This window comes from Herbidospora solisilvae, assembly GCF_009901565.1.
In the GTDB taxonomy this organism is placed as follows: Bacteria; Actinomycetota; Actinomycetes; order Streptosporangiales; family Streptosporangiaceae; genus Herbidospora; species Herbidospora solisilvae.
Map to the genome: position 1 here is coordinate 611,186 of NZ_WXEW01000005.1, position 56,035 is coordinate 667,220.

A 56,035-nucleotide genomic window follows, 5' to 3' on the forward strand; every position below is an offset into this window, starting at 1 on the left:
AGGTCGGAGTTGAGGTCGGAGTTGAGGTCGGAGTTGAGGTCGGAGTTGAGGTCGGAGTTGAGGTCGGAGTTGAGGTCGGAGTTGAGGTCGGAGTTGAGGTCGGAGTTGAGGTCGGAGTTGAGGTCGGCGTCGGAGTAGGCGTCGGGGTGAGTGTCGGAGTCGGAGTCGGAGTAGGCGTCGGAGTAGGCGTCGGGGTGGGCGTCGGCGTGGGGGTGGGTGTAGGCGTGGGGGTGGGTGTAGGAGTCGGAGTAGACGTGGGTGTAGACGTCGGGGTGGGCGTCGGCGTCGGTGTCGGGGCGCAGATGGTCCTGGTGATGACGTTGGTGTCGAGGGTGACGGAGCCGTTGAGGGCCAGGGCCCGCCCCATGATCGTGGTGCCGGTGGTCGCGGTGATCGACGTCAGGGCCAGGATGTTGCCGACGAAGGTGGAGCCGGTGCCCAGCACAGCGGAGCTGCCGACCTGCCAGAACACGTTGCAGGCCTGGGCGCCGTTGATGAGGTTGACGCTGGAGGCCGACGCGGTGGTGAGCGCCGAACCGATCTGGAAGATCCAGACGGCCGACGGGTCACCCTGGGCGTCGAGGGTGAGGGTCCCGGTCAGGCCGGCCGAGCTCGTGGCGTTGTAGACGCCCGCGACGAGAGTCTGCCCGCCGAGGTCGCCGACGATGGGGCCGTCCGGCGCCCGCCCGGCGGCGTCGTTGTAGGCGGTGACCAGGTCGTTCTGGGCCTGGAGCGCGACGTTGTCGGCGGCGTGCTGGGTCCCGTTGATGATGCCGGGCGGAAAGCCGACGATCGCCGCGCCGGGGCTCACGCCCACGTCCCCGGTGATCACGCTGGGGCCGGTGTTGGTGACCGTCTGACCGCCCAGCACGGCGAAGGCGAGCGTCGTGCCCAGACCCACGGGGGCCGGGGCGGCGTCCGCGGAACGCGGGATGGTGAAGAGCACCAGCAAGGGGGCGAGTACGGCGATCGCCACCACCCAGAGGAGTCCCGGTTGGGCTGGCAAGCGCCTGCGAGTGAATACGTCTTTCACGCGAAATATCTCTCTAATCGGCATATGTCGCAAATCGGCATTCCAGTGGCATTTGGGCGTTATAAGTAGCCCGTACCAAAAGAACGCCGCGTGGGATAATGGACAATCGACAGCTTACGTAGCGGCCGAGTCGATTTCCGGGCAGGAATCGATTGGCCGACGAGAAGAACTGCTCATTTCTCCGCCATGTGCGAGGAAACCGTGGGAAATAAATGCGGGCGGCCCCCACGCCTGACGTCATATTCACCGGACCGCGACCTAAACTCGGCCTCCGAAGTCGGCCCGAATGCCAGCGGGAGTTCTCCTTGCACGACAGAACCAGATTCAGCCCGCTGGGAAACGCGATCACCGTCCTGGCCGTGACACTGGCCGTCGGCGCCTGCGGAACGACGGTCCCCACGCCACCGGCTGTCGCACCGCCACCGCCGTCTGCGGTCCTGCCGGAACCGGTCCCGTCCGATCGGATGGCCGAGCTGCCGCTCACCACGACCTACACGACTCTTCCGGCCGCGCCCCGGGACCCGGCGCCGACCGATCCCACCAGTGGGCTGGTGCTGCATCCGACGACGACGCAGGTGGTGTACGCCCACCCGGGCGGCCCACCCGTCGCGAGACTGCCGGTGACCCAGCTCAAGAGCCCCACCTGGGTGCCGGTGATCGCGACGCGACCGGGATGGGAGCAGGTGCTGCTCCCGAGCCGCCCGAACGGATCGGCCGGATGGATCTACGTCGGCGGCGGAGGGGTGCAGAAGGCACGCAGCCCCTATCGAGTGGAGGTCGAGACGGCCACCCGCACCCTCACCGTCCACCACTCCGGCCGGAAACTGGGGTCATGGAAGGTGGCCGTGGGCGCACCCGAGACGCCCACCCCCATCGGCAGGACCTTCGTCCTCGCGGCGGTGTCGCCGACCTACCCGGGCTACGGCTCCCTCGTGCTCCCCCTGGGAACGCATTCGACCACCCTGCACACCTTCGACGACGGACCGGCGACCGTCGCCATGCACGGCTGGCAGGACCAGGAGATCTTCGGGCAGCCGGTCAGCCACGGGTGCATCCGGCTACCCGACGCGGCGCTGCGTGTGATGTCGCGCGTCCCCTTGGGCACTCCCGTCCTCATCTCCTGACCAGCCCACGGGCTGCCGAGAGCGGCCTCTCCTCCACCGCTCGGAGGCGCCGCCGAACGAGTCCCGAGCACGACCATATCCCTTCACGGTCAGGCGACAGACGTGTCCGGTCGTCGGTGGCCCGGCTGGCGGCGCGTGATCTGATGGCGTCGTGCCGGGAGTTCCGGTGAGCGCTCAGTGCGCGGCCGGGTGACTCGGCCATTGGTGGTCCATTGTGGAGAGCGGCTGTTGCCGACTCAGGCATATCGAGACCCACGTCATGTGAAGCGAGGCCCTTCCAAGGTGCGCGAGGGGCGGAGCCCTTCGCCAAGAGTGCAGCGAGGTAGCCGCTTGGCATGGTACGAACTCGCGAACTCGGCAAGAGACGTCGCAAACGCACAAGGTAGGTATTCAGATTGCTCCGAGCGGACGCCGATGGCTCCCCGTGCCACAGCCGCTCGATGAGACGCCCCTTTCTGTCACCTCATAACAGCTCTGGCGGTTTTCCTCAGTGGTGTCACACGGTTCGCGCTGGCAATCACCTTTTATCTCGCCGTGTCTGAGCTGACTCGACCACGGCGTACATCGACTCACGCCGGCCATGACACCTCGCGAAGGCGGTGCATAAGTCGCACTCCCAGGTGCCGAACGTCTTGTGGTGGGGCTGGTGGCCCGGCTCCAGGACGTTGAAGTCGCCGGCGATGGCGATCGGGCGGATCACCGCGAGGTCGTCCGCCATTTTCGGCAGATAGGCCGTCACCGCATTCTGAAGGCGCGCTTGTCGCCGTGGCGGCGATCTTTGTGGTCGCGGGAGGGTACGTACAGCCCAATATTTTCGCGAGCGAAGCGAGCTCCATCCGAGCGCAGCGAGGCCTTTCCAGGGAGCGCGAGGGGCGGAGCCCTTCGCAAGGAGCGCAGCGACCCAGAGCGACAGCGATGTCGGGCCGCGACAGCGGCCAGGGGGAGCGTGAGGGGGCGAAGCCCCCTGACATCGGGGGGTTCGGGGGGTCGTCCCCCCGTAGAAAAAGGAACGGCTTGTGACAGCCGCCCGAAGGGCGTCAACCACAAGCCGTGACGAAAGTGGGGCGCCAGGGATTCGAACCCTGAACCTACGGATTAAAAGTCCGGAGCTCTGCCGTTGAGCTAGCACCCCTCGTCTGCAGGGTACAGCGATCGTCTCACCGGAGCGAAGCAGTTCCCTGTGATCAGCCTACCGGCCGCCTCACCGATATGCCGCCACCCCGGTCAGCGCCTCTCCGAGCACCAGCGTGTGAATCTCCTGCGTCCCCTCGTACGTCAGCACCGACTCCAGGTTGTTCATGTGCCGGATGACCGGATACTCCAGCGTCACCCCGTTGGCCCCGAGAATCGACCGGGCCTCCCGTGCCACGTCGAGCGCCGCCCGCACGTTGGCCAGCTTCCCGAAGGAGACCTGCTGCGGCCGCAACGCCCCGGCGTCCTTAAGGGCCCCGAGATGCAAAGCGGTCAACCCCGCCTGCCCCAAAGCCACCGCCATCCACGCCAGTTTCTCCTGCGTGAGCTGGAACCCCGCGATCGGCTTCCCGAACTGCACCCGCGTCTTCGCGTACTCGAGCGCAGCCTCGAAACACGCCCGACCAGCCCCCACGACCCCCCAGAGGATCCCGAACCGAGCCTCCGACAGACACGACAGCGGCCCCTTGAGCCCCACCACGTCCAAAACGGAAGAAGCAGGCACCCGCACGTCATCGAAGTACAGCGAAGACGTCACCGAGGCCCGGAGCGACAACTTCCGGTGGATCAGCGGAGCCGAGAACCCGGGAGACGACGTCGGCACCACGAACCCACGAATGCCGCCGTCCGTTTGGGCCCACACCACGGCCACGTCGGCCACCGAGCCGTTGGTGATCCACATCTTCGACCCGTTGAGGATCCAGTCCCCGGAGGGGTCCTGCTTGGCGTAGGTCTTCATGTTCGCCGGGTCCGACCCGTGGTCGGGCTCGGTCAGCCCGAAGCACCCGATGGCCGTCCCGGCCGCCAGCGATGGGAGCCATTCCTCTTTCAGAGCGGCCGACCCGTACTTCCAGATGGGGAACATCGCCAGTGACCCCTGGACCGACACGAACGACCGCAGCCCCGAGTCGCCTGCCTCCAGTTCCCGGCACGCCACTCCGTAGGAGACGGCGTCGAGGCCGGCGCAGCCGTAGCCGGTCAGGTGCATGCCCAGCATGCCGAGAGAGCCCAGCACGGGGCCCAGCTCCCGGGCCGGGAAGGTCCCCTCTTCGAACCACGTCGCCACGTCCGGGAGGACGTGTTCCCTGACGAACCCCTGAGCCGTGTCCCTGACCAGTCGCTGGTCCGCGGTCAGCCGGTCGTCGAGGTTGAGAAGGTCCATGATTGCAGCGTATCGGGGCGGCGTCGGGGTAGGGCCAGGGGGAATCCCGATGTGCCATAGACGACAAAAGGGGCACGCTATGGACATGAACGAGATACAGCCCAGTGGACACGTCAAGCAGCTACGCCGGACTCGCAACGGCCGGATCGTCGCCGGGGTCTGCTCCGGGGTCGGTCAGTACATCGGCATCGACCCGAACATCCTGCGGATCGTTCTCGCGGTCGCGTCGTTCTTCGGCGGCCTCGGTGTCGGCATCTACGCCGTCGCCTGGCTCCTGATCCCGAGCGAGGAGAAGAACGCTTCGATCGTCCAGGACCTCATCGAGAAGAACAAGGACAACCCGACCTGGCTCGACGCCAAGGCCAAGGCGCAGGAGGGGTGGGCCAAGGCGACCAAGTCGCACAACGGCCACAAGACGTCGGCCACGCCGGTCGACCCTTACACCACCCACCCGTACGCCCAGACGAAGCAGCCGAACGACTGATCACGAGGTGTGCACCTTGGCGATGATCTCCGTTCGGGATTCCGTCCACGCGATGGCCAGGATGGCCGCGGCGCTCAGCCCGGCCACCCCGGCCAGCGCCACGACCGGTTCCGGGCCGAGGATCTGCGCGAGCGCGCCGCCGATGAGGATGCCCACACCCTGTGAGGCCAGCAGGCCTGACTGGACCAGGCCGAACGCCTGACCCCGTCGTTCGGGGGGCACACACTGGACGAAGGCGGCGTTGGCCGCGAGCTGGTATGCGCCTCCCACGCCGGACAGGACCCACAACACCAGCACGATCTCCAACGGCGGGCGCATGGCGCACACGACCAGCGGAGCGCAGGTCAGCATGGCCATCCAGCCCATCGTCTTGAGACGGGTGCTGGGATTGACGAACCTGCTGAAAAGGAACGCCCCGAGGACCGTGCCGGTCGGCATGGCGGCCATGAGCAGGCCCGTGATCACGGGCACCGGGAGACCGCCGTCGTCGAGTTCGGCCGCGTAGGGGACCGCGATTCCCTCGGGCAGCACGTAGAAGCCGCACAACCACGCGAAGAGCACGAGGGTGCGCAGCCGCCGGTCGCCGAAGACCAGGCGGGCGCCCGCGGCGGTCATCGTCCACATCGACGGCTTTCCGCCGTCGGCCGACACGGTCGCCGATCTGCGGCTCACCCCGGCGACGATGATGAGCGCCGAGGCCAGGAACGTGGCGCAGTCGAGCGCCAGCGCCCTATAGGGGCCCAGGCCCGCGATGACGGCCCCGCCCGCGGCGAATCCGAGCATCTGGACGGCCTGGTTCGTCATGTTCTGCAGGGCGCTGCCGGCGACGTATCGATCGCCTTCGAGGATCTCGGGCAGCAGCGCGGCCCGCGCGGCCGAGAACGGCGCGCTGAGCAGCACCACCAGGAAGACCAGCACGCACAACACCGGGAACGGGGTGCCCGGGATCGCCATGATCGCGACCATGAGGGCGCGCAGGATGTCGCAGACCAGCATGACCCGGCGGCGCGGGTAGCGGTCGGCGAGGCCGGCCAGCAGCGGGCCGCCCAGGATCGGCGGCAGGTAGGTCAGCGCGTAGACGGCCGCCGTGGCGAGCGCCGACTGGGTGCGGTTGAACACCAGGACCGCCAGGGCGACCTGCGCGAGCTGGTCGCCGAGCAGGGACAACCCCTGGCCGAGCCACAGCGCCCGGAATTCCTTGATTGCGATGACTTCGCCGTATGTCGCTTGGCGCTCCGCTGGACGGCGGTGTTTCCCCGGCAGTTTTCCGGGCTTCGTGGCCGCCATTTCTCTCCGCTGGGCTCAGGCCGTAGCTGACACACTGTGTTCAGTATGTCACCTACAGTGCCTATAGCGCTCGCGAATCGCAACCTCGCGACTACCACCCGAGGTCGTGGAGGCGGTCGTCGTCGATGCCGAAGTGGTGGGCGATCTCGTGGACCACCGTGATCTGAACCTCTTCGACGACGTCAGCCTCGGTTTCACAGATTGCCAAGGTCGGATTCCGGTAGATCTCGATGCGGTCGGGAAGCACTCCTGAGTACCACTCGCCCCGCTCCGTGAGTGGAATGCCGGTGTAGAGACCGAGGAGGCCAGTTTCGGGCGGATCGTCCACGACCACGACGACGACGTTGTCCATGACTTTGGCCAGATCGGGCGGGATCAGGTCGAGTGCCTCGGCCACGAGCTCCTCGAACTTGCTCCTCGAGACGTCGATCACACGTCAAATCTACTTCCCCGTGGTTTTCGGGTAGACAGGAAGGAACGTGGATTTGCCGAAGTGGGGGGAATCCGTGGTCCGGTTTCTTCGAGGCCGGTTCATACGGTTTCTGACAGTCGTCGTCGTCGCCCTGGCCGGGGCCTGGCTGGGGCTTTTGTTCGGCGCGTCCGTACAGACGCCCATCGGCCCCGCCGACATCAACATGGCTCTGCGGCCCTCCTTCGACGGCGGCACGGTCGTCGACGTGCGGCCCCTGGGAACGCTCCGGTTCGACACCCACTCGGGGCCGGTGCAGCTCAACCTGAGCATCGAGGCGGTCCATCCCGAGGCCGCCGAGCAGATCCTGCAGAACCCCCGCTGGGCCGACCGGCTGCCCGAGACCATCGAGACCGACCTGATGGGCGGCGTACAGGATCTGCTGGTGAGGGCCGCGGTCGGCGCGGTGCTCGCCGGCTTCCTGGGCGGGCTGATCGTCTTCCGCGACGTCTTCCGCGGCCTGTGGAGCGGCCTGGGCTCGATCCTGCTGGTCGGCGCGATGGCCGTCACGGCCGCGCTGAGCTTCAACCCCCAGGCGATCGCCGAGCCCCGCTACACGGGCCTGCTGACCGGCGTGCCGTCACTGGTGGGCAACGCCCAGTCGATCGTCACCAAGTTCTCCGAATACCGGGGCCAGCTGGCCAAGCTCGTCACGAACATCAGCCGCCTGTACGAAGCGGGCTCGACCCTCCCCATCTACGATCCCGACCCCGACACGATCAGGGTGCTGCACATCTCCGACCTGCACATCTACCCGCCGGGCTGGAACGTGGTCCGCTCCCTGATCGACCAGTTCAAGATCAACCTGGTCATCGACACCGGCGACATCAGCGACCACGGCACCAAGATCGAGAACTCCTTCGTCGAGGAGATCGGCGACCTGGGCATCCCCTACGTGTTCGTGCGGGGCAACCACGACTCCATGGAGACCCAGAAGGCGGTCGCCAAGCAGAAGAACGCGATCGTCCTGGACGACCGGGTCGCCGAGGTCGAGGGCCTGCGCATCTACGGCATCGGAGATCCGCGTTTCACCCCCGACAAGTCGGTCGAGGGCGACGAGAGCCCCGAGTCCCTGGCCGCCCTCGGGCGTGAGAAGGCCGCCGGCGTCGCGCCGCCCGAGTGGCCGCGCTCGTCGTCGACCACGGCGCCGCAGCGCTCTCCGGTCGATCTGGTGGCCGTCCACGACCCGACCATCGGGCGGGCCTTCTACGGGTCGGTCTCGCTGGTCCTGGCCGGGCACGTCCACGCCCGCTCGACCGAGTTGTCCCCGACCGGGACCCGGCTGATGGTCCAGGGGTCGACCGGCGGAGCGGGCCTGCGGGGCCTCGAACACGACGAGCCCACGCCACTCCAGGCCTCGGTTCTCTACTTCAGCAAGGACACCCACAGGCTCCAGGCCTGGGACGACATCACCGTCGGAGGGCTCGGGGAGCAACGTATCGCCGTGGAGCGGCAAATCGAGGCCGCGCCAGGTCGTACAATTTTCCCTGTGCCAGGGAACGCCCCGTCCCCGACGGGAACGATCACTGACACACCGTCGCCGGTCGCTTTGGCACAGAGGGCAAACGTCCCCTATGCTTCAGAGGTCCCCGACGGAGCGCGGTAAGGACAGAGAGAAATCTCTGCGCCCCCATCGTCTAGCGGCCTAGGACACCGCCCTTTCAAGGCGGCGGCACGGGTTCGAATCCCGTTGGGGGCACGGAAGGGCCAGGAAAACGGCAGGTCGAAGACCTCCGAAGAACTGGTAAGCTACAAAAGCCGAAAGCGAAACGCCGGAAGCGAAGTAGCAAAGCAAGGTCCTGTAGAGCAGTTTGGAGTGCTCGCCACCCTGTCAAGGTGGAGGTCGCGGGTTCAAGTCCCGTCAGGACCGCTTGGGTCAGGTAGCTCAGTTGGTACGAGCGACCGCCTGAAAAGCGGTAGGTCGGCGGTTCGACCCCGCCCCTGACCACATCTCTTGAAGTGCAGCAACGCCCAATCCAAGATCTCTGGATTGGGCGTTTGTCGTTGCTGCGTGTCTAACTGCGTGACTAAGAGTTCTTGGGAACGCTCGGGAAGATGCGATCCATGGCCTTGGCGCCGTCCTCCATGACGGGCCGGATCTGGTGCCGGTAGACCAGCTCGGTAACCGCCGTCCCGTGATGGCCTACGAGCCTGGCGATGTTCTCCAGGGGCATCCCGGAGTCGGAGAGCAGGGAGACGAACGTGTGCCGGAGTTCGCGCGGGGTCCACTCGTCTCCGCAGAGTCCCGCCCTGTCGAAGATGATGCTCACGTCCCGCTCGACGTTGTTCACGTCCAAGGGCGTACCGGTGCGCGTACAGAACACCAGGTCGTTGTCGTGCCAGCTCTCGCCCGCCTTCTGGCGTGCCTGGTCCTGACGAACACGGTGGGCGCGGAGGGCCTCCACACAGCGCAATGGCATGGCGAGAGTCCGGCGAGACTTCTTGGTCTTGGTGTCCCCACCGTCGCGCACGGAACGCCAGACCATGATGGAGGGCGGAACGCCGTCCTCGGGTCGGCCTTCCAGATCCACATGAGACCACTGGAGGGCGCGTAGTTCCTCGGTTCGGGCGCCGATCAGGATGGAGAGCACCACATAGGCGTGCAGAGTGGCACTTTCCGCCGCTTCCAGTACGGCAATCGCTTGGGTCAGCGTGAGCGCCTTGGACGGCCGACCGGGGCGGCCTTCCGGTATTTCCGCCAGGGCGACCACATTTCGTTTGACCAGGTCCCTTGCTTGCGCCTTTTTGATCGATCGATTGAGAAGGGAATGCAGGATTTGAAGGGATCGCGTGCTGAGTTTTCCCCTACGGTCCGCGAGCCATTTCTCTACATCTTCGACCTTGAGGTCTCGAAGCTTCCGGGCACCGAGACCAGGGATAACGTGATTGTCCACGTAACCCCGATACATGGTGACGGTCTTTTCGGAACGGCCTCCGAGTCCGTGAGCCATCCAGTATGTGACGGCGTCCTTGACGGTGTAATCCGCCGGCGCGATGGCTAAGCCGTCTTCGTAGTCGCGAAGCACCTCCTTGAGCTTGGTCTTGGCCTCGGTCTTCGTCTTACCACTTCCGCGTTTGACGATGCGCTTCCCGGTGGGGTCGTATCCCAGGCTTGCGGTGGCGATCCAGCGTTCTCGCTTGGCGTCCCAGTGCAGGCCGCCGTCTCCTCTACTGCGTCGTTTGGTCATCAAGCGGCTTCCTTGGCTTCCTTCTCCAGTAGGGCGATGTAGTCGTGAAGGGCGTTGGCGGGAATGAGGCGGGCGCGACCCTGCCGGACCGTGCGCAGTCGTCCGCATCTGATCTGGTCATAAAGGACGGTCCGGCTCATGCTGAGTACGCGCATCGCATGGGAGACGCGGTAGAGCAGTTGGTCCGGGTCGAGTTGGATGCTGGTGTGCGTTTTGGTGGTCATGGTCTGGCTGCCTTCCGGGTGCGGTCGTCAGGTGCCGTGCGTTGCGGGGAGGGCTGAAACATCTCCGCATCTCCGCATCTCCGCAAAAGAGGTTCTGACCTGGGGCGATGCATGCGGAGATAGAGATTTCCCGATTGGCCCATCTCCGCAAACGGCGTCCATCTCCGCAGGAAGTGCGGAGATGCGGAGATGTGCGGAGATGGCAGATCGGCTACTCCGCAGACGTTTATGCTGGTCAACGGCGTTTGCGGAGATGCGGAGATCTCCGCAAACGGCGTCCATCTCCGCAGGAAGTGCGGAGATGCGGAGATGTGCGGAGATGGCAGATCGGCTACTCCGCAGACGTTTATGCTGGTCAACGGCGTTTGCGGAGATGCGGAGATGTTTCAGCGGTTGGAAGGGGCCGGAGCGGTGTGGCACTCGACCCAGAACACGTTCCGATCGCCTCGGTCGTTCTTGGCGGAACGGATCACGTAGTTGCCGCGCCAGCGTCCGATCTGGCCGGTCAGTAGCCGTCCGAGGGCGAGCGCGTTGGGCATGCGGCCGGTGGCGGTGGTGATGAACTGGCCGTCCCATGCGTCGTCCTCACCGAACCCGGTCTGCTTGGGTTCGCCGGACCGGCGCAGGTCGGCGGCGGTCATGGGCTGGCTGCCGTGCCGAGCGTGCCAACAGGACAGGAAGCCCCGCCAGCGGGTTTCGTCTTCGTCGATGTCGCGGATGTCGGCGGCGTTGGCCAGGAACCCGTCAACGCTGTGGTGAGCCAGGAACCCGCCCAGGGCTTGCGCCCACGGGGTGAACTGACGCATCGAGACCGTAGAGGCGCGGGGGGCGCCACGGTTGGTCCAGTCCAGAACCAGGACCAGCAGATGCCACAACACGGTGAGCTGGTTGGCAGGCACGGTGATCCACTGGTCCAGATGCGGGATGCCGAACCGGGTTTGGTCCCGTTGCTCAGGCCGCGGCATGTTCGGGTCCAAGTGGACGCGGACGGTCCGGGATGCCATGTCCCCGCCGACCTGGAGGTTGTTGCCGGTGGCCATCCACAGCCGGTCGTTGACGGTGGCGATGTTCCGGGATGCTCCAAGCTGCCGGTCAGACCACACGCCGGCCGTAACGAGCAACGCCAGGGTGGCCGAGTCGATGACGGTTCCCTCGGCCAGGTTGTCCCACACGACCACCCCGACCTGTTCGGACAGAACCGCGGTGATGCTCTTGCGTAGTTCCTCTTCGGCATACGGCCAGGGCATGACGCGCTGGCCGTAGAGCATGCCGGGGCCGCCGGTCAGGATGCTTTTCCCGGAGGCGGGCATGGTCGCGTCGATCAGCGCGAACGGGGTCAGGCTGCGGGTGTAGTGCCGCAGGATCGGGGTCGCCAACAGCGCCAGGTAGTTGGCGCGGTCAGCCGCGGTGGCCCACGGGAAGTCCCGCAGAAACCGGTTCAGCAGGAAGTCCCGAGCCTGATGTACCTGCTCTGCGGTCGGGTGGTCGGGCACCGGCGGCAGCGCGACCTTGGCGGCCAGGTAGAGACCCGTGTCGGGGTCATAGCCGGGGCGCTGCAACAGGGTGCCGTCGCGGCGCAGGACCGGCGCCCCGATCACGCCGCGCAGCGCGGGCACGTCGGGCCAGGTCTTGCCCGCCAGGACCGAGGAGAGGATCTCCCGCGGCGGGGTGACCTCCTCCTCCATCGTCTCCATGCCACCGGTGCCGTCTTTGCGGGAGCGCAGCCGGTAGACGTAGGCGTGTTCGGCCAGCAGCCCAGCCAAGGTGGCGGGGGTCAGCGGGCTTGCCGCGACCGGCAACGGCGAATCCTCATCCGCCGCGGGGCTGGCCTGCCCGCCGGAGATGGTCTCCATGTGGACCAGCGCGCCGGCGGACACGTAGGTGTCAGGCAGCAGCCGGTCCACCAAAGCGCCCTTGAGAACGCGGATGGTCTCCGGGCCGGACCCGACGCGCAGCCGTGACGAGTCCTTCATGCCGCCACGCTCCGGGGCCGCCTGGCGCCAGCCCTCAGACCAGACGCGATGGTCCGATGCGCTTCCCCGGTTTGCTGGCCGACCTGCTCGGCAGCAGAGGCCAGCCAGGCGGTCACGTCAGCCTCGGGCAGCGCCCCGCCGGCGACCAGTTGCCCGAGGGCGACCGAGGCGAGGTAGAGCGCGTTGTTGTGGCCGTCGGCGGGAGAGTCGGTCACGCGCGCCAACTCGGCGCCGATCGCGGCGCGGAGATAGGCGCCGTACCGGTCGGCGCTGACCAACGGCACGGTGACCGGTCGCTGCGGAGGCAGCGGCGCGGGCGTGAGGCGTTCGGCCAGCCATACCGGTAACGGGGCCGGCGGCGTGCGGTTGATGACCTCGTACGGGCCGGTGCCGTCGGGCAGGTCGACGAAGCTGCCGGGGCCGACGACGTACCCGCCGGTGGCGCGGGTGTCGATTTTCCAGCCCAGCCCGTTGCCGTCCTCGCCACGGGTGTTGCCCAGCGTGAGGCCGTCGGGGGCGGTGAAGTACAGGTGCAGTCCGCCGCGGCGGGTGGTCACGGTGAAGGTGTCGAACGGCAAGGGCTGTCCGGCGCGCTCGCAGATGACGGCCAGCACGTCGGCGCCATCGGTCACGCCCGGCAGGTCCCAGGGGATCGGGGGGCGAAGCCCCTCCTTCTCGGGTTTGTCGAGGTCGACGACCACGAGCCGGGAGGGGCCGCAGGCGATGCCGACGTTGTACGGGGTTCGGGTCCACCACCGGCGGATGACGTCGGGGTCGGTGGTGTTGCGCTCCTTCCACGGCCAGTCTTTGAGCGGGTACTTGCCGCGCGGGGTGAGCGGGAAGACGTGCCAGCCCTTGGCGGCGGCGGCCAGCGCGTAGCGCAGGACGGGGTTCACGGTCGGGGTGCTCCTTCCGGCATGAGGTGCGGAGTGCCGGTAGCGGCGTACGGGGATGCCCGCCTGTTCGGCCAGGTGGGCGGTGTGGCTCGCGCCGGGGCTGTGGTCGCGGATGAAGGCGACGCAGAGATCGGCGCCGGCGGCGACCATGGCGGCGTTGCGGCGCGGTCCGGCGGCTTTGCCATGGGTGTCCCAGTCCGCGGGGTGGCGTTCGACCCGTCCACCCCAGCCGGTCCAGATGCGTTCGGCGATGGCGTCGGCGCCGTGCGGGCATGCCCCACTGACCAGGGTTGCCGTCCCGTCGCCCCAGACGGAGGCCAGGGCGGTGCGGATGGTCGTGGGGCATCTCCACGTGCGCGACCCAGTGATCAGGACCCTCACTCGGGGCGCCCGGGCGTGGCCAGGTCGGGCGGCAGGCAGGGCGGGGTGGGCTGGCCGTCGTAGTTGTTGCGGGTGGTGCCGTCCGGCAGGCGCCATTCGGTCCACCACCGGCGCCCGTACGGGGAAGGGCGCTTCTGCGCCCGGGTGCCGCACCGCCGGCAGGTGGCGTGGTACTTGTCGTGATGGGTCCAACGGTGCCGGGCCGGGGTCGTGGCTTTCCGCGCGTCCTCGCGGTCCTGTTCGCCGGCGGTCTGGTTGGGGTCGCGGCGGGCGGTCGGGGATTTCATGCGGGTGTTTCCTCCGGTTTGGGTGTCTGAGGCGCTGAGAGCGCCTCAGACGGCTTTTGATCTATGTCCGTGTATTTGAGCAAGCGTTTGCTTGTCTCGACCGCTAGAGCCCTCTCAGCCCCGCCCGGTTCCGGTCTTGCGCAGCGCGCCGGGGGCGTGTTCATCGCAGCGGGGGCCGCACGGGTAGGGCCGGGTGGGAAGCGCTCCGCACGGTCTTGAGCCGTAGTTGCAGGGGCCGTGTAGCCCACTGCTCGGGCGGGGTGGCGGTTTCATCGGGTGCCGTCGCGATGCAGCCGGCGGAAGTGGACGTACAGGCGCCAGCCCAGACGGGGCCGTAGGCCGGTGCCGTCGCAGGGGCGGCAGGCGTGGCGCCGGCGGCCGGACGGGCAGCGTCGGCAGGGCTTCCACGGCTTGGCCGCACACATCGCGACGTAACCGAGAGTGATCAGCGGTAGGCAGAGGACTAGCAGGGCAATGACGGTGGCCATCAGGGCCTCCAGGGCCGTTCCGGGGGTTTTCGCAGGCCAGCGTCTAGACGCTAGATCGCTGGCAGGAAGCGGTTTAGAGGTCTAGGTGAGCCTCTAGACCTAGAGGGGGTGGCCTCTAGATCTAGAGGCGATCCACGGGCTAGGAAGCCGCCTCAGTTGCCCGCTTCTTATCACGGTGCGTGACAGCGTTGAGGATGTCGTCGCGGGCGATGCCGATGCGGTTGGCGCCTTTGCCGCCACCTTCGGGGGTGCCCCACACCTGCATGGTCTTGATGCCGTAGGGCTTGAGTGCGGTGGTGAGCTGGCCGGTCTTGGCGCCGCCTTCCAGGTCGGCCCACGGGCCGTAGATTTCGGGCCGCAGTTCGGCGAGCCGGTCGACAACCAGTTCGTTCCACACCTTCGCTTCGGCGGTCGGGACCACGGCCAGGATGTCGGCCAGCAGGTCGAAGGTGGGGGTGACCTGTTCGGGTCGCTGTCCGGCGGCGTGGCCGGTCAGCATCCCGGCGCCGGACCGCAGGGCGTGCGCCCGGTCGGCGATCTTCTGGGTTGCGGCGGTGTCGAGGTAGGCCGTCTTGACCACCTTGGGCATCGAGGTCGCACCGACCAGGTAACCGGTCCCGGCGTCACCGCCATCCTTGGGCGGTCCCGGAACGAACAACGTGGCGCGGATGCCGTTCTTGTAGGCCGAGGTGCCCAGGATCATGTCGTTCTCGATCTGGCCGGCCACCCGAAGGCAGAACCGGATGCTCACGTTGGCGCTGATTCCGGTGGGAAGGCTGTCCTTGTCGGGGCGCTGGGTGGCCAGGATCAGCACCACGCCCAGCGCGCGACCGAGCTTGATGATGAACTCGGCGTCATCCCCGGCCTTGTCGCCGTACTCGGGGTGGGCGAACAGGTTCTGACACTCATCGAAGATGGCCACCAGCGGGTGAAGGCCAAGGGAACGCATGTCGGCGATCTGCCGGGTGACCTTCTTGTCCGGGCACAGGTCCGGCGGCAGGGCCTTGAGCGCGGCGGCGCGGCGCATGACCTCCTTGCGCAGCAACGTGAGGGAGTCGGCGGCGTAGGCGATGGCCTCGTCCTCGATGCCGGACACGTACCGGTGGCAGTTCTGCTCGTGCGGGTCGAGGTCGCCGGTGCCCTTGAGTTCGTGAATCCACAGCTCGACGCTCGGGTCCAGCGCCGCGCCAGAGGCCAGCACCCGGACCGAGGCGGTCTTGCCCTGGCCGGGCTGGGAGCCCATCAGAACGTTGTGCTCGATGACCGGCACGGTCACGGCGCGTCCGCGCGGGTCGGACCCGAACGGGATGCCCTTGAACACGTCGTGCCTTGCGGCCTTGACCAGGGGCGACTTCACGACCGTCTTGGACAGGTCCTTGTCCCCGACCCACAGGATCAGGCGGCCTTCGTGGATCGTGTTGTCGCCCTCGGGCCAGATGCAGCCCAACGGCCGGCGCAGCGCCGATGCCATCCGGTCGCGCTTGTCCATCACGTCGGCCACGGTCACGCCGTAGGGCAGGTCGATGTCGGCCCGCCAGCCGGGGCCGTCGCGGGTGATGGGGGCCACGAACCGGATGGCGTCCTTGGGGTTCTTCGTCATGGCCGAGTTGATGCCGGAGATGCCCAGCACGGTCAGCGACCGGATCACGATGTCGCTGGTCAGCTTCTCGACCGCAGACGGGACGACGGCGCGTTCGATCAGAGGCCGGTCGGCGGGCTTGCCGATGATGCCCAGCACCGCGACGATCGCGGCCAGGGCCGCCCACTGGACCATGGTGGGCTGGTTGGCCACGATGACGGCCAGGATCAGCAGCGTGAGCACGGTCAGACCGGCGACCCAGACGCGCAGCCGGACACGGGCGTCACGCTGCCGGGACAGCTTCAGGTAGGCCTCGGGGTCGGCCTTCTGCACGGTCGCCATCCGGACCGGCTGGCCTTCCAGGTCGAAGGTCCACCGGATGAACCCGCCGACCAGCCGGAAGAAACCGCGGGGTGCCCGGACGGCCATTCGGCCCGCGTAGAGGGGGGTTCGGGTGAGCTGGTAGCCGGACACGTGCAGGTAGTGCCAGCCGACCCACCGCAGCGTGTCGACGGCCTCGGTGCGCGAGCGCAGCCACGTCGGGACGATCGGCTGACGGGTCCGCGCCTTGGCTTCCAGGTCGGTCCGCCAGTCCGGCAGGTCGTGCCCCGGCTGGTCGACGAACACCACCTGGCCTTCCAGGACGGCGGTCGTCCCGTCGCCAGCGGCTACCTCGGCGGTGCCGTCGGTGGTGGCGTTGCTGCGGTCGGGCGTGCCGTTCGGGTGGCGGCCGGCTCGGGCGCTCTCGATCGGAACGACGGCGGCGCCGCCGGTCAGGACGTCCGGGCGGTCCGAACGGGGGTCTGGCGTGGGCGCTTCTACGGGGGTGGGCGGGTCATGCCTCATGATGGGGTCACCTCGTGCTCTTTGGCGGGTGTGGGGTTGCGGGGCACGGCCGGTGTCTTGGCGGATTCGGCCGTGCCCCAGGTGCCGCTCGGGGCGGTCTTACGGGTGGGGTAGGTCAGGCGGGACGGCGTCACGAATGGGCCTCGGTGTCGCGGGTCCGGCGACGGGGCGTGCAGCAGGTGCAGCGGTGGGCGGCCATGTGCGCCTGAATCTCGCCCTCGACGCGGCGCCGGGTGAGGTGGTACCGCAGGCAGGTGAAAAGCACCAGGACGATGCACGGGATGGTCACCACCGCGCCCGTGATGAGCATGCCGGGCAGGATCATGCCTGCCGGAGGGATAAGCATGAGCGGATTCATGGGTTACCTCACTTAGGGTCGGCGAGAAGGTCGCGAAGGGTGCGGGCGTCATCCATGCCGCAGGACAGGACACGCCGGATCTGGTAGGCGCTGGGAGAGGCGGGAAGCCTGCCCTCGGCGGTGAGGGTCTCGGCGCGGGCGAGAAGGTCGGGGATGTTCGCCCCGTACGTAAGCCCGGTAAGGGGACGGTTCCGGCGGTCCGTGGTGAAGTCCAGGGCGGCGAACGCGGCCAGGATGTGCGGCAGCGCGGTCACGACGGCCACGGCCACGATGGGGCCGATCAGGTGCAGCATCAAGCGCGGGAAGGAGAACGTGTCGGCGACGCCGGGCAGGTAGGGGAAGGCGTTCATGCCCACGGTCAGAACCAGGAACAGGTGCTCGATCCGGACCAGGGTCTTGGAGCGGATGGGTTGGCCGAGGGTGGCCATGTAGGCGCGGGCGCCGACGACGACCAGCAGCGTGATGGACATGAACGGCTCGACGAACCAGGCGAACAGCCATCCGGGCGACCAGGCGGGGGCGCCGTCGGCGGCGAAGTGCTGCACGCCAGCGGTGGACCAGGCCAGCGCCAGCGCCAGCCCGACCATCGCGCCGGCGACCAGCAGGCGCCGCATCCGCGCTGCCGACCAAGCGCGCATGGCCGGGTCTTGGGCGAGTGCGTGCAGCCGGGCCGCTTCGTGCGCCGCACGCTGCCGGCGGCGAACCTTGGGGCTGTCGAGCATGAGCGGGGTCTGGTCGGCCTGGAGTTCGGCCAGTAGCCGGGCTTCGGCGACCTGTTCCCGCAGCCGCTCTACCCGGCGGGTCATCCCCTGATCGGCCTCGCCGGCGGGGTCGGGGTCCGGCGCGGTCGGCGACGTGTGCGCCTTGTCGTCGGAGGGGGTGACCGTCCGGGGCAGGTGGGCGATGGTGGCCAGTTCGGCGCGGGGAACACGCTCGGAGATGCCGACGTAGTCGGGCAGGTCGGGGCCGTCGTCGGCGGGGTCGGAGAACGGGATGGTCAGCGGGGTCGTCACGGATGGCTCCTTTGCAGGTCTGGGGGTGGCGGCGGCGGTCAGGCGGCCAGTGGTTCGACGGTCTCGGGGCCGTAGGCGCAGTTCAGGCAGGTACCGAGGTGGCGCGGCAGGACGTAGCCGGCGTCCTTGCGGCAGTCGGGGCAGGTTCGGCGGGCGGCGTTGGCCTTGGCGAGCGCGGCCAACTGGCGCGGGGTGGCGGTGCGCTTGGGGAGCGCGAACCGGACGTCGTACAGGAAGGCGACGCGGACGCCGGGGGCGCCGTGTCGGTGGGAACGCCACATGACCTGTGCCTGCACGTCCTGGCCGCCGGGGCGTAGCCCGCGGGCGGCCAGCTGGCGCAGGGTCAGCAGGTGGGGCGGGGCGATCCGCCAGGGGTAGGTGGGGATGCCGTACCGGTTGCCGGTCGGGTCGAAGAACGTGGCGCGGATGCGGCTCATGCGCGGGTACCGCCCTTCCGCAGTCGGGGCAGGTCGGCGTACACGCACATCTGGACGGCCAGGACCGCGATGATGACCAGCTCGACCAGCGATGCGGCGATCAGCAGCGGGGAGGGCTGCCCGGCGATCCAGACCACGATCAGGCCGGTCAGGGAGGGCAGGCAGAACGCCAGCAGATTGACCGTGAGCTGTAACCACTTGCGGGAACGGCGCCGGGTGTCGCGCTGGTGGTCGTTCTCCCAGCCGAACAGGGCGCTGCCGTCGAGGTCGGCGGCGGCGGTCAGGCGCGGGGTGAGGTCCTCGCGGATGTACCGGCCGATCATCGTGACCATGTGGTCGGCGCACAGGTGCGTCCAGCCGAGCACGACGCCCGTGATCGGGAGCACCAGCAGCAGGTACAGGCGGCCGGCGGAGGCGGTCACGGCGGCGATGGCGGCGATCGAGGTCAGTTGGGCGTACAGCAGGTTGTCGCGGAAGCCGATGCGCGAGATCTGCTCAGACTTGAGCCGGTCGTACTCGGCCGCATGCAGCGTGACCGCGCGTTCGGCGCGGGTATCGGCGGCGTTGTCGGTGATGCTCACTTGCTCACGCTCCGAGGGGTGTCAGCCGCAGTTGCGGCAGGTGGTCGACGAACGGGGGTTGACGGCGCCGCAGATACACACCCAGGTCGAGGCGGTACCGGGCGGCAGCCACAGGCCACGCAGGCGCCAGCGGCGGGGCTTCACGACGCGACCGCCGGACGGGACAAGGCGGCCAGTTCCTGAGCGGTTAAGCCCGCCCAGATCCCGACCTCGGGCCGGAGAATCAGGGCGGTGGCCAGACAGCGCAATCGGACGGGGCATTCGGCGCACACGCTCTTGGCGACGTCCTCGCGCGCCTCGCGCTCCTGCGGAGACTCTCCGACGTCGGGGTCGGGACCGGTGTGCAGCTCGGGGTCAGCGCACGCGGCGCTATCGGCGACCTCCGTCGGCAGCTCGTCGGTGAGCTCATCCAGCAGTCGGAGCGCCGGGTGCGATCGGATCACGGGGAGCGGGGCGCCCGTGGTGGGGCGGGTCATGACGGTGAAACTCCTTGGATGGGTTCGGGCAGGAAGGGCACGAGTCGCGCTCATGCGGGCCGCCTTTTTGCGGGAGGCGGTGGCCCATTTCGTCGCTATTGAGTTCTCAAAAGATCAGGTGCAACAGCCCGTCGGGCGCGCGGCTTGCGCCGCCTTCCCAGGTCTTCCGACTGTGCAATCTCCCCTAGCCGTCTACTCGTCTAGAGGAGTTGCTCTATATGTATCTCAGACTCGTCTAGAGGAGTCAAGCCCTACCGGGCAGGGAGTTGATACGACAGGACGTAGGCGTCGCTCGACATCACGGTGTCGCACACCTCGACAGCCTGACCATCGTCCGCGTAGGCCGTACGGATGAGGTGGAAGACCGGAATGCCGGGTGCAAGCTTGAGTGCCTTGACCTCGTCCCGGAGTGGCATCCGGGAACGGATCTCCTCGTCAAAATGATCGAGTCGATACCCCAACTCTTCAAGGCGCGCATAGATGCCGCCGGGGCCGCTGTTGGGATGGGTGATCTGGGTGCCTTGCGCGATGTGGGCAGGAATGTAGGAAACCGCAGTCTCGACGGGGTGATCATTGATCAGGTAGCGCCGGGATCTCACAATCACGCTTTGCCCTGCCGGCAAACCGAGCCGCTTCGCCACCTCGGCGGATGCTTCCTGTTCGCTGATTTGGATGGAGTCAACGGAAGGTCTGCCGCCGGACTCTTCTGTCTCGGCGATGAAGGCAGCCTTACCCTGTTCGCGATGACGCCGGGCGAACCTGTCGGACGCCAAGCGTCGAACCTGGGGACGCGAACGGACGAAGACTCCCTTGCCGTGTTCGGCGACTGTCAAGCCTTCGCTCTGTAGGAGTTGTAGCGCGTTGCGGATGGTCATACGGGCAACGCCGTAATGCGTCATGAGCTGGCTCTCGGAGGGCACCTTGGATCCTGGAGGGAGTGCAGGGCCGTTCATGGCTTCCCGGAGATGGTCGGCGATCTGCTTGAAGACCGGCCGGTCAGATACCGGGTCGAGACCAGGAAGTCCAATGTCGGTCATGCCCTACTCCTCCACTCGTACATACGTGTACTACGGTGAGTCTAGCTGTACCGATGAATCGCCGGAGGGCGACCATGAACCAGGACAATCGTCACTCAGTGAGTGTTGCCGGTGTCGTCATCGATGCTGACGGACGCGCTCTCTTGATCCAGCGGCGTGATAATGGCCATTGGGAAGCGCCGGGTGGGGTGCTGGAGCGCGACGAAGACATTACAACCGGTCTACGCAGGGAAGTACGTGAAGAGACGGGGCTGGAAATCGAGGCGGAAGCATTGACGGGTGTCTACAAGCACATGACTCGGGGAATCGTCGCCCTTGTCTTTCGCTGTCGTGCAGTGTCTGGAACCTTGACCGCTAATGACGAGTCCCGAGCGTTCCGTTGGGTGACCGCTGATGAGGTCACTTCGGTAGCTTCCGAGGCATTCGCGATCCGTGTACTTGATGCAATGAAGAGTGCGGGTCGGCCTGCCATTCGCCAACACGACGGCGTCCACCTGATCGGGTCATCCGCCTAACGATTACTGACGGACGTTGGCATACTTCCACGGACGACCATGGATGTTCGGTCACTTGACAGTACTCGACCCCTAAGCGGAACGTGCGGAAGCATGACGGTGCTTGTTGGCTTCGCCTCAAACGATCGGCTCTCGCCCATCGACTTGAATGTCTAAACTCACGGATCGCGCAGTACTGTAGACGCGAACTCTTCGGTACGCTGCCTGATGATTTCGGGAGTCCATGTACTGTATCCCAGCACTTGCATACTCCGGGGAAAATCGCTGACCTTGTCTGCCAGATATGTTTTCTTCTTGTCCTCAAATTCCTTATTGCTGGCCTTAGAGTTTTTGCTCTTTGAGAGCAGGACCAAATTGCCGACGGAGTCTACGAGTTCGGCTTGTTCTTGTGCTGTGAAGAGGGATTCCCATTCACTGCCCGCCTTGGGGTGCTGAGGAAGAATGTGCTCTATTGACCTAGCCGTAAAATGCCTCTTGTGGTCTAGTTCGCTTGCCACTATCTCGGCACGAACCAAGAGATACTTGGCGTGGCTTGTGTTGTAGAAGTTAGATTGTCGGCACGCTTTCAAGATGTTTGCAGTATCGACCTTTATGGCCTCGATGACTGCAGAAGCGTCTTTAGCCTGATCGATTGTCTTTAGGATGGACGTGTATACGCCGTAGCGCTCATCCTTTCGCGTTCCCAGAACCCAGTGATCCAAGTAGGTCTTTTCTAATTCGAGAACAAAGGCGTATAGATTGTCTTTCTGGAACTTCTTTGCAAATAAAAGTGCGCAGGCTTTCCATTCGGATGCAGGGAAGTAGGTGACCATAGCCTCCATGAGAGAGTGATATTGAACGTGAGGGTTGGATCCTTCGTCGAGGATGTCTCGATCAATAAACAATCCGTCGTAGAGGTCGACATACCCATCCAGCACGTCCATGAACTGTATTCCGCGCTGCAGGGAGCCATCCTTGCCGAAGATCTTTTCGGTAAATTCCTTATGTAGATCGTATTGGGTTTTCTCCTTGACATAAATTAGGCGGAGAAGATGAAAGATGTGCTCGAATTCAACCTCTCCTAACCGCTGCTCCATTGCTTCCCATTGATGGGCGTAATGTGTCCTTGAGTCGGCCGAAGGGATGGCTCTTGGGTCGAGATTGTATGCCTTAAGGACATCGATGCGACGGAGTTGTTTTCCTCGATCATTCACAACAGTAAAAAGACGAAATGCGTCCTCGAAAGAGTCGGTAGCCAGATATATAACCATACACTTTTGAGTTATGAATATTGCAAAATCGGCCAGCTTTTGGGGGGACATTTTGCGGAGCTTCGCCGAAAAAATAAGGCGGGCGGACTCGTACCGCTTCCCTATCGTATCTTTCTCGTCGAGATTGGGTAGTGATTGATTCGTTCCACCCTTGGTGCTAATCATGGCATTAAATACGGATTGGTCTTTAACCTGCAATCTGTTTCTCGAAGGGACTGCGTCGAGCTTCTTTGCGGTCTGAAAGATCTTATCGTGCAGCTCTGCCGCAATGTCACTTTCTTCGCTAGGAAGGGCGTCTCGCATGCATGCAAAAAGGATGCAGAGAGCGGTTAGGCGCTGTTGTCCGTCAACGACATCGTATTGTGATTCCCCGCTCTTGTGAAGAACTAAAGTTCCTAGAAAGTAAGGTTCATCCCAACCCGCAGATTCCAGATCATCAATCAAGTTGTTGAAGTTCTCGTCATCCCACAAGAATGGCCTTTGGTATTCGGGAATTCGAAAAAAGAAATCCTGAGAGAATAATTTCGTCAAGGCAACCGTGGCGCTGTCGAGCTTCGCCATGTCCCTACACCCCACTTTCATCGATCCGTCATCGTATAGTAACGGTGAGGTAGAAGGCTATGTCCCGCTTTTGAAGGCGCAGGTGACACCCGGGAGTGGGGTTGCCGATGCGGACGTGTCACCCTCGATTACGCGAGTACGGGCGCCGAGTGTAGAGCGCCACTACACAAGTTGGGGTAAGCGGCTCCCTGCCCTGCGGCTTGCAGATCTTCCGCCGTATGGCTAGGCGAATATGCGGTGACGCGGTCACAGGGATAAGCGTTTTCGCTGTTCAGGGCCTCGGAGGTAGCAGAATACAAATCTGCTGCCGTGACCTGAGGCGTGCCTCGCCTCGGGACTGTCGTAGTAGTCAAGGCTGTCGGTCCTCGTGGCATGATGCACGTCATGCCACGATCTTTCGGACATATCGCCGGCCAGCCTGTCGGTTCGACATACGGCAGCAGAAAAGAGGTCCGCGATGCCGGGGTGCACCTTCCTCTCATAGCGGGCATCTCGGGTACCGCTGCCGAGGGGACCGACTCCATCGTGGTCTCGGGCGGATATCCCGACGATGAGGACTATGGCGACGTCATCGTCTACACCGGGCACGGCGGGCGCGACGCGAACACGGGCAAGCAGATCAGAGACCAGGAGATCAGCGCGCCCGGCAACGCCGGGCTGCTTCGCAGCCACCTTGACGGATTGCCGGTCCGTGTGGTGCGAGGAGCTCACAAGGACTCACCCCACGCACCGAACGTTGGCTACCGGTACGACGGGCTCTACCAAGTCGATTCCTACGCGGCCAAAGTAGGCATCGAGGGGTACCGCATCTGGCGATTCACGCTCACCAAACTGAAAGATGAGCAGATCTCCACGCCGCCGGCCGTAGCACCACAGGCAGTTGTCCACCCACGGGTGGCAAACCCGGCTCCTGTTCTCACGACCACAGTGCAGCGACTGGTTCGCAACAGCTCTGTCGTCCAGCACGTGAAGGCATGGCACGAGCATCAATGCCAAGTCTGCGGACTGGCGATCCAGGTAGCAACGGGCTTCTACAGCGAAGGCGCCCACATCCGCGGCTTGGGCCAACCCCACCACGGCCCGGACGTCGAAGAGAACGTGCTGTGCCTATGCCCCAATGATCACGTGCGGTTTGACAATGGTGCTATCTATCTGACCGATGATCTCAAAGTCATCGATGCCCTGACCGGCGTCACGATCGCTGCACTTCGCGTTCACCCACTACATCAGATCAATGTGACTTACGTCGCTTACCACCGTGCGCAGTGGACAGTAGGAACGCCGCGGAATGAGCCCTGAGGTTGCCCCTGGGCGGTCCTCCGGATGGGGGCGGCAAGGGCTGGCTGCGTGACGAACTGCGTGACAACCGAGGCGGACGCTGGCGTACGTCCACGGACGCTGACGGACGGACATCCGCTGGTCAGCGCGTCAAGGCTCAATGGTGGGAACGTGGGTTCGACTGCCTGAAAAGCGGTAGGTCGGCGGTTCGACCCCGCCCCTGACCACATCTCTTAAGCAGTAGGGACGCCCAATCCAAGATTTCTGGATTGGGCGTTTGTCGTTTCCGGGGGGACGCTCGGGAAGACGCGGGCCGTGACCGTCGACGCCCGGGCCGGAATTGCCGTCGGTAGAGCAATCCGGGGCATTCCGGAGCCGCACAGCAGGGACACGAGGCACGGCGCACGGGCGTCCGCTGGTCTCCGCGGAGTCCGCGCTCTGTCGAAGATGTCGGCGTGACGGCCGCATGGCCCTCCACGGCCCGACGACCGATCCGGGGGAGTCGATGCTCATGTCCCGCTCGAACGTTGCTCACGTCGTGCCGATTGGGGTGCACTCGCTTTTCCGGCACGGTGTGCGGGCGCCACGATCCACTGCGGCTCTGTAACCCACCCGCGAAGGTCGAAAGCTTCAGCCTGATCGTCACGAGCCGACACCGGCTCCTACGACGCGGCAAAAGCGGTCACCGCACTGGATGGGTGCGGAGGGCCTCCACGCAGCGCAGGGGTGCGCCGCCGTCACTTGGTCTCGGCGGCGCCGGCGTACACGAGGGAATGCCGCACATGATCCCCCATGTGCGGCATTCTTTGCGGCTCTCGCTCACACGATATTGACGTACGTTTCCGTCTTATTCTTCTTCTTACCGTGCTTGTCCCACTTGTCGTGCTTCTTGTACTTCTTCTTGGTGTGCTTCTCCCACTTGCCCTTCTTGCCGTGTTTATTCCACTTCCCCTTCTTCTTGTCTTTCTTCTTGTGAGGAGGATCCTTCTTGGCGGGTGACGGGTTCGTCGGTGTCATCGTCGAGGCACTCGCCGCATACTGCGCGGTCGAGGCGGGAGACGTCGAGACCCCGGCGGCCGCCTGCTGAGCGGCCATGGCCGGCGACACCGGCGCGAGCAATATGGCCGACCCTCCGAGGACTCCCGCACTCCACCGCGCGATTCGCTTACCGTTCATAAGCGTCTCCTCCCGTGTTCGCCTGACGCTGGTGATACACCTCCATCGTTCGCATCGCCGAAGAACAGCGTCCAGGCGTCACGAAGGAGATTTGCCCATGCGCGGGCGCGCGCTAGGCGCGGGCGTTTGCGCGGGCATTCACAATGCCGATCAGGCATACCGTCGTTTGGAGCGCCCCGTGCTCCGCCCTCAGGGAAACGGCCGGGAATTGCCGCTCGTCGTGCTCCTGCGGACATGCCGACGGTGGCATAGGTAAAGCCGCCGCCCGGGACATCTCCGGCCGGCGGGCGTCGGATCAGCCGACTCTCGGCTCGTTCGCGCTGAAGGTGTCGCACGATCGGGCGTCCCGCGACTCGAAGCCGCGGGTGAACCACGCCTCCCGGTTGCGCGGGGAGCCGTGGCTGCCGTTGATGCCGCCCCCGTCGTCGTCGAGGGTCATCATGCGCCGCAGGTCCCGCAGGTCGGAGGCGGGCCGGTTCAGGGACTTCCAGGCGCTGCCCATGAACACCCCGGCCAGGCACTCCGACTGCAGTTCGACGCGCCGGGAGCGCTCCAGTTCCTCGTCCTGGCCGGAGGTGGGCAGGTTGACCTCCGCCCACAGGATGCCCGTCATGTGCTGGACGTGGTGGCCGTATTCGTGGGCGGCCAGCAGGAAGGTGCTGAGGTCGTGGGGCGTGGCCAGCAGGCGCTGGTCGAGCAGGATGTCGAAGCGGCGGTCGGCGGGGCAGTACTGGCCCTGGATGCCCTGCCGCCACATCACCCCGCACCGGACCTCGCGCCGGTTGACGAAGCCCACGGTCGCCGGGGGCATCGGCACGCCCACCCGGCCCATCAGATCGGCCCAGGCGGTGTTCATGCAGTCGACGAGCGACCGGACGTACTTCCTGGTCAGGTCACGGTTGCCGACGGCGACGGGTTTCTCGGGGCACTCGACCTCGGCCATCTGGCCGGCCCGGTAGAGCAGGTTGCCGGTCAGCACGGGGTCGTCGACCGGGTAGGCCGTGCCGCCCAGCAGCAGGAGCGAGACGAGGAGAGCGCGCATCTATGCCACCTTGCCGGGCTTGGAGGTCCAGGTGTTGCACGATTTGGGGTCGCGGGACTCGAATCCACGGGTGAACCAGGCCACCGTGTTCTTTCCCTTGCCGTGATCACGGACGCTCCGGGTTTCGTCCCCGTTTCGCCGGAGCAGGTCCTTGAGTTCGTTCACGTCGCTCTTCGGCCGGCCCAGTGAGGCGAAGGCGCTGGACATGAACACGCCCGCCAGGCACTCAACCTGGAGTTCCACTCGCCGTTGGAGTTCGGTCCTCTCAAGACCCCCACTCGAGACGTGTCTCCACTCGGCGTAGAGGATTCCCGTGCTGTTCTGGACGTGGGGTCCGAACTCGTGAGCCGCGATGTTCATCCAGAGAAGGTCACCGGCGTAGCCGAGCAGGTTCCGGTCCAGTTCGACGATGTAGCCGTACTCGTCCGGGCAGTACAGGGCGGCGGCCTCGGGCCATGGGCTGCCGCAGACGTCCTCCGGCCCGTTGATGAAGCCGACATGCGGTTCCGTCAGAGGCAGGCCGACCTTCTTCAGTTGAGCCCGCCATGCCTTCGTGAGGCACTTGTTCACGGTCTTGAAGTATTTCCTGGCCTGGGGCCGGCTCATCGACGACACCGGCGACTCACGGCACGTGACGGTGGCCATCTTTCCCGTTCGATAGAGCGGGTTGTCGGTGAGTACCGCGCTCTCGACGGGATAGCCCGCCACGACGGTCGCCGCCAGGGTCAGGTGGAGTAACACGTCAGGCCACCTTGGCGGAGGTGGCGGTCCAGGTGTTGCAGGCCCCGGGTCTGCGGGTCGCGAAGCCCCTGTCGAGCCAGGTCAGCACGCTCTTGCCCCGGCCGTGGGTGCGGCTGTGGCCGGTGCCGTCGAGTTCGCGCAGGTACTGCCAGTCGGCGTCGCTGCGGCCCAGCGTCGGCCAGACGGCGCCGAAGAAGACGCCGGCCAGGCATTCGGCCTGGAGTTCGTTGCGGCGGATCTGCTGGTAGAGCTCGGCTTTGGAGTGGTAGGGGTGGGTGCGGTACGCGTCGGCCAGGCCCGTCAGGTTCTGCAGGTGGTGGCCGAACTCGTGGGCGATCACCAGGTAGAGGTAGAGGTTCGACGAGTCGGCCAGGGCGTCCCGGTCGAGCAGCACCATGAAGCGGTGCTGGGAGTCGCAGTAGCGGCCGGCGGCGTCGCCCCACTTGCGGCCGCAGAACGCCTTCGGCCTGGCCTGGAAGTCGATCTTGACCGGCGCGAAGGGCAGGCCGTTCCTGCGGAAGTGCGCTCCCCAGGCCTCGTTGAGGCAGGTCGTCACCGTCGTCGCGTAGCGGCGGGCCGAGGCCGCGTCGCCGTCGCGTAACGGGGGTTCGGGGCAGTCGACCGGTGCGAGCCGGCCCGTTCGGTAGAGCGCGTTCTGGGTGAGGACGCGGTCGTCGATCGGGTAGGCGGACGCCGGGGCCGCTCCCACGACCAGCAGCGAGGCGAGGACGGTGACGAATGGGGTTAAACGCACACAGTGATCCTAGGTGGGACACCGGCGGTCATGCCTGGTTGATGAAGGAGGCCACCTCCTTCGGATGACTCAGCATGGGCATGTGGCCGGCCGGGATCTCGCCCGTCACGGCGCCTGGCAGGCGGTCGGCGACCACGCGGCGCATGAAGTCGATGGGGAAGAAGCGGTCCTCCGTACAGAACAGGAACCGCACCGGCACGTCGGGCCACGGCTGACCAGGGGTGTTGAACGGGGTGAACGACTGGTCGCGGGACGCGGCGTCGCCGATCGCGATGCCCTCGGGGTCGACGCCGTTGTAGAAGACGGCCTTCTCGTCGGAGGAGTCGACGCCCAGGGCGTTGTGGCCGGTGGCCTCCCACCATTCGCCGCCGGTCTCGCCGGGCCTGGGCACCATCGCGGTGATGAGCACGATCGCGCGCGCCGGGACGCGGGCGGCGACCAGGGGAGCGGTCAGGCCGCCCAGCGAGTGGGCCACCACGACGACGTCTTCCCGGTCGCCGACGGCCTCGACGGCCAGGTCGGCGTATTCGGCCACGCCCGCCGACGGGTCGGCGGTCGGCAGATCGAGGGCGATCACCTCGCCGTCGAGCAGGGGGACCAGCCGGCTCCAGTAGCCGGGCCCGGCGCCGCCGCCGGGAATTAGAACGTTAGTACGCATGTGCCTACCCTATGGTGGGCACATGCTCTCGCGGCGTGCTTTCCTGGCCGGGGCCCTGCTGCCGGCGTCCGGAGGTCGCGATGACGCCTGGCCGGCGCTGGAGCGCAACTGGGCGGATGTCTCGTCGCGGGGTGAGCCGTGGTCGCCGGAACACGCCATGGCCAGGGAGTTCCGGCTGACGGGCGATCCGGCGCTGAAGAGGAGGGTCGCCGAGACGATCGGCCGGGGAGTGCGCGAGGCCTACCACGCCGGTGCGGTCAAGACCGGGAACTGGTGGAACTGGGAGATCGGGGTGCCCAAGCGGCTGCTCGACCTCGCGATCCTCGTCGGCCACCGCGACGACGGCCTGATCGAGGCGGTCGACCACTTCGTCCGGCCGTGGCGGCTGCTGTTCTACCGGGGCACCAGCACCGCAGCCAACCGCACTGACCTGTGCCTGGTCACGCTGCTCAACGGCATCCTGTCGCGCGACCCGCGGAAGATCTCCCGCGCCGCCGAGGCGCTCTCCCCGGTCTTCCGGTACGTCACGAGCGGCGACGGCCTCTACCGCGACGGTTCCTTCATCCAGCACTCGACCGTCCCCTACCAGGGCACCTACGGGGTGTCGATGCTCCACGGGATCGGCGCGATCCTCAGAACGCTGTGCGGCACCCCGTGGGAGATCACCGATCCCGCCCTGGGGAACGTCTTCGCCGCCGTCGAACACTCCTTCCTGCCCTTCCTCCACGAGGGCCGGATGATGGACCTGGTCAGCGGGCGGGCGATCGCGCGCAAGCCACACGGAGACCGGAGAAGGGCCCGTGCGTTCACCGACGCGCTCGACCTGCTCGGAGAGTCGGCCTCCGCATCACAACGGGCCCGCTGGCGCGAACTGATCGCGAACCCGCCCACCGGCCACCGGCTGATGCCCGCCGGCGCCCGCGCGGTCCACCGCCGAGAGGGCTGGACGGCCGCGCTCAGCATGTCCTCCCACCGGGTCGCCCACTACGAGCACGGCAACGGCGAGAACCTGCGCGGCTGGCACACCGGCGCCGGGATGCTCTATTGGTGGGGCGAAGGCCACGGCGACCACTACTCGGGCGACTTCTGGCACACCGTCGACCCCTACCGCCTGCCCGGCACGACGGTCTCCACCAAACGCCTGCCCGACGGCGCGGGCGGCGCCTGGGGCGAGAACTGCCCGCCCGCGCGGTGGGTCGGCGGGGCGTCCGACGGCGTCCACGCCACGGTCGGCCAGCACCTCTTCGGCCTCGAAAGCACCCTGGAGGCCCGCAAGTCGTGGATCTTCCTCGACGACATGGTGGTCTGCCTGGGCGCGGGCATCACCTGCCGCGACGGGGTGCCGGTCGAGACGGTCGTCGACAACCGCCGCACCCACGCCCGGCTGACCCTCGGCGACGGCTGGGCCCACCTGGAGGGCCACGGCGGCTACCTCTTCGACGGCTCGGTCCGCGTGCGGCAGGACGAATACACCACGCTCTGGTTCGACCACGGCACCGACCCGACCGACGCCCGCTACGTCTACGCGCTGCTGCCCAACGCCGACCTGGCCGCCACGAAGGCGGCCCGCGTCACCGTCGTGGCCAACACGCCCGCCCAGCAGGGCGTCACCGCGGGTGACCTGACCGCCGTGAACTTCTGGCGGCCCGGCACGGTCGCCGGCATCACGGTCACCGAGCCGTCGGCGATCCTCTACCGGCCCGGCCACTTCCTGGTCGCCGAATCGCAGGGTTGACCAACGGTTCGGGCGAAAAACCTGGGTTTGGCTAGTCGCGATCAAGAGAGCCCACTACGCTTGGCCAGCAGTGAATCCGCCGTGTGTCCGCGGGCCTTTTCTCATTTCATTGGGGTGGCTACGTGTCGGGGCCCGGCGTTGAGTTCCTGCTCGCCAATGTGCTGCAAGGTGTCGCCGACCTGTCCGGGGTCGACGGGGCCGCCCTTCGCCTGCTCGACGACACCGATCGGCTCCGCATGGTCGGAGCGACCGACGAAGACGGCTGGGTCCTCGAGCGCGCGGGCTGTTCGGCCCTGTCCGTTCCCCTGATCGAGGGCCGGGAAGTCATCGGGGAGCTCACCCTCTACACGCACGAGCGTCACGAGTGGAGCCGTTCCGAGGTGGAAAAAGGCGCGCGTCTGGGCGAGCTCGTCGTCGTCGCTCTCGAAGCCATGGCCGGGGGCAGGACTGAGTCCTCCGCCTCTGGGCAGGTGAGATGACCACGAAGCTACCTCTCCACGACCGCGCCGGCGCACAGGTGAGGTTCACGGGAGGATACGGAATGACCCATATCGATCCAGAAGCGCTCGTCGCGAGCCTGCGGCGAATGCAGAAGGCCGCTCCGGCGACCGGGATCGTGCACCACCTTGAGCGGATCGTCCAGGTCGTCGACCGGATCTTCGGATATTCCGGGGCCGGCCTGATGTTCGCCGACCCCGATCGCATCCTGCGATACCTGTTCGCCACCGACGAGGCGGGACGCAGCCTCGAACACGCCCAGGCGACCGTCCAGGCGGGGCCCTGTGTGGCCGCGTACACGACCGACGGCGCCGTGACCACGTACGACGTCCGGAAGGACGACCGCTGGCCCGATCTCGCGCCGCTCCTGCACCCCGACGTGCGGGCCGTCGCGGGGGTGCCGGTGCGTCTCGGCGGAGAGCCCGTCGGAACGCTCAACGTCTACCAGGACACCACCCACGACTGGGAGGAGTCCGACACCGAGGCGCTGCACGCCTACGCGCACGTGATCGAGCAGGTCATCGCCGCCGCCGTGGAGGCGGAGGAGAAGTCCCAGCTCGCCGACCAGCTCCAATACGCACTCGACTACCGCGTGGTCATCGAACGGGCCATCGGCTACCTGATGGGAAAGCACGACCTGACCGCCAGCCAGGCCTTCACGGGCCTGCGGAAACAGGCCAGGGACAGTCGCCGGAGGGTTGCCGATCTGGCCGCCGAACTGCTCGGGGAACAGGGTCGTGGAGATCCGGACCACGCGATCTGATCTGATGACCACGATCATCATGCAAGGTGATCTCGACGTCTTCGGCGCCGTGGAACTCCGCCGCGCCGTCTGGAGGGCCGGACGGGCCGCGCATCTGCGGCTCGACCTGGCCAAGGTGACGTTCATCGACGTCGCGGGCGCCCGGACGCTGCTCTGGGCGCACCGCAGGGCCCGCGGGCGGGTCTCCATCGCGAACCCGCCCGACGGGGTGCTCCGGCTGCTGCGGCTGCTCGACTTCGACCGGTACCTCGAAATGGATACGCTGGCCGGTGATGTCGTACCGAATGCTCTTCACCTGGGTCCTGCGCCGTACCGACGCGGAGAAGATCCACCATCTGACGATCCGTCTGCTGGCGACCCTGTCGGTCCTGCCGGTCGTGAAGCGGATCCTCCACGCCGTGCTGGCCCCCCGTGACGAGTCCCTGCGTGTCCAGGCGTTCGGGGTGCACTTCCCGACGCCCTTCGGGCTCGCCGCAGGCTTCGACAAGAACGCCGAGTGCGTCCCGGCGCTGGCCGCGCTCGGGTTCGGCCACGTCGAGGTCGGCACGATCACGGCCCACGCCCAGCCCGGCAACGCGCGGCCGCGCCTGTTCCGGCTGGTGCCGGAGAAGGCGATCATCAACCGGATGGGCTTCAACAACGAGGGCGCCAAGGCGGCCGCCCGCCGGTTGAAGCGGGTCCGCGGGGTGCCCGCCGTGGTCGGGGTGAACATCGGCAAGACCAAGGTCGTCCCCGAAGAGGAGGCCACCCGCGACTACGTCGCCAGCGCCAAGGTCCTCGCGGGCCTGGCCGACTACCTGGTCGTGAACGTCTCCTCGCCCAACACCCCCGGCCTGCGCAACCTCCAGGCCGTCGACCTGCTGCGCCCCCTGCTGACCGAGGTCAAGGCGGTCGCCGGGCGCACGCCGCTGCTGGTGAAGATCGCCCCCGACCTGGCCGACGAGGACGTCGACGAGGTCGCCGAGCTCGCCGCCGAACTGGGCCTGGCCGGCATCATCGCGACCAACACCACGATCAGCCGCGCGGGCGTCTCCAGCACCGAGACCGGCGGCCTGTCCGGCCGCCCGCTGAAAGACCGGTCGCTGGAGGTGCTGCGCCGCCTCCACGCCAAGGTCGGCGACCGCCTCGTGCTGGTCTCCGTGGGCGGCGTGGAAGACGTCGACGACGTCTGGGAGCGCCTGCTGGCCGGCGCCACGCTGGTCCAGGGCTACACCGGCCTCATCTACGGCGGCCCGCTGTGGGCCTTCGACATCAACCGGCAGCTGGCCCGCCGGTTGAAGCGCCACGGTCTGTCTTCGGTACGCGACCTACATGCTCGGGCGGGTCGAGTCGGCTGACAACGTCAGCTCGTCGAGATGGCGCATGACGGCGGCCACGTCGACCCGGCCCGGCGTGTGGGGGCGTGACCGCTGCCACGGCCGGGGTCCGTCGAGCGGGCGGTAGCCGACGCCCGCCGCGTCAAGGCGGCCGAGATGGCGTTCCAGGCGGCCCGGGAAGTCCGGCCCGGCCGGGTGGCCCGTCCAGGCGATCTCGGCCATGGCGCAGCCCCGCGGCCACGCCTTGTAGTCGAGGGTGCGGCCGTCGGGGATGTACTCCGACCAGAGCTGGAACTGCGCGCCCAGGTAGCCCGAGACGTCGAAGGCGGCGACGTCGGCCACGGTGATCGTCTCGCCCAGTGCGGCCGGTTCGCCGGCCGAGGCCGCCTCGGCGTAGTCGAAGTAGAGCGGGAACACCGGCGTGAGCACCACGTCGTGGCCCGCGGCGGCGGCCCGCCGGGCGACGTTCATGCCGCGCCAGGGCATCACGATCGTGTCCTCGCGCAGCATGCCGCTGACGAACGCCTCGTCCCACACCACCGCCCGGCTGCCCCGCTCGGCCAGCAGGTCGGCCAGCCGCCGCAGGAACCAGGCGTGCAGGTCTGCGGGCGTGGCCAGGCCCTGGGCGTGCCGGAAGGCGGTGATCTCGGTGGAGGCGGCCCAGGCGTCCAGCACACACTCGTCGCCGCCGATGTGGAAGAACGGGGTCTCGCCGAGCGCGCCGAGGATCTCGTCGAACACCGTGGCCAGGAAGTCGATCGTCTTGGGCAGCGGGGCGAGGATCGCGGGGGAGATGCCCCAGCGCTCCAGGACCGTGTGCCGCTGCGACGGGTCGGCCCCGAACTCCGGGTAGGCGGCCAGGATCGCCGAGGCGTGGCCCGGAACGTCGATCTCCGGCACGACCGTGACCGCCCGCTGCCGGGCATAGGCCGCGATCTCCCGCAGATCGTCGAGCGTGTAGAAGCCGCCGTGGGGGATTCCGTCGTAGGCGTCCGGCTCGCCCTTGCGGGAGGTGATCGTCTGGGCGCGGTGGGAGCCGATCTCGTGCAGGCGCGGGTAGGCCCGCGACTCGACCCGCCAGCCCTGGTCGTCGGCCAGGTGGAGGTGGAGCCGGTTGAGCTTGTGCATCGCCAGCAGGTCGATCATGCGCAGCACGTCGTGCTTGGGCAGGAAGTGCCGGGAGACGTCCAGGTGCGCGCCACGCCATGAGAGCGCCGGAGCGTCCTCGACACGGACGCAGGGGACGTCATATCCGGAAAGTGGGGAAACGGCGCGGAAGACGTCGTCAGGGAGCAACTGGCGCAATGTCTGCGCGGCGTAGAAGGCGCCCGCCGCGTCGCCCGCGACGATCTCGACGCCGTCGGCCGTCACGGTCAGGGTGGACGACTCGGGGGCGCCGTGGCGGCGTACCGAAACCGGGTGGTCACCGACGACGGGGCCCAGGGCCGCGAGCGCCCGCAGGACCGGTTCGGCGAGGTCCCCGGCGACGCCGAAACCGGGCGCCAGCGGGAACGCGCCCGGGAGAGGTTCGACGGACCGGGGGGCAGGCAGGAACTGGTGCATGCCCTCGATCATGGATTACTTCAGATAGGTCTGGAAGCTGCTCGCCAGCGCCTCGGCGAGGTCCTGCCGCCACGAGGAGCTCTTCATCTTGGCGGCGTCGCCGGCGTTGCGCATGTTGCCCGACTCGATGAAGACCTTCGGCACCGTCGACAGGTTCAGGCCGCCGAGGTCGGAGCGGTAGTCGAGGGCGTTCTTGCCGATGTAGTTGGCATAGGGCATGCCGGTCTGCTTCTTCACCGCGTTGCGCACGGCGAGGCCGAGCTTGGCCGACTTGGCGACCACCGGATCGACCGGGCCGTTGATCTTCTTCGGCATGATGACGTGGAAGCCGTGACTGGTCGAGCCGGCGCCGTCGGCGTGGATCGAGATGGCCAGGTCGGCCTTGGCCTTGTTGCCGATCGCGGCGCGCTGGGTGATGCACGGCCCGACGCCGGTGTTGTCGTCACGGGTCAGCTTGACCGTGGCGCCCTCGGCCCGCAGGAGCTTGGCGAGGCGGACCGAGACGTCCCAGGTGAACGCGGCCTCGGAGTAGCCGTCGTTGGTCGCGGTGCCGGTCGTGTCGCAGGCCTTCTTCTGGGTCAGCACGTCGACCTGCTTGTTGATGACGTCGGGGCGCTTGTAGTTGCCGCCGTTGTGACCCGGGTCGATCACGACGACCTTGCCCGCGAGCGGTTTCGCGGGAGCCTGCGCGGGGGCGGCGACCGCTTCAGCAGTGCTCTTCTGAACGGCGGCCGGGGCGGACTCGGCACCCGCGGCCACCCCGCCACCGCACGCGGCAGTCCCCAGACCGATCACGGCCAGAGCGGCGGCGGCGAGCGCCGGACGAGTCTTCATCACGGTGGTTCCTCTCGCAGGCGGGCACTACAAGCACCCAACCTACGCGTTCCCTGCCCGTGACCTGGCCGTTATGTGGGTAAAGGATGCAGATCACCCGGAGCTCGGGCCCTGGATCTGCAGCAGGGCCGCCAGTTCGCGGGCCTCCTCGGCGTCGAGGCCGAGGACGACCCGGGGCCGTCCCCACGGGTGGTCGATCGAATGCGCCACGTAGCTGGCCACGGATTCGTCGCCCGTTTCGCCGTGGCCCCGCGAGTGCCGCCAGTGGCCCCAGGCCCGTTCGAGTTCGGCCGCCGCGCGCTGGGCACAGGAGACCAACTCTGGATCACGCATTGAATTCCCCCAGATCTCTACCGTCCGGCGTCGTGGCCCGAGTCAACACGGACCGTGACCCGACGCCGGACCGGTTGACCTAGCTTTGGGAATCCTTTGGCGCGGGACCAGTGCTGCGGCGGGTGATGAGCTGCGGGGTCACCTGGCGCAGGCGGGAGTTCTTGCCCGGCTCGGAGATCCGGTCGCTGAGCAGCGCGGCGGCCGAGCGGCCCATCGCGCGGCGCGGCTGGTCGACCGACGTCAGCGAGATGTGGTGGACGGCGGCCAGGTGGGTGTTGTCGTAGCCGACGACCGACAGGTCTTCGGGGACCCGCAGCCCGAGCTCGCTGGCGGCGGTGAGCACCCCGAGGGCGACGACGTCGTTGGCGGCGAAGATGGCGGTCGGCCGGGGGTCGCGCTCGAGCAGGGCCATCGCCGCGCGGCGGCCGCCCTCCTCGGTGAAGTCGCCGTGCTCGACCATGATGTACGGCGCCAGCGCGTGACGGCGCATCGCCACCAGATAACCCTCGCAGCGGCAGCGGGCCGCGGAGGAGGGGGTGCCCTCGATGTGGGCGATCCGGCGGTGTCCGAGCTCGACCAGATGGTCGACCGCCAGACGCGCGCCGAGCTGGTCGTCGTCGACGACGATGTCGACGCTCTCGAGGTCGACGTCGCGTTCTCCGACGACGACGGTGGGCGTGTAGGCGGCGGCCTCGGCCAGCGTGTCGCTGGAGGGGGCGACACCCAGCAGCACCAGCCCGTCGACGCGCAGTTCGAGGAAGGCCTCGACGGCTTCGTCCTCGAACGCCGGGTCGAAGCGGCCGGAGCCGATGAGCAGCCGCAGGCCCTCGCCGTGGAGGCTCTCCTGGAGGCCGTCGAGGAACTCGGCGTAGAACGGGTTGTGCAGGTCGGCGACGAGGGCGCCGACGAGATGCGTGCGGCCTTCGACGAGACTGCGGGCGACGGCGTTGGGCCGGTATCCCAGCTCTCTGGCCGCCTGCAGAACCGCCTCACGGCGATGTTCGCTCACATGAGGTGAGCCGCGAAGGACCAGCGAGACCAGGGACTTAGAGACGCCCGCGCGCTCGGCTACGTTGCGAATCGTCGGCCGTGGCCGTGGACTGAATCCGTCGAGTCCGGTTGGTCCGGGTACCGCGATGTCGCGCCGGGCAGTGGTCTGCATGGACGGTCCTGACATGGTTCTCCCCACGATGCGCGGATGTGCACCTGCCAAGAAGAACGATCGAGAGCCGAATAAGGTACGGCCGAGTTGTCTCGATCCTTGAGAAAGCTGTCAGGACGGAGCGGGAGGGGCCACGGAACCGGTTGGGGTTGGCGCCGGGCGGGCGGCGCCTTTCCACACCCCTACTGCAGGTGTGCGGCTGTTGGACGCGCTCACTGACGCGAGCGCGCCATCCCCCTCGTGGTTGCGACCCCCCGCTGCGTTACTCCGAACGCTGCTGCGGAATGCCCGCCAGCAGCGCCCTCACCTCGGTCTCCCGGTAACGCCGGTGCCCACCGAGCGTGCGGATGGACGTCAACTTGCCGGCCTTCGCCCACCGCGTGACGGTCTTGGGGTCGACCCGGAACATCGTTGCGACCTCCGCCGGGGTGAGCAGTGGCTCGGCCTCGGGTGTACGAGCTGACATTTGTGCGGCCTCTCCTCCGTGTGGACCGGCGACAGCGATCCTGCGACTTATATCTGCGCTTGTCACGGGATGTCCCTCAATGATCCATAACGTGCGGTTTCACGGACCATTTGCGGCATCACCCGATGTGACCATACAGCCACGTAGCGCGATTGGCGAGCCCTCTGGGCACAACGTCTCGACCACGTGTTGATGTCACGCTCGGTGATTCTAGCGACACGTTTCGTGGTATCGCAGTGAAAACGGCAAACTACTCAGTTCGCAGTTGTGAGATCGTGCATCTCCTGACCCAACGTTGCAGGTCAGCGTCGAGTGATTACGGTCAGTTAGCCGATTCGAGGCTCTGCACTGACCGCCATCGGAGGATCACGCGCTGGTACATGGCGAAGGCAAGTTCTTCCTGACCGTTGTCCAAACCCGTGAGAGCGGCGGCCAGCTCGGCCACCGACTGGTCGGCCTGAAGGGTCGCGTCGTCCATGAGGTGGACGATGCCGCCGTAGTCGAGCTCCACCAGCGAGTGGGGGTGGAACTCCTCCAGCCAGCGGCCCACCTCCTCGACGTCGGTCAGCGTGTCGACGTCGCCCACGTGGCGGCGGATGACCACCAGGGCGCGGGCGACCCGCTTCCTGGCTTGGGCCATCGAGGTGACGTAGAGCATGTTCCTGGCCGGGGCCATGGTCATCCCGGTCGACGACTCGGGCTCCTGCTCGCCGTTCAGGACCAGCCAGCGCTCGGCGGAGTCGAACGGCACGAACCAGGGCGTCGGGACGTGCCAGGTGCTGGTCATGATGTGCGTGCGCAGCGACGGCTCACCGCGCTTGAAGGCGTCGAACTCGTCGGCGGTGCGCTCGGCGACCGGCGGGGGCACGAAGCGGTCGGCCAGCTTGGTCGGCAGGCTGCCCCGCCAGGAGGCGAACGCCAGCCACGACCGCAGCCGGGTCTGCCACGGGCAGACGTAGAGGACGCCGTCGACCCGGCGCAGATAGGCGTTGTGACTCTCCGCCGCCGGCGCCGGGGCGGGTGGGACCCGCAACAGCCGGCGTATCGACTCCTCGTGCTCCACCGCGAGGGCGCCCGCGCGGCGGGGCCGCCGCGGATTCTGGGCATAGGCGTTCCACCGAAGGCGATCCTGCTCGGAGAAGGCGCTCAGCGGCTCATAGACGCGGAGATACGCGGCGTAGGGCAGCACAACGGCATCGTGCCATGCCACGCCGCGTAACGCATTGGGCGGCGTTCCGTAATCCATGATCGTCGCTACGCTGGAAGGTGGAACCGCCGCAACGGAGCGGCGGACAGAGACGATCAGGAGTCACCAAAGTGACCGACGTCTTCGGGCTCTCCCACAAGGACCAGACCCGTCACGAACAGGTCGTGTTCTGCGCCGACGACAAGTCAGGCCTCTACGCGATCATCGCCGTCCACAACACCGCCCTCGGCCCCGGCCTGGGTGGAACACGTTTCTATCCCTACCCCGACGAATCCGCCGCGCTGGCCGACGTGCTGAACCTGTCGCGGGCGATGGCGTACAAGAACGCGCTCGCCGGCCTCGACCACGGCGGCGGCAAAGCGGTGATCATCGGTGACCCCGCGACCGACAAGTCCGAGGCCCTGCTGCGGGCCTACGGCAGGTTCGTCCAGTCGCTCGGCGGCCGCTACTACACCGCCTGCGACGTGGGCACCTACAGCGAGGACATGGACGTCATCGCCCGCGAGTGCTCCTACGTCACCGGCCGCACCCCGGCCAACGGCGGCGCCGGCGACAGCTCGATCCTCACCGCCTACGGCGTCTACCAGGGCATGCGGGCCGCCGCCCGGCACGCCTTCGGCGAGACCTCGCTGCGCGGGCGCCGGGTCGGCGTCGAGGGGGTCGGCAAGGTCGGTCACCGGCTGGTGGAACACATTCTCGACGAGGGCGGCGAGGTCGTGGTCTGCGACGTCGACGAACTCGCGGTCGGCCGGATCCGCCAGCGGCACCCGCAGGTCGAGGTCGTCTCCGACGCCGCGGCCCTGAAGCGGAGCGACATCGACGTGTACGCCCCCTGCGCCCTCGGCGGCGCCCTCGACGACACGGTGGTGGCCGAGCTCCGGGCGAAGATCGTCTGCGGCGGCGCCAACAACCAGCTCGCCCACCCCGGGGTCGAGAAGCAACTCGCCGACCGCGGCATCCTCTACGCCCCCGACTACGTGGTGAATTCGGGGGGAGTGATCCAGGTCGCTGATGAGATCGCCGGATTCGACATGGACAGGGCGAGGGCGCGGGCGGGTCAGATCTTCGACACGACCCTGAAAATCTTCGCCATCGCCGACGACGAAGGCGTTCCACCGGCCGTCGCAGCAGATAGGCTGGCGGAGCGCAGAATGTCGGAAGTCGGGCGGCTTAGGGGTATTTGGCTGGGCCGGTGACCGCCGACGCGCATACGGCGTACCGAGCGGGGCGCAAAACAGGTACGGTTGTAGGCGAACGAATGGCTGACGTCCAAAGTCAGGTGGCGTCAGTGCGTGGTGCGTTAGCGACGAGGGGTCGGGCACGACCCCGCATGAGGGGGTCGAGCCAATGGGGCGCGGCCGAGCCAAGGCCAAGCAGGTCAAGGTTGCCCGCCAGCTGAAGTACAACAGCGGCGGCACCGATCTTGAGCGCCTGCGCGCGGAGCTCGGAGTCGAGGAACATGTCGATTCCGACCGCACAGACGAGCACGACCCTTATGACGAGTTGGCCGAGCGGTACGCCGACTACGCCAACGTCGATGACGAGGATGATGAGGACGACTCCTCATCCGGGGGCCGTCGTTGAGCGGCACCTGACCCAGCGTTGATCACGCCCGGCGCGGTTCGCCACGCCGGGTGTTTTCCGCGCGACCTCGTGAGGGTCCCGCGCTCCGGGTGACCGGAGTGCATACAGTCATTTCCATACGAGACCGAGAGCGCCGCCCGGTGGCAACCAACCACCAGGCGGCCTTTCGTGTTTCCCCCTCAGCGGTACCGCGCTTCGCCCGTGCCCGGCAAGATCTCGCCGAGCACCCACGACGGCACGCCCCGGGTGGCGAGGAGTTCCAGCGCCCTGTCGGCGTCTTCCGCCGGGACGATCGCGGCCATGCCGACGCCCAGGTTGAAGGTCTTGTCGAGCTCGGCCAGCGGGACCTTCCCGGCCTCGCCGAGGACCGTGAAGACCGGCGGGACCGTCCACGACGAGCGGTCGAGGACGGCGTCGACACTCCCGGGCAGCGAGCGGGCCAGGTTGGCGGTCAGGCCGCCGCCGGTGATGTGGGCGTAGGCCCGCACCGGCACGTGGCGGGTCAGGGCCAGGCAGTCGAGCGAGTAGATCCGGGTCGGTTCGAGCAGCTCCTCGCCGAGGGTGCGGCCGAACTCGGGGATCTGCGACTCCAGGCCCAGGCCCGCCGTCTTGATGATGTGGCGGACCAGCGAGTAGCCGTTGGAGTGCACCCCCGACGACGCCATCGCCAGCACGACGTCGCCCGCGCGGACCCGGTCGGGACCGAGCAGCTCGTCGGCCTCGACCACGCCGGTTCCGGCGCCCGCGAGGTCGTAGTCGTCGGGGCCCATCGCGCCCGGGTGTTCGGCGGTCTCGCCGCCGACCAGGGCGCAGCCGGCCTGGCGGCAGCCCTCGGCGACGCCTCCGACGATCTCGGCGACGCGCTCGGGCACCACCTTGCCGCAGGCGATGTAGTCGGTCATGAACAGCGGTTCGGCGCCGCAGACCACCAGGTCGTCGACGACCATGCCGACCAGGTCGATGCCGATCGTGTCGTGCTTGCCGAGCCTGGACGCCAGCATGACCTTGGTGCCGACCCCGTCGGTGGAGGTCGCCAGCAGCGGGCGGCGGTATTTCAGCAGGGCCGACACGTCGAACAGGCCCGCGAACCCGCTGGCGTCGTCGACCACCTCAGGGCGCCGGGAGCGGGCCACCTTCGACTTCATCAGCTCGACGGCGCGGTCACCGGCCTCGATGTCGACACCGGCGGCGGCGTACGAGGTCATGCGCGGGCCTCCAGGACGTACTTGCCGACCTTGTCCTGGTCGATCGGGATGGGGTAGCTGCCGTCGAAGCAGGCCCGGCAGAGCTTCTGGGCCGGGATGGTGGTGGCCTCGGTGAGGCCCTCCATCGAGATGTAGCCGAGGGAGTCGGCGCCCAGGTGCTCGCGGATCTCCTCGACGTTCATCGAACCGGCCAGCAACTCGGCGCGGGTGGCGAAGTCGATGCCGTAGAAGCAGGGCCAGGCCACCGGCGGTGCCGAGATGCGCACGTGGACCTCGGTCGCCCCGGCCTCGCGCAGCATCTTCACGATCGCCCGCTGGGTGTTGCCGCGCACGATCGTGTCGTCGACGACCACCAGGCGCTTGCCCTGGACGATCTCCTTCAGCGGGTTCAGCTTCAGCCGGATGCCGAGCTGGCGGATCGTCTGGGACGGCTGGATGAAGGTCCGGCCGACGTAGGAGTTCTTCACCAGCCCCTGGCCGTAGGGGATGCCGCTCTGCTCGGCGTAGCCGATCGCGGCCGGGGTGCCCGACTCGGGGGTCGGGATCACCAGGTCGGCGTCGACGGGGTGTTCGCGGGCCAGCCGGCGGCCGACCTCGACCCGGGTCGCCTGGACGCCGCGCCCGGCGATCGTGGTGTCGGGGCGGGCCAGGTAGACGTATTCGAACAGGCAGCCCTTGGGGTCGGCCGGGGCGAACCGCTGCGACTTGACCCCGCGCTCGTCGATGGTGAGGAGCTCACCCGGCTCGACCTCGCGCTGGAACGTCGCGCCGACGATGTCGAGGGCGGCCGTCTCGGAGGCCACCACCCAGCCGCGCTCCAGACGGCCCAGGACGAGCGGACGGATGCCCTGGGGGTCTCTGGCCGCGTAGAGCGTCTTCTCGTCCATGAAGACGAGTGAGTAGGCGCCGCGCACCATCGGCAGCAGCCGGGCGGCCGCCTCGTCGATCGGCTCGGAGCGGTCCTTGGCCAGGATCGCGGTGAGGATCTCGCTGTCGGTGGTGGCCCTGATGGTGCCGGGGGCCACCCGCTCGGCGAGCTCGCCGGTGTTGATCAGGTTGCCGTTGTGGGCCAGCGCGAGGCCGCCCACGTCGGTCGAGCTCAGTGTGGGCTGCGCGTTCTCCCACACACTCGAACCGGTGGTGGAGTAGCGGCAGTGCCCGATGGCCAGGTGTCCCTTGAGGGTGCCGAGAATCGACTCGTCGAAGACCTGGGCCACCAGGCCCATGTCTTTGTAGACGAGGATGCGGCTGCCCTCGCTGACCGCGATGCCCGCGGACTCCTGGCCGCGGTGCTGCAACGCGTACAGCCCGTAGTAGGTGAGTTTGGAGACGTCCTCCCCCGGAGCCCAGACACCGAAGACGCCACAGGCGTCTTTGGGGCCTTGGTCGAGGGGGTCAAGGTCATGGCTCAGATGGCCGTCGCCCTTCAGCACATGCTTGAGTCTATTTCGGCCTCTCGGCTGCTCGAACCCCCGGGTGGGCTGAACCCGGCGAAACGATCACCAGTGCTTTGCCGTGTCGGCCGCCGTACCCCCGGCCCCGCAGGGGAAGTGAGAGGAACATGACCACTCCTGACGAGCCGAGGGACGACCAGCCCAAGCGGCGCATGCCCTGGGACGTTCCGCCCGAACAGGCCCCGGGCAGGCCGTCGCCGGACGCCGAGGACACCGCGGTCTTCAGTGCCGAGCACCACCCCGGCGGCTCCCTCGGCCCTGACCCCGGCCGACGGGAGGACCGGCCTGAGGATCGACCGGAGAACCAGCCGGGGCACCGCGCGGAGATGCCGCCCGAGGGCCCGCCGCCCTATCGGCCGTCGCCGGCCCAGCCGGGCCCCTCCGGGCAGAGCGCCTACCAGCCGACCTCCTACCCGCAGGCGCCCTATCCCGCGGGGCCCTACGGCGAGAAGCCGCCGTCCAAGGGCGGGCTGGGCACGGCCGCGCTGGTGCTCGGCATCGTGGCGATCGTGCTGCTGCTGGTCTGCGGCCTCGGGCTGCTGGTGGCGGTGGCCGGTGTGATCGTCGGCATCATCGCGATCGCGAAGCGGTCGAACAAGGGGCGGGCCGTCGTCGGCCTGATCCTGAGCATCCTGACGCTGGTGATAGGCGCGATCATCATCGGCGTGGTGGTCAACTGGGCCAACCAGAACAACATCGCGGAGTGTTTCGACACCCGGCTCCACCCGACGCAGGAGTCGTCGCAGCAGTGCGTCCAGCGGAAGATCAACGCGCCGATCGAGGAGGGCGGCTACTAGACGAGCGGGACGAGCGGGAGGTAGGGCGACAGGTCGGCCCGGCCGCCGCTCGCCCTGACGCGCCCGTCGGCCACGGCCGCCGGCCAGCCCTCACGGCCGGTGGCCAGCGTGATCCACGTGTGGGGGTCGGTCTCGACGACGTTCGGGGGAGTGCCTCTGGTGTGCCGGGGCCCCTCGACGCACTGGACGGCGGCGAACGGCGGCACCCGCACCTCCACGGTCCGGCCGGGCGCCCTCGCCACGAGCTCGTCGAGCAGGTAGCGCACGGCCGCGCGCAGCGCCTCGCGCTGGGGCGCCGTCTCCCCGCCGTACGCCGACACCACCGCCGCCACCACGGCCGGACCCGCGGCGTGGTCGGGGCCGTCGAACGGCGGCAGGCCGAGATCCGCCAACTGGGCGTCGAGAACTGCGCGAACGCGGGCGGGGTCCTGGCGGCGGGGCGGCATGTGCCCATTGTGGCGTGTGGGGATCGTTCACCGGCGTGGTGGTCGACGTTCACCTTCACTTCGGTCGCCGACAATACGGTCCGGGCGGGGACCTGCGCCGTCTGGGCCGTTCCCCCGATCCCGCGCGACCCTTTTGGAGGAGCTGTGACGAACCCGTCACCGCGTCGATCCCTGCCGCTGCTGACGCCGGCCCACCCGGGCGGCCGCAGCGCCATGACCTGCAAATACCGCTGTGGCGACGCCTGTTTCCACGACGTGCCCAACACCAGTGAGAACGCCTACTTCGGTGACGTCGTCGCCGACATGTCCCGCCGTGGCGCGCTGCGCGCCGGCGCGCTGGGCGCGCTGGTCCTGTCGGCCGGCGTCGTCGGCGCCGCCGCGACCCCCGCCGCCGCCGACGACAAGTTCACCCTCGACTGGTGGAACAAGGGCGGCAACTGGCACAACGGCGGCGCCCACCCCTACAAGGGCGGCCTGACCTTCACGCCGGTCGCGCCGAACACCAACGACCAGGTCACCGTGCCCAACGGCTACGAGTCGGCGGTCGTGGTCCGGTGGGGCGACCCGGTCCTCCCGGGTGCGCCGGCGTTCGACTTCGAGGCCCAGACGCCCGACGCGCAGGCCAGGCAGTTCGGCTACAACTGCGACTTCGTGACGCTGTTCCAGTTCGGCCGCGACCGCGGGCTGCTGTGGGTGAACCACGAGTACACCAACGAAGAGCTGATGTTCCGCGGCTACACCAACGGCGACAACGCCACCCCCGAGCAGATCGCCATCGCGATGAACGCCCACGGCGGTTCGGTGGTCGAGGTCCGGCGGCGCGGCAACACCGGCCGCTGGGAACTCGTCACCGCGGGCCCGCGCCGCTACAACCGCCGCATCACGGCCCACACCGAGATGCGGTTCACCGGCCCGGCCGCCGGTTCCAGCCTGCTGAAGACCGCCGCCGACCCGAGCGGCCGCGTCGTCAAGGGCATGCTGAACAACTGCGCCGGCGGCACCACCCCGTGGGGCACCGTGCTGACCGCCGAGGAGAACTTCAACCAGTACTTCGTGAACGCCGGCAAGGCCCCCGCGGAGGCCCAGGCCGGGCTGACCCGCTACGCCTTCCCCGCCGCGCTCGGCGGCCGCCGCTGGGACCGCGTCGACGAGCGCTTCGACCTGTCGAAGCACCCCAACGAGGCCAACCGCTTCGGCTGGATCGTCGAGATCGACCCGACCGACCCCGACTCGACCCCGATCAAGCGCACCGCGCTCGGCCGGATGGCCCACGAGGCGGCCACCACGACCATCAGCCGGGACGGCCGGCTGGTCGCGTACATGGGTGACGACTCGCGGTTCGAGTACATCTACAAGTTCGTGTCGAAGGACCGCTACGTCCCGGGCAACGACCGCCACAACCGGACGCTGCTCGACAACGGCACCCTCTACGTCGCCCAGTTCACCGGCGACAGCCCGGCCGCCGAGATCGACGGCACCGGCAAGCTGCCCACGGACAAGGCGTTCGACGGCGTCGGCAAGTGGATCCCGCTGGTCAGCGGCACCAGGTCGTACGTCGCGGGGATGACCGCCGAGCAGGTCCTGGTCTTCACCCGCCTGGCCGCCGACAAGGTCGGCGCGACCAAGATGGACCGCCCGGAGGACATGGAGCGCAACCCGGTCACGGGCACCGTGTTCGTGGCCCTGACCAACAACACCGCGCGCACCTCCGGCCCCGACGAGGCCAACCCGCGCCTCAACAACAAGCACGGCCACATCCTGGAGATCGCCGAGAACCGCGACGACGCCGCGGCGCTGACCTTCGCGTGGACGCTGCCGCTGGTCTGCGGCGACCCCAACGACCCGGGCACCTACTTCGGCGGCTTCGACAAGACCAAGGTCTCGCCGATCTCCTGCCCCGACAACGTGACCTTCGACAAGGACGGCAACCTCTGGATCTCCACGGACGGCAACGCCCTGGGGACCCACGACGGCCTGTTCGCCGTGCCGGTCCGGGGCAAGGACAAGGGCCACGTCCGCCAGTTCCTCACGATGCCCAAGGGCGCCGAGTGCTGCGGCCCGCTGGTCTCGGAGGACCAGCGGTCGGTCTTCGTCGCCGTGCAGCACCCGGGTGAGGGCACCGGCGCCTCGCCGGCCGCCCCGATCTCCCACTTCCCCGACGGCGGGACCTCGCAGCCCCGTCCGTCGGTCGTGGTGGCCTGGCACAAGCACGGCAAGAAGATCGGCAGCTAGACCAGCGCCGGGTCCCGGTGGTCCTCGGTGACCGTCTCGACGGTCCGGTCCTTGCGGAGGGCGTAGAGGGCGACCGGGACCCCGGCCGCGACGATCGCCGCGGCGATGAGCAGCGTGAACTGGTAGGCGTCCAGGAACGCGGTCATCGTCGGGGCGGTCTGGCGGGCGTTCAGGACCGCGCCGAGGATGGTGATCCCGAGCAGTCCGAAGACCTCGCGGGAGACGTTGAGCGTGCCCGAGGCGACTCCGGCCCGGTCGGCGGGCACCGCGCCGATGATCACGTCGGTCAGCGGCACCAGCATGCCGCCGCCCGCGCCGAAGACCAGGAACCAGGGCAGCAGGTCGAGATAGGCCGAGCCCGCGCCGGTGCTCGACAGGCCCGCCATCGCGACGACCATCAGGGCGAGCCCGGCGGCGACCGACGGCCCGGTGCCGATGCGCCGCGCCAGTTGCGGCGAGAAGACCGCGACGGCCGCCATGAGCAGCGCCATCGGCACGAAGCCCGCCCCGGCCTCGGTCGGGCTGAAGCCGAGCGCGCTCTGCAGGTAGATCGCGGTGAAGAAGTAGATCCCGAACACGCCGAACGCCCACAGGCCCATCGACAGCAGGCCGCCGCTGAACACGCGTGAGCGGAACAGACGCAGGTCGATCATGGGCTCGCGGCTGCGCCACTCGATCGTCAGGAACGCCGCGAACGCGACGGCGGCCACCGCGAACGAGCCCAGGATGAGCCCGGAGGTCCAGCCCTCGCCTTCGCCCTCGATGAGCGCGAAGGTCAGCGCGAACAGCGCGATCGAGGAGCTGAGCACGCCCGGCACGTCGATCCGGATTCCTCGGCTCCGGGTGCCGGCCGGCAGGGCGACGGCGGCGATCACGGCCACCGCGACGCCGATGGGCAGGTTGATCAGGAAGATCCAGCCCCAGCTGATGTTCTCGCTGAGCACGCCGCCGGTCAGCGGCCCGACGGCCAGCGCCAGCGCGGAGACGGCGCCCCAGATGCCCACGGCCGTGGCGCGTTCGCGCGCGTCGACGAACGTGGCCCTGATCAGCGCCAGCGACGTGGGCGTCACCAGGGCGGCGCCCACCCCCTGCGCGACCCGCGCCGCGATCAGCGTCTCCTGCGACCCGGCCAGCCCGGCGGCGACCGAGGAGGCGGTGAACACGGCCAGGCCGATGAAGAACATGACCCGCAGGCCGAAGACGTCGGCCAGCCGTCCGCCGGCCAGCAGCAGCCCGGCGAAGGCCAGGATGTAGCCGCTCACGATCCATTCGAGCCCGGCGAGCGTCAGCCCCAGGTCCTGCTCGATCGTCGGCAGCGCGACGTTGACCACGTTGTTGTCGAGGTAGGTCATGAACGTCGCCAGCGACACGGCCGCCAGCACCCACCATCTTGATCGCATTCCTCAGGCCCCCTATACGGAGTACTTGTACGGCGTACATGTACAGTGCATAGCTCAGCTTGTACGTCGTATAGTTGTCAAGTGGCACCTGAGAAGCTGAGCCGGGAATCAGTCGTCGAACGGGCCATCGACCTGATCGACGCCGAAGGGCTCGAAGCCGTCACCGTGCGGCGGCTCGCCCAGTTGCTCGGCGTCACGCCGATGGCGCTCTACTGGCATTTCAAGAACAAGGACGAACTGCTCGCGGGCGTGGCCGACCATCTGCTCGCACAGATCCTCGCCGAGGTCACCGACGAGCCCGCCTGGCACGTCCAGGTCCGGGGCGTGGTCGAGCGGCTGGTCGCGCTGCTCGACCGGCACCCGGCGCTGGCGACCCTGCTCCACACGGTCGACAAGCACCGCGTCGACAGCTTCAACGTCGCCACCAACATGGCCCTCGACCTGCTCCGCCGGGGCGGCTTCACCGTCCAGGAGGGCTTCCTGGTCTCGTCCTACCTGCTGTCCGGGGTCATCGGCCTGGTCGGCGGCGCGCCGGTCTGCCCGACGCCGCTCAGCCCCGCCGAGGCGCGCGAATGGCGGCGGCGCAAGCGCCTGGAACTGGAGAACCTGTCGGCCGAGCGGTTCCCCCTGCTGATGGAGTTCGCCAAGACCTGGGAAGACGAGACCGACGTGGCCGCCTACTACAGGTACGGCGTCGACCTGCTCATGGCCGGGGTCGAGACGATGGCCGCGCGAGCGCGGCGCACAGAGCCCCCACGAGACTGACGCAGAACAGCGCCGCGTACGTCACCCGGAAGCCCTCCATCAGCTGCTCCACCGCCGAAGGCGAGAGCAGCGACAACGTCGCCTGGTAGACCTGCGCCCGGATCTCCGGCGTGACCGCCCCGGTCAGCAGGGTCAGCGTGGTCGCCACGCTGAGCGACGTGCCGATGTTCTGGATGGTCAGCCGGAACCCGTTGACCACCCCGAGGCTGCCCGGCGGGAGCAGGTTCATGATCTGGGTGGTGTTCCCGGTCAGGAAGGTCCCGTTCCCGCATCCGGCCAGGAACAGCCCGGCCGCGATCACCGGATAGGACGCCTCGGTCGACAGCGCCAGCACCGCCAGCCCGGACGCCGCGAGCACCGCTCCGCCCACCGACACCGCGTAGGCCCCCAGCCGCCGCGCCAGCGCCCCGGCGACGGGGGAGGCGAGCGCCATGCCCACCGGCACCGGCAGGATCGCCAGCCCGGCCTGGAGCGCGTCGACCCCGCGCGCCGCCTGGAAGTACAGCCCCGCCAGCAGGATCAGCGACGAGCGCGCCAGCGCCGCGCAGAACGAGGCCAGGTTGGAGAACACCAGCAGCGGCGCCCCGAACAGGGCGCCGTTGAGGATGGGGTTGGCGGCCCGGCGCTCCACCACGAACAGGACCGGCGCCAGCGCCGCCGCGACCACCAGGCCGGCGAGCGAGCCCTCGGTCACCGCGTAGAGCGCGGCCGACAGCAGCGCGAAGATCACCAGGTTTCCGGCGGCGTCGATCGGCGCCCGTCGTGGCGGGCTCCCCGGCCGCAGGATGAGGAGCCCGGCGACCAGCGCCAGCAGCCCGGCCGGCACGTTCACCCAGAAGATCCACCGCCACCCGAGCGTGTCGGCGATCAGCCCGCCCAGCGTCGGCCCAGTGAGCTGCGCGATCGACAGGGTGCCGATGTAGACGCCCATGCCCTGGCCGAGCCGGTCGGGCGGGAAGGCGTCGGTGATGATGACCGTCCCGTTGGCGAGGATCATCGCGGCGCCGATGGCCTGCAGCGCCCGCATCGCGATCAGCACGCCCACGTCGGGGGCCAGCCCGGCCAGCGCCGAGGCGGCGGTGAAGAGGGCGAACCCGGTCAGGTAGACCCCGCGCCGCCCCAGCAGGTCGGCCACCCGGCCGAAGAACACCAGGGTCGCCGTGTTCACCAGCATGAACGACAACAGGATCCAGTTCGACGCGAACGGCGACGCGTGGAAGTGGCGGACGACGACGGGTAACGCGACGTTCAGCGTGCTGCCCGACATGCCGATGAGGATCAGCCCGAGACTGGTGACCAGGCAGACCCGCCACGCATACCTCACCGGGCTCTCTTGCGCAGCCCGTCCAGGTCGTAGATGATCACGCGGCGGCGGCCGGTCTCGATCAGGCCCCGGTCGCGCAGGCTCCTGAGGGCCTTGCTGACGGCCTCGCGGGAGGCGCCGGTCCAGCCCGCCAGTTCGTCCTGCGAGAGCGGCAGCATGACCCTCACGCCGCCGGGGGTCTGCTCGCCGTAGCGTTCGGCCAGCTCGACCAGGCGGGTGGCGACCCGGCCCGTGGTGTCGAACGCGCCGTATTCGACCCGCTTGCGGTCGGCGTCGCGCAGGCGGCCGGTGATGAGCTGGAGGAGCAGCACGGCGATGCGGCCGTGTTCGCGCAGGAACGAGGCGAAGTCGCGGACCACGATGGCCTCGATGGGCTCCAGCGCGGTGACGGTGCCCGAGCGGGGGCCGCCGTCGACGGCCGACATGTCGCCCAGCAGGGCGCCGGGCCCGCGTACCGCCAGCACGACCTCGGTGCCGCCCGCCGTGTGGGACGACACCTTCACCCGCCCCGAGGTCAGCACGATGACCCAGTCGTTGGTGTCGCCCTCGGTCATGACGGTCTCGCCGCGCTCCCACTGCCGGGGCCGCCCGGCGGCCCGGAGGTCGGCGATCTCCTCGGCGGTGAGGAGGGCCAGGAACTCTCCCGGCTCCGGTGATTTCATGGCGTCCAGTCTTGGGTCAAGCATGGTCGTTCGTAAAATCGATCTCGACGCTGCGCAGGACGTACGCGTGCACGGTGTGCTCCTTGCCCTTGAGCGACAGGTCGCCCAGCGAGACGACGTCGGCCGGGCCGAGCAGGTCGTAGGTCGACTGCCCGATCACGACCGATCCCGGTTCGGCCAGCGCCTGGAGCCGGGCCGCGACGTTGACCGCGTCTCCCATCGCGTTGAAGCCGCGGAACTCGGGGCTGCCGATGTTGCCGACCAGCGCCGGGCCGGTGTTGACGCCCACCCGGAACTTGGGCCACTCGACCTCCGACAGCAGCCCGGCCTCCTGCTCGCGCAGCACCTCGGCCGACACCCGGGCCGCCGCCCGCTGCATCTCCAGGCCCGCCTGCGCGGCCCGCCGCGCGTGGTCGGCCTGCGGCGCGGGCGCGTTGAACAGGGCCAGCAGGGCGTCGCCGACGAACTGCACGATCGTGCCGCCGTTGCCGAGGATGCACGGCACCGCCGCGGTGTGGAAGCGGTTCAGCATGTCGACGATCTCGCCGGGGGAGACCTTCTCGGAGAACGTGGTGAACCCGCGCAGGTCGGCGAACAGCGCGGTGACCTCGGTCAGCGAACCGCCGAGCGCGGCCTTGTTGGGGTCGGCGAGCAGGCTCTTGGCGACGTCGGGCGACATGTAGGCGCGGAAGAGGGTCTCCAGCTCGGCGTACAGCCGGGCGTTCTCCAGGCTGATGGACAGCTGGGTGGCCAGCGTGGCGGCCAGGGCGGCGTCCTGGGAGGTATGACCCACCGGCACGGCCAGCGCGCCCGCCAGGTGGCCCTTCACGGTCAGCGGGTGCACCACCGAGCCGGACATCTCGACCGGCGACCCACTGGTCAGCGTGGCCATCTCCTGGGTCGTCAGGGTGGGCGCGCCGCGCGCGCCGAGCGGGGTCAGCGCGCCGTCGCTCATGACGCTCACCCGCACGTCCCCGTACGCCTCCCTGACCCGCCGCAGCGATTCCGACAGCAGCTCCGACTCGGGCAGCCCGACCCGGGCCCGGCCGCCGACCTCGACGAGCGCGCCCAGCCGCTCCGACAACTCCCGCTCGTTCGCCAGGGCCGCGCCGGCCTTGTCGAGCACCGCGGCCTGGCCCTCGGTCAGCTTGAACCGCCCGGCCAGCCGCGTGGCGACCGGCACCCCCGACTCGGTCCGGCGGCGCAGATGGGAGACCAGCTCTTCGAGGGCCTCCTCGTACTGGGCCTGGATGCGCCGGGCGGTCGCCGACAGGGTGACCGCGTCGAACAGGCCGCTGCTGGAGCCCTCACGCCGGAACTGGATGTACGCCGAGTAGGCCACGAAGAAGAACGCCAGCGTCAGCAGCACGTGCCAGAGCCACCAGGAGATCGCCCAGTTGCGGTGCTCGATCCCGGCGATCATCACCTCGGCCAGCAGCGCGTAGGCGGTGATCAGGGAGATCAGCACGGCGGCGGGCCGCTTGCGGTGCAGGCGGAACATCATGACGGCGGCGGCGACGTACAGGAAGACCCCGATCAGCCCCCAGAAACCGAGGCCGACCCCGCCGGGCGGGAGCTTGTCGGTCAGCGGCGTCAGGCCCGGCACCAGCGACGCGACGCCCCAGGCGACCAGCAGCACACCCACCGCGATGCGCAGCGGGAGCTGGAGCTTCAGCACCGTCTCGCCCTGCCGGTCGTTCAGCGGCAGGCCCGACAGGAAGGCGAACACCGAGGCGATCATGAGGCCGACCGGGTGGGCCAGGTCGAAGCCGACCGTCGCGCCCGGGAGGATGACGGCCGGGGTGGTCAGCGCGTGGAGGGTGAAGAACCCGGCGCTGCTCAGGAAGACCAGCGAGACCAGCAGGAGCCGGGCGTCCCTCCGCCGCGCCGACGCCTGGCTGATCAGCACCCCGAGCACCAGGTTCATCCCGGCAACCACCAGGACCAGCCAGAAGTGGCTGGGGTTGTGCTGCCAGACGTGGTCGAGGTCGACCGTGTGCGGGTCCTCGTCCACGGGGTGGGCCAGCAGCAACCACAGGCCGAGCATCGGCACGATCAGGTGAATGAACCAGACGACCCCACGCACCGGCTGCGTCGCCGGCGGCAGGAAGGGGTCTTGGTCGTTCGAGGTCACGGAGATCCTCCGGAGGTCAGCCTTGGGCTTGAAGTGCGGGTTCCTCCCGAACGGTGCTGATTATTCCGCTGCCTGGGAGCGCGGCCAACGCGAAGAGGCCATACCAGGGATTAATACGCGTTCACCGATGCGAAGACGTGATGTTCCGCTGACATCCAACGGCGCACCTTGCTCGTCTATCTCTCTGTCACCTGGTGTAACAGGCGTTGGGGTCGTGGGGGCCTCGATGCCGTGCACATGACAGAGCCCCTCCGGATCGGCGCCGGAGGGGCTCTTTATTTCTGTACGAGATTGGTCAGCCGAACACGCCGGGAAGCGTGGCCTCGTGGGACATGCGCAGTTCGGCGACCGTGGCCTCCAGCACGCCCTCGACGACCAGGCTGTCGCCGCCGGTCTCGCCGAGGCCGTAGCAGGGCACGTCGAGGCGGGCGCACAGGTCGGTCAGCGCCTCGAAGTGCTCGGGCTTCAGGCAGACCAGCGCCCGCGCCGTCGACTCGGAGAACAGGTCGACGAACGCGTCGTCGCCCGGCAGGGAGACGGTCGCGCCGACACCGTGGGCCAGGCAGGCTTCGGCGAGCGCGATGCCGAGACCGCCGTCGGACAGGTCGTGGGACCCTTCGAGCAGGCCCTGCTTCGACGCCTCGGTCAGCACGGTCGCCAGGTCGCGTTCGGCCTCCAGGTTCACCCGGGGCGGCAGCCCGCCCAGGTGGTCGTGGGCGACGTGGGCCCACTCCGACCCGCCGAACTCGTCGTAGGTCGCGCCCAGCAGCACCACCCGCAGGCCCGCCGCCGGGAAGCCCGACCGCACGCGCTTCGCGACGTCGTCGATCACGCCCAGCACGCCCACCACGGGAGTCGGGTTGATCGCCGCCGAACCGGTCTGGTTGTAGAACGACACGTTGCCGCCGGTCACCGGCACGCCCAGGGTCTTGCACGCGTCGGCCAGGCCGCGCACGGCCTCGGCGAACTGCCACATGACCTCGGGGTCTTCGGGCGAGCCGAAGTTGAGGCAGTTGGTCACCGCGAGCGGGGTCGCCCCGGTCACGGCCACGTTCCGGTAGGCCTCCGACAGCGCCAGCTGCGCGCCCGCGTAGGGGTCGAGCTTGGCGTAGCGCCCGTTGCCGTCGGTCGCCAGGGCGATGCCCCGGGTGGTCTCCTCGGCGCCCGGCATGACCTCGCTGACCCGCAGCAGCCCGGCGTCGGCCGGCTGGGCGAGCACGGTGTTGCCGCGCACGTAGCGGTCGTACTGGGAGGTCACCCACTCGCGGGACGAGAGGTTCGCCGACGCGATGAGCTGGAGCAGGGTGGTCCGCAGGTCGGACGGGCGCTCCAGCGAGTCGGGGGTGTCGAGGTTCAGGTCGTGCTGGCCCAGCGGCTCGTGGAAGGGCCGCTCGTAGACGGGGCCCTCGTCGGCGGCGGTGCCCGGCGGGATGTCGACGATCACTTCGCCGTCCCACGTCATGACCAGGCGGCCGGTGTCGGTCACCTCGCCGATGACGGTCGCCGGGACGTCCCACTTCGCGCAGATCGCCAGGAACGCGTCGATGTCGCCGGGCGTGACCACGGCCATCATGCGTTCCTGCGACTCGCTCATCAGGATCTCCTCGGGCCGCAGCGTGGGGTCGCGCAGCGGGACGAGGTTGAGGTCGACGGTCATGCCGCCGGTGCCCTTGGCCGCGAGCTCGGTGGTCGCGCAGGACACCCCGGCCGCGCCGAGGTCCTGGATGCCGACGACCACGTCGGCCTGGTAGAGCTCCAGGCAGCACTCGATCAGCAGCTTCTCCATGAACGGGTCGCCGACCTGGACGGCCGGCCGCTTGGCCTGCGACTCGTCCTCGAAGGTCGCCGAGGCGAGCACCGAGGCGCCGCCGATGCCGTCGGCGCCGGTCCGGGCGCCGAACAGGATGACCTTGTTGCCCGGCCCGGGGGCGGTGGCCAGCTTGATCTGGTCTTTGCGCAGCAGGCCCACGCACAGCGCGTTGACCAGCGGGTTGCCGATGTAGCAGGGGTCGAAGACGACCTCGCCGCCGATGTTCGGCAGGCCCAGGCAGTTGCCGTAGTGGGAGATGCCCTCGACCACGCCCGGCAGCACCCGGCGGGTGTCACCCTGGTCGAGCCCGCCGAACCGCAGCGAGTCCATCACCGCGACCGGCCGCGCGCCCATCGACATGATGTCGCGGACGATGCCGCCGACCCCGGTGGCCGCGCCCTGGTGGGGCTCCACGTAAGAGGGGTGGTTGTGCGACTCGATCTTGAAGGTGGCCGCCCAGCCGTCGCCGATGTCGACGACGCCGGCGTTCTCGCCCATGCCGACCAGCAGCGCCTCGGACTTGGGGGCCTTGGTGCCGAACTGCCGCAGGTGCACCTTCGACGACTTGTACGAGCAGTGCTCGCTCCACATGACCGAGTAGATGGCCAGCTCGGAGCCGGTCGGGCGGCGGCCGAGGATGGCCACCACCCGGTCGTACTCGTCCTGCTTCATGCCGAGCTCGGCGAACGGCATGCGCTCGTCGGGGGTCTGCGCGGCCCGCTTGACGGTGTCGAGGCTCACGCGTTCACCAGCTTCCGGACGATGGAGGAGAAGAAGCCGCGCCCGTCGACGCCGGGGGCGCCGGTCAGCTCTTCGACGGCGTGCTCGGGGTGGGGCATCAGGCCCACCACGTTGCCGGCCTCGTTGGTGATGCCGGCGATGTCGTTGAGCGAGCCGTTGGGGTTGGAGCCGGCGTAGCGGAAGACGACCCGGCCGGTCGCTTCGAGCTCGGCCAGCGTCTCGGCGTCGGCGACGTAGCGGCCCTCGCCGTGCTTGACCGGGAGGGTGATCTCCTGGCCTTCGGCGAAGTCGGTCGTCCAGGCGGTCGAGGCGTTGTCGACCCTGATGCGCTGGTCGCGGCAGACGTAGTGGAGACCCGCGTTGCGGACCAGGGCGCCCGGCAGCAGGTGGGCCTCGCAGAGGATCTGGAAGCCGTTGCAGGTGCCCAGCACCGGCAGTCCCGCCTGGGCGGCGGGGATCAGTTCGGTCATCAGGGGTGCGAATCGGGAGATGGCCCCGCACCGGAGGTAGTCGCCGTAGGAGAACCCGCCGGGGAGGAAGACCGCGTCCACCCCCTTGAGGTCGTGGTCGGCGTGCCACAGGGGCACGGCCTCGGCACCGGCCAGCCGCAGCGCCCGCGCCGCGTCCTGGTCGTCGAGTGTTCCGGGAAAGGTGACGACGCCCACCCGCATGGTCCGAAGTCCTCCAATGCGCACGCGAAGCCTCCGGCTCTTGTCCGGCGGTCTCTGGCGGTACGCCTCAGGTTATCGGACCACGTGGGATGGGTTAACGCGGGTCAGACAGCAGCCAGTTCGCGGTCTTTGGCCATGGATAGGGCGATGGCGTCGTGGTCCCAGTCGAGTTCCTTGCAGAGGCGCACGGTGGTGCCGCTGCCAGGAGTGATGTCGAAGGAGATCTCGTCGACCACGGCCTGCATGATGAGGATGCCGCGTCCGTTCTCGACCTCGCCTGAGGGGTAGCGCTGCGGGATCGCGGTGAGCCCGCGACCGCCGTCTACCACACGGAGCTCGCAACGGCCGTCGTCTATGGCCGCTTCGACCTGGTAGCGGGCCGACGGCCCGCCGTGCCGCACCGCGTTGGCGCACGCCTCGGAGGTGGCGAGGAGGATGTCGGAC

General features: G+C 68.2%; 54 protein-coding genes and 5 tRNA genes (1 of these 59 only partly in view). 19 read left to right on the forward strand and 40 right to left on the reverse strand.

Annotated features, from left to right (window positions below; translation table 11 throughout):
* Nucleotides 1–976, reverse strand: a 976-nt coding sequence (locus GT755_RS19645) for an ice-binding family protein (protein WP_202610213.1), incomplete at its 3' end; no start/stop codon positions are given.
* A gap of 362 nt (nt 977–1,338) precedes the next feature.
* Between GT755_RS19645 and GT755_RS19650 the strand changes: the two genes are divergently transcribed.
* On the forward strand, nt 1,339–2,157 hold the full coding sequence (locus tag GT755_RS19650) for a L,D-transpeptidase (protein WP_235966861.1): 819 nt from the start codon (nt 1,339–1,341) through the stop codon (nt 2,155–2,157).
* Nucleotides 2,158–2,674: 517 nt separating this feature from the next.
* On the opposite strand, the gene GT755_RS19655 is transcribed toward GT755_RS19650, so the two are convergent.
* The 3 genes from GT755_RS19655 to GT755_RS19665 form a co-directional block, all read right to left on the reverse strand.
* Entirely contained in the window at nt 2,675–2,875 is a 201-nt protein-coding gene (locus tag GT755_RS19655; protein WP_161481110.1) for a hypothetical protein, read from the reverse strand.
* 342 nt (nt 2,876–3,217) lie between these two features.
* Nucleotides 3,218–3,289: transfer RNA gene (locus GT755_RS19660), tRNA-Lys, on the reverse strand.
* 69 nt (nt 3,290–3,358) lie between these two features.
* A complete protein-coding gene (locus GT755_RS19665; RefSeq protein ID WP_161481111.1) occupies nt 3,359–4,510 on the reverse strand; it encodes an acyl-CoA dehydrogenase family protein in 1,152 nt (383 codons plus the stop codon).
* An 85-nt stretch (nt 4,511–4,595) separates the two neighbouring features.
* Between GT755_RS19665 and GT755_RS19670 the strand changes: the two genes are divergently transcribed.
* On the forward strand, nt 4,596–4,994 hold the full coding sequence (locus GT755_RS19670; protein ID WP_161481112.1) for a PspC domain-containing protein: 399 nt from the start codon (nt 4,596–4,598) through the stop codon (nt 4,992–4,994).
* On the opposite strand, the gene GT755_RS19675 is transcribed toward GT755_RS19670, so the two are convergent.
* Nucleotides 4,995–6,281 carry an MFS transporter gene (locus GT755_RS19675; protein ID WP_161481113.1) on the reverse strand — a complete coding sequence of 429 codons (1,287 nt, stop codon included), beginning with the start codon at nt 6,279–6,281 and terminating at the stop codon, nt 4,995–4,997.
* 91 nt (nt 6,282–6,372) lie between these two features.
* Nucleotides 6,373–6,714, reverse strand: coding sequence for a metallopeptidase family protein (locus GT755_RS19680; RefSeq protein WP_161481114.1), 342 nt, complete (start codon nt 6,712–6,714; stop codon nt 6,373–6,375).
* A gap of 73 nt (nt 6,715–6,787) precedes the next feature.
* Between GT755_RS19680 and GT755_RS19685 the strand changes: the two genes are divergently transcribed.
* The 4 genes from GT755_RS19685 (at nt 6,788) to GT755_RS19700 (ending at nt 8,698) form a co-directional block, all read left to right on the forward strand.
* Complete coding sequence (locus tag GT755_RS19685) at nt 6,788–8,356, forward strand: metallophosphoesterase family protein (RefSeq protein WP_328794420.1); 1,569 nt, start codon at nt 6,788–6,790, stop codon at nt 8,354–8,356.
* A 20-nt stretch (nt 8,357–8,376) separates the two neighbouring features.
* Nucleotides 8,377–8,449, forward strand: a tRNA-Glu gene (locus GT755_RS19690).
* Nucleotides 8,450–8,545: 96 nt separating this feature from the next.
* A tRNA-Asp gene (locus tag GT755_RS19695) sits at nt 8,546–8,620 on the forward strand.
* A gap of 4 nt (nt 8,621–8,624) precedes the next feature.
* A tRNA-Phe gene (locus tag GT755_RS19700) sits at nt 8,625–8,698 on the forward strand.
* Between the two features lie 79 nt (nt 8,699–8,777).
* Here the strand turns inward: GT755_RS19700 and GT755_RS19705 are convergent.
* The 12 genes from GT755_RS19705 to GT755_RS19760 form a co-directional block, all read right to left on the reverse strand.
* Nucleotides 8,778–9,938, reverse strand: coding sequence for a tyrosine-type recombinase/integrase (locus tag GT755_RS19705; RefSeq protein ID WP_161481116.1), 1,161 nt, complete (start codon nt 9,936–9,938; stop codon nt 8,778–8,780).
* The gene (locus tag GT755_RS19710; RefSeq protein WP_161481117.1) at nt 9,938–10,162 is read right to left on the reverse strand and encodes a helix-turn-helix domain-containing protein; all 225 of its coding nucleotides are present in this window, start codon (nt 10,160–10,162) and stop codon (nt 9,938–9,940) included. Before GT755_RS19710 ends, GT755_RS19705 begins: the two co-directional genes overlap by 1 nt.
* 386 nt (nt 10,163–10,548) lie before the next feature.
* A complete protein-coding gene (locus GT755_RS19715) occupies nt 10,549–12,135 on the reverse strand; it encodes a hypothetical protein (RefSeq protein ID WP_161481118.1) in 1,587 nt (528 codons plus the stop codon).
* Nucleotides 12,132–13,412 (reverse strand): bifunctional DNA primase/polymerase, encoded by a 1,281-nt coding sequence (locus GT755_RS19720; protein WP_161481119.1) that lies wholly within the window; start codon nt 13,410–13,412, stop codon nt 12,132–12,134. The genes GT755_RS19715 and GT755_RS19720 overlap by 4 nt, the downstream gene beginning before the upstream one ends.
* Nucleotides 13,409–13,699 (reverse strand): hypothetical protein, encoded by a 291-nt coding sequence (locus GT755_RS19725; protein WP_161481120.1) that lies wholly within the window; start codon nt 13,697–13,699, stop codon nt 13,409–13,411. The genes GT755_RS19720 and GT755_RS19725 overlap by 4 nt, the downstream gene beginning before the upstream one ends.
* A 627-nt stretch (nt 13,700–14,326) precedes the next feature.
* Nucleotides 14,327–16,612 (reverse strand): cell division protein FtsK, encoded by a 2,286-nt coding sequence (locus GT755_RS19730; RefSeq protein ID WP_161481121.1) that lies wholly within the window; start codon nt 16,610–16,612, stop codon nt 14,327–14,329.
* 130 nt (nt 16,613–16,742) lie between these two features.
* Nucleotides 16,743–16,958, reverse strand: coding sequence for a hypothetical protein (locus tag GT755_RS19735; protein ID WP_161481122.1), 216 nt, complete (start codon nt 16,956–16,958; stop codon nt 16,743–16,745).
* A 20-nt stretch (nt 16,959–16,978) separates the two neighbouring features.
* Complete coding sequence (locus tag GT755_RS19740; protein WP_161481123.1) at nt 16,979–17,983, reverse strand: hypothetical protein; 1,005 nt, start codon at nt 17,981–17,983, stop codon at nt 16,979–16,981.
* A gap of 38 nt (nt 17,984–18,021) precedes the next feature.
* Nucleotides 18,022–18,420, reverse strand: coding sequence for an RRQRL motif-containing zinc-binding protein (locus GT755_RS19745; RefSeq protein WP_161481124.1), 399 nt, complete (start codon nt 18,418–18,420; stop codon nt 18,022–18,024).
* Nucleotides 18,417–19,001 carry a hypothetical protein gene (locus GT755_RS19750; protein WP_202610214.1) on the reverse strand — a complete coding sequence of 195 codons (585 nt, stop codon included), beginning with the start codon at nt 18,999–19,001 and terminating at the stop codon, nt 18,417–18,419. The genes GT755_RS19745 and GT755_RS19750 overlap by 4 nt, the downstream gene beginning before the upstream one ends.
* Before the next feature lie 140 nt (nt 19,002–19,141).
* Nucleotides 19,142–19,477: a WhiB family transcriptional regulator gene (locus GT755_RS19755; protein ID WP_161481125.1), complete on the reverse strand. Its 336-nt coding sequence runs from the start codon at nt 19,475–19,477 to the stop codon at nt 19,142–19,144.
* Between the two features lie 251 nt (nt 19,478–19,728).
* On the reverse strand, nt 19,729–20,514 hold the full coding sequence (locus GT755_RS19760) for a GntR family transcriptional regulator (protein ID WP_161481126.1): 786 nt from the start codon (nt 20,512–20,514) through the stop codon (nt 19,729–19,731).
* Between the two features lie 74 nt (nt 20,515–20,588).
* Here GT755_RS19760 and GT755_RS19765 point away from each other — a divergent pair, with 74 nt between their 5' ends.
* A complete protein-coding gene (locus tag GT755_RS19765) occupies nt 20,589–21,029 on the forward strand; it encodes an NUDIX hydrolase (RefSeq protein WP_161481127.1) in 441 nt (146 codons plus the stop codon).
* 158 nt (nt 21,030–21,187) lie between these two features.
* Here GT755_RS19765 and GT755_RS19770 read toward each other — a convergent pair whose 3' ends face one another.
* Complete coding sequence (locus GT755_RS19770; RefSeq protein WP_161481128.1) at nt 21,188–22,840, reverse strand: DUF262 domain-containing protein; 1,653 nt, start codon at nt 22,838–22,840, stop codon at nt 21,188–21,190.
* A gap of 384 nt (nt 22,841–23,224) precedes the next feature.
* Here GT755_RS19770 and GT755_RS19775 point away from each other — a divergent pair, with 384 nt between their 5' ends.
* Together GT755_RS19775 and GT755_RS19780 are read left to right on the forward strand one after the other, a co-directional pair.
* Nucleotides 23,225–24,139 (forward strand): YDG/SRA domain-containing protein, encoded by a 915-nt coding sequence (locus tag GT755_RS19775; RefSeq protein ID WP_161481129.1) that lies wholly within the window; start codon nt 23,225–23,227, stop codon nt 24,137–24,139.
* Between the two features lie 132 nt (nt 24,140–24,271).
* Nucleotides 24,272–24,345: transfer RNA gene (locus tag GT755_RS19780), tRNA-Phe, on the forward strand.
* Between the two features lie 592 nt (nt 24,346–24,937).
* On the opposite strand, the gene GT755_RS19785 is transcribed toward GT755_RS19780, so the two are convergent.
* The 5 genes from GT755_RS19785 to GT755_RS19805 all read right to left on the reverse strand — a co-directional run bounded on the left by GT755_RS19785 (nt 24,938) and on the right by GT755_RS19805 (nt 28,489).
* A complete protein-coding gene (locus GT755_RS19785) occupies nt 24,938–25,294 on the reverse strand; it encodes a hypothetical protein (protein WP_161481130.1) in 357 nt (118 codons plus the stop codon).
* Nucleotides 25,295–25,589: 295 nt separating this feature from the next.
* The gene (locus GT755_RS19790; protein ID WP_161481131.1) at nt 25,590–26,336 is read right to left on the reverse strand and encodes a neutral zinc metallopeptidase; all 747 of its coding nucleotides are present in this window, start codon (nt 26,334–26,336) and stop codon (nt 25,590–25,592) included.
* Entirely contained in the window at nt 26,337–27,044 is a 708-nt protein-coding gene (locus GT755_RS19795; protein WP_161481132.1) for a neutral zinc metallopeptidase, read from the reverse strand. It lies immediately after the preceding gene.
* A 34-nt stretch (nt 27,045–27,078) separates the two neighbouring features.
* Nucleotides 27,079–27,831 (reverse strand): neutral zinc metallopeptidase, encoded by a 753-nt coding sequence (locus tag GT755_RS19800; protein ID WP_161481133.1) that lies wholly within the window; start codon nt 27,829–27,831, stop codon nt 27,079–27,081.
* Between the two features lie 28 nt (nt 27,832–27,859).
* Nucleotides 27,860–28,489 carry an alpha/beta fold hydrolase gene (locus GT755_RS19805; protein WP_161481134.1) on the reverse strand — a complete coding sequence of 210 codons (630 nt, stop codon included), beginning with the start codon at nt 28,487–28,489 and terminating at the stop codon, nt 27,860–27,862.
* 22 nt (nt 28,490–28,511) lie between these two features.
* On the opposite strand from GT755_RS19805, the gene GT755_RS19810 reads away from it, so the two are divergent.
* The 5 genes from GT755_RS19810 (at nt 28,512) to GT755_RS19830 (ending at nt 32,822) form a co-directional block, all read left to right on the forward strand.
* Complete coding sequence (locus GT755_RS19810; protein WP_235966862.1) at nt 28,512–30,224, forward strand: polysaccharide lyase 8 family protein; 1,713 nt, start codon at nt 28,512–28,514, stop codon at nt 30,222–30,224.
* Nucleotides 30,225–30,346: 122 nt separating this feature from the next.
* Nucleotides 30,347–30,703 (forward strand): GAF domain-containing protein, encoded by a 357-nt coding sequence (locus tag GT755_RS19815; protein ID WP_161481136.1) that lies wholly within the window; start codon nt 30,347–30,349, stop codon nt 30,701–30,703.
* Between the two features lie 62 nt (nt 30,704–30,765).
* Nucleotides 30,766–31,485 (forward strand): GAF and ANTAR domain-containing protein, encoded by a 720-nt coding sequence (locus GT755_RS19820; RefSeq protein ID WP_063910179.1) that lies wholly within the window; start codon nt 30,766–30,768, stop codon nt 31,483–31,485.
* A 4-nt stretch (nt 31,486–31,489) separates the two neighbouring features.
* Complete coding sequence (locus GT755_RS39760) at nt 31,490–31,900, forward strand: STAS domain-containing protein (RefSeq protein ID WP_161481137.1); 411 nt, start codon at nt 31,490–31,492, stop codon at nt 31,898–31,900.
* The gene (locus tag GT755_RS19830; RefSeq protein WP_235966985.1) at nt 31,821–32,822 is read left to right on the forward strand and encodes a quinone-dependent dihydroorotate dehydrogenase; all 1,002 of its coding nucleotides are present in this window, start codon (nt 31,821–31,823) and stop codon (nt 32,820–32,822) included. Before GT755_RS39760 ends, GT755_RS19830 begins: the two co-directional genes overlap by 80 nt.
* Here GT755_RS19830 and GT755_RS19835 read toward each other — a convergent pair.
* The 6 genes from GT755_RS19835 to GT755_RS19860 all read right to left on the reverse strand — a co-directional run bounded on the left by GT755_RS19835 (nt 32,793) and on the right by GT755_RS19860 (nt 38,369).
* Nucleotides 32,793–34,364, reverse strand: a complete 1,572-nt coding sequence (locus GT755_RS19835) for a beta-N-acetylhexosaminidase (protein ID WP_161481139.1) — start codon at nt 34,362–34,364, stop codon at nt 32,793–32,795. The two genes, GT755_RS19830 and GT755_RS19835, sit on opposite strands and share 30 nt — an antisense overlap.
* A gap of 15 nt (nt 34,365–34,379) precedes the next feature.
* Nucleotides 34,380–35,198 carry an N-acetylmuramoyl-L-alanine amidase gene (locus tag GT755_RS19840; RefSeq protein WP_161481140.1) on the reverse strand — a complete coding sequence of 273 codons (819 nt, stop codon included), beginning with the start codon at nt 35,196–35,198 and terminating at the stop codon, nt 34,380–34,382.
* Between the two features lie 93 nt (nt 35,199–35,291).
* A complete protein-coding gene (locus GT755_RS19845) occupies nt 35,292–35,531 on the reverse strand; it encodes a hypothetical protein (protein WP_161481141.1) in 240 nt (79 codons plus the stop codon).
* 79 nt (nt 35,532–35,610) lie between these two features.
* Nucleotides 35,611–36,708 carry a LacI family DNA-binding transcriptional regulator gene (locus GT755_RS19850; RefSeq protein WP_034385346.1) on the reverse strand — a complete coding sequence of 366 codons (1,098 nt, stop codon included), beginning with the start codon at nt 36,706–36,708 and terminating at the stop codon, nt 35,611–35,613.
* A 247-nt stretch (nt 36,709–36,955) separates the two neighbouring features.
* Entirely contained in the window at nt 36,956–37,159 is a 204-nt protein-coding gene (gene bldC, locus GT755_RS19855) for a developmental transcriptional regulator BldC (protein WP_013133571.1), read from the reverse strand.
* A 322-nt stretch (nt 37,160–37,481) separates the two neighbouring features.
* Complete coding sequence (locus tag GT755_RS19860; protein ID WP_328794421.1) at nt 37,482–38,369, reverse strand: hypothetical protein; 888 nt, start codon at nt 38,367–38,369, stop codon at nt 37,482–37,484.
* A gap of 107 nt (nt 38,370–38,476) precedes the next feature.
* Between GT755_RS19860 and GT755_RS41225 the strand changes: the two genes are divergently transcribed.
* Together GT755_RS41225 and GT755_RS19870 are read left to right on the forward strand one after the other, a co-directional pair.
* A complete protein-coding gene (locus GT755_RS41225) occupies nt 38,477–39,562 on the forward strand; it encodes a Leu/Phe/Val dehydrogenase (RefSeq protein ID WP_161481142.1) in 1,086 nt (361 codons plus the stop codon).
* A gap of 151 nt (nt 39,563–39,713) precedes the next feature.
* Nucleotides 39,714–39,950, forward strand: a complete 237-nt coding sequence (locus GT755_RS19870) for a DUF3073 domain-containing protein (protein WP_062356318.1) — start codon at nt 39,714–39,716, stop codon at nt 39,948–39,950.
* A gap of 179 nt (nt 39,951–40,129) precedes the next feature.
* Here GT755_RS19870 and purM read toward each other — a convergent pair whose 3' ends face one another.
* Nucleotides 40,130–41,155 (reverse strand): phosphoribosylformylglycinamidine cyclo-ligase, encoded by a 1,026-nt coding sequence (gene purM, locus GT755_RS19875; protein WP_161481143.1) that lies wholly within the window; start codon nt 41,153–41,155, stop codon nt 40,130–40,132.
* Nucleotides 41,152–42,588 carry an amidophosphoribosyltransferase gene (gene purF, locus GT755_RS19880; RefSeq protein WP_161481144.1) on the reverse strand — a complete coding sequence of 479 codons (1,437 nt, stop codon included), beginning with the start codon at nt 42,586–42,588 and terminating at the stop codon, nt 41,152–41,154. Before purF ends, purM begins: the two co-directional genes overlap by 4 nt.
* Nucleotides 42,589–42,716: 128 nt before the next feature.
* Here purF and GT755_RS19885 point away from each other — a divergent pair, with 128 nt between their 5' ends.
* A complete protein-coding gene (locus tag GT755_RS19885; RefSeq protein WP_161481145.1) occupies nt 42,717–43,406 on the forward strand; it encodes a DUF4190 domain-containing protein in 690 nt (229 codons plus the stop codon).
* Here GT755_RS19885 and GT755_RS19890 read toward each other — a convergent pair.
* The gene (locus tag GT755_RS19890) at nt 43,403–43,852 is read right to left on the reverse strand and encodes a sterol carrier family protein (protein WP_161481146.1); all 450 of its coding nucleotides are present in this window, start codon (nt 43,850–43,852) and stop codon (nt 43,403–43,405) included. The two genes, GT755_RS19885 and GT755_RS19890, sit on opposite strands and share 4 nt — an antisense overlap.
* Nucleotides 43,853–43,996: 144 nt before the next feature.
* Between GT755_RS19890 and GT755_RS19895 the strand changes: the two genes are divergently transcribed.
* Nucleotides 43,997–46,084, forward strand: coding sequence for a PhoX family protein (locus tag GT755_RS19895; RefSeq protein ID WP_161481147.1), 2,088 nt, complete (start codon nt 43,997–43,999; stop codon nt 46,082–46,084).
* On the opposite strand, the gene GT755_RS19900 is transcribed toward GT755_RS19895, so the two are convergent.
* Nucleotides 46,081–47,484 carry an MFS transporter gene (locus tag GT755_RS19900; protein WP_161481148.1) on the reverse strand — a complete coding sequence of 468 codons (1,404 nt, stop codon included), beginning with the start codon at nt 47,482–47,484 and terminating at the stop codon, nt 46,081–46,083. The genes GT755_RS19895 and GT755_RS19900 overlap by 4 nt on opposite strands.
* Nucleotides 47,485–47,565: 81 nt before the next feature.
* On the opposite strand from GT755_RS19900, the gene GT755_RS40645 reads away from it, so the two are divergent.
* On the forward strand, nt 47,566–48,249 hold the full coding sequence (locus GT755_RS40645; RefSeq protein ID WP_202610216.1) for a TetR/AcrR family transcriptional regulator: 684 nt from the start codon (nt 47,566–47,568) through the stop codon (nt 48,247–48,249).
* On the opposite strand, the gene GT755_RS19910 is transcribed toward GT755_RS40645, so the two are convergent.
* The 6 genes from GT755_RS19910 to GT755_RS19935 all read right to left on the reverse strand — a co-directional run.
* Nucleotides 48,188–49,573, reverse strand: coding sequence for an MFS transporter (locus GT755_RS19910; RefSeq protein ID WP_328794422.1), 1,386 nt, complete (start codon nt 49,571–49,573; stop codon nt 48,188–48,190). The genes GT755_RS40645 and GT755_RS19910 overlap by 62 nt on opposite strands.
* On the reverse strand, nt 49,570–50,235 hold the full coding sequence (locus tag GT755_RS19915) for a Crp/Fnr family transcriptional regulator (RefSeq protein WP_030455084.1): 666 nt from the start codon (nt 50,233–50,235) through the stop codon (nt 49,570–49,572). Before GT755_RS19915 ends, GT755_RS19910 begins: the two co-directional genes overlap by 4 nt.
* A gap of 16 nt (nt 50,236–50,251) precedes the next feature.
* Entirely contained in the window at nt 50,252–52,369 is a 2,118-nt protein-coding gene (locus GT755_RS19920) for an adenylate/guanylate cyclase domain-containing protein (RefSeq protein ID WP_328794423.1), read from the reverse strand.
* A gap of 295 nt (nt 52,370–52,664) precedes the next feature.
* The gene (gene purL, locus GT755_RS19925; protein WP_161481226.1) at nt 52,665–54,872 is read right to left on the reverse strand and encodes a phosphoribosylformylglycinamidine synthase subunit PurL; all 2,208 of its coding nucleotides are present in this window, start codon (nt 54,870–54,872) and stop codon (nt 52,665–52,667) included.
* Nucleotides 54,873–54,916: 44 nt separating this feature from the next.
* Nucleotides 54,917–55,591: a phosphoribosylformylglycinamidine synthase subunit PurQ gene (gene purQ, locus GT755_RS19930; protein ID WP_161481150.1), complete on the reverse strand. Its 675-nt coding sequence runs from the start codon at nt 55,589–55,591 to the stop codon at nt 54,917–54,919.
* Between the two features lie 104 nt (nt 55,592–55,695).
* Nucleotides 55,696–56,035, reverse strand: the 3' portion of a protein-coding gene (locus GT755_RS19935; protein ID WP_161481151.1) for an ATP-binding protein. The gene runs 110 nt beyond the window's last position; only the last 340 of its 450 coding nucleotides appear in the window; the start codon falls outside the window, past its right edge; it ends in the stop codon at nt 55,696–55,698.

Excerpts from the sequence above, each read along its gene's own strand:
- GT755_RS19770 (WP_161481128.1), bottom strand. The coding sequence starts at position 22,840 with ATGGCGAAGCTCGACAGCGCCACGGTTGCCTTGACGAAATTATTCTCT.
- GT755_RS19915 (WP_030455084.1), bottom strand. The coding sequence starts at position 50,235 with ATGAAATCACCGGAGCCGGGAGAGTTCCTGGCCCTCCTCACCGCCGAG.
- GT755_RS19835 (WP_161481139.1), bottom strand. The coding sequence starts at position 34,364 with ATGCACCAGTTCCTGCCTGCCCCCCGGTCCGTCGAACCTCTCCCGGGC.
- GT755_RS19845 (WP_161481141.1), bottom strand. The coding sequence starts at position 35,531 with ATGCGTGATCCAGAGTTGGTCTCCTGTGCCCAGCGCGCGGCGGCCGAA.
- GT755_RS19665 (WP_161481111.1), bottom strand. The coding sequence starts at position 4,510 with ATGGACCTTCTCAACCTCGACGACCGGCTGACCGCGGACCAGCGACTG.
- GT755_RS19820 (WP_063910179.1), top strand. The coding sequence starts at position 30,766 with ATGACCCATATCGATCCAGAAGCGCTCGTCGCGAGCCTGCGGCGAATG.
- GT755_RS19890 (WP_161481146.1), bottom strand. The coding sequence starts at position 43,852 with ATGCCGCCCCGCCGCCAGGACCCCGCCCGCGTTCGCGCAGTTCTCGAC.
- GT755_RS19775 (WP_161481129.1), top strand. The coding sequence starts at position 23,225 with ATGCCACGATCTTTCGGACATATCGCCGGCCAGCCTGTCGGTTCGACA.
- GT755_RS19725 (WP_161481120.1), bottom strand. The coding sequence starts at position 13,699 with ATGAAATCCCCGACCGCCCGCCGCGACCCCAACCAGACCGCCGGCGAA.
- GT755_RS39760 (WP_161481137.1), top strand. The coding sequence starts at position 31,490 with ATGACCACGATCATCATGCAAGGTGATCTCGACGTCTTCGGCGCCGTG.
- GT755_RS19885 (WP_161481145.1), top strand. The coding sequence starts at position 42,717 with ATGACCACTCCTGACGAGCCGAGGGACGACCAGCCCAAGCGGCGCATG.
- GT755_RS19655 (WP_161481110.1), bottom strand. The coding sequence starts at position 2,875 with ATGGCGGACGACCTCGCGGTGATCCGCCCGATCGCCATCGCCGGCGAC.
- GT755_RS19715 (WP_161481118.1), bottom strand. The coding sequence starts at position 12,135 with ATGAAGGACTCGTCACGGCTGCGCGTCGGGTCCGGCCCGGAGACCATC.
- GT755_RS19840 (WP_161481140.1), bottom strand. The coding sequence starts at position 35,198 with ATGAAGACTCGTCCGGCGCTCGCCGCCGCCGCTCTGGCCGTGATCGGT.
- GT755_RS19675 (WP_161481113.1), bottom strand. The coding sequence starts at position 6,281 with ATGGCGGCCACGAAGCCCGGAAAACTGCCGGGGAAACACCGCCGTCCA.
- GT755_RS19870 (WP_062356318.1), top strand. The coding sequence starts at position 39,714 with ATGGGGCGCGGCCGAGCCAAGGCCAAGCAGGTCAAGGTTGCCCGCCAG.
- GT755_RS19805 (WP_161481134.1), bottom strand. The coding sequence starts at position 28,489 with ATGCGTACTAACGTTCTAATTCCCGGCGGCGGCGCCGGGCCCGGCTAC.
- purQ (WP_161481150.1), bottom strand. The coding sequence starts at position 55,591 with ATGCGGGTGGGCGTCGTCACCTTTCCCGGAACACTCGACGACCAGGAC.
- GT755_RS19765 (WP_161481127.1), top strand. The coding sequence starts at position 20,589 with ATGAACCAGGACAATCGTCACTCAGTGAGTGTTGCCGGTGTCGTCATC.
- GT755_RS19730 (WP_161481121.1), bottom strand. The coding sequence starts at position 16,612 with ATGAGGCATGACCCGCCCACCCCCGTAGAAGCGCCCACGCCAGACCCC.
- GT755_RS19850 (WP_034385346.1), bottom strand. The coding sequence starts at position 36,708 with ATGTCAGGACCGTCCATGCAGACCACTGCCCGGCGCGACATCGCGGTA.
- GT755_RS19755 (WP_161481125.1), bottom strand. The coding sequence starts at position 19,477 with ATGACCCGCCCCACCACGGGCGCCCCGCTCCCCGTGATCCGATCGCAC.
- purL (WP_161481226.1), bottom strand. The coding sequence starts at position 54,872 with ATGCCGTTCGCCGAGCTCGGCATGAAGCAGGACGAGTACGACCGGGTG.
- GT755_RS19810 (WP_235966862.1), top strand. The coding sequence starts at position 28,512 with ATGCTCTCGCGGCGTGCTTTCCTGGCCGGGGCCCTGCTGCCGGCGTCC.
- GT755_RS19705 (WP_161481116.1), bottom strand. The coding sequence starts at position 9,938 with ATGACCAAACGACGCAGTAGAGGAGACGGCGGCCTGCACTGGGACGCC.
- GT755_RS19745 (WP_161481124.1), bottom strand. The coding sequence starts at position 18,420 with ATGAGCCGCATCCGCGCCACGTTCTTCGACCCGACCGGCAACCGGTAC.
- bldC (WP_013133571.1), bottom strand. The coding sequence starts at position 37,159 with ATGTCAGCTCGTACACCCGAGGCCGAGCCACTGCTCACCCCGGCGGAG.
- GT755_RS19760 (WP_161481126.1), bottom strand. The coding sequence starts at position 20,514 with ATGACCGACATTGGACTTCCTGGTCTCGACCCGGTATCTGACCGGCCG.
- GT755_RS19900 (WP_161481148.1), bottom strand. The coding sequence starts at position 47,484 with ATGCGATCAAGATGGTGGGTGCTGGCGGCCGTGTCGCTGGCGACGTTC.
- GT755_RS19785 (WP_161481130.1), bottom strand. The coding sequence starts at position 25,294 with ATGAACGGTAAGCGAATCGCGCGGTGGAGTGCGGGAGTCCTCGGAGGG.
- GT755_RS19790 (WP_161481131.1), bottom strand. The coding sequence starts at position 26,336 with ATGCGCGCTCTCCTCGTCTCGCTCCTGCTGCTGGGCGGCACGGCCTAC.
- GT755_RS19710 (WP_161481117.1), bottom strand. The coding sequence starts at position 10,162 with ATGACCACCAAAACGCACACCAGCATCCAACTCGACCCGGACCAACTG.
- GT755_RS19670 (WP_161481112.1), top strand. The coding sequence starts at position 4,596 with ATGAACGAGATACAGCCCAGTGGACACGTCAAGCAGCTACGCCGGACT.
- purM (WP_161481143.1), bottom strand. The coding sequence starts at position 41,155 with ATGACCTCGTACGCCGCCGCCGGTGTCGACATCGAGGCCGGTGACCGC.
- GT755_RS19735 (WP_161481122.1), bottom strand. The coding sequence starts at position 16,958 with ATGCTTATCCCTCCGGCAGGCATGATCCTGCCCGGCATGCTCATCACG.